General features: G+C 67.8%; 38 protein-coding genes (1 of these 38 running past the window's edge). 23 read left to right on the top strand and 15 right to left on the bottom strand.

Annotated elements, in window-relative coordinates; all coding sequences use genetic code 11:
- Positions 1 to 565 carry the end of a GMC family oxidoreductase gene (locus ACHWVH_RS02245; RefSeq protein ID WP_394686585.1) on the top strand. 1,034 nt of this gene lie to the left of the window's left edge, so the window shows 565 of its 1,599 coding nt (coding positions 1,035-1,599); its start codon lies beyond the left edge, outside the window; its stop codon occupies positions 563 to 565.
- 324 nt (positions 566 to 889) lie between these two features.
- Entirely contained in the window at positions 890 to 2,278 is a 1,389-nt protein-coding gene (locus ACHWVH_RS02240; RefSeq protein WP_026143743.1) for a serine hydrolase, read from the top strand.
- 1,621 nt (positions 2,279 to 3,899) lie between these two features.
- Here the strand turns inward: ACHWVH_RS02240 and ACHWVH_RS02235 are convergent.
- The 11 genes from ACHWVH_RS02235 to nudE form a co-directional block, all read right to left on the bottom strand.
- Positions 3,900 to 4,355: a hypothetical protein gene (locus ACHWVH_RS02235; RefSeq protein ID WP_394686584.1), complete on the bottom strand. Its 456-nt coding sequence runs from the start codon at positions 4,353 to 4,355 to the stop codon at positions 3,900 to 3,902.
- A 323-nt stretch (positions 4,356 to 4,678) separates the two neighbouring features.
- Positions 4,679 to 5,128 carry a hypothetical protein gene (locus ACHWVH_RS02230; protein ID WP_394686583.1) on the bottom strand — a complete coding sequence of 150 codons (450 nt, stop codon included), beginning with the start codon at positions 5,126 to 5,128 and terminating at the stop codon, positions 4,679 to 4,681.
- A 467-nt stretch (positions 5,129 to 5,595) separates the two neighbouring features.
- The gene (gene gcvH, locus ACHWVH_RS02225) at positions 5,596 to 5,991 is read right to left on the bottom strand and encodes a glycine cleavage system protein GcvH (RefSeq protein ID WP_017910465.1); all 396 of its coding nucleotides are present in this window, start codon (positions 5,989 to 5,991) and stop codon (positions 5,596 to 5,598) included.
- Positions 5,992 to 6,083: 92 nt separating this feature from the next.
- A complete protein-coding gene (gcvT, locus tag ACHWVH_RS02220) occupies positions 6,084 to 7,190 on the bottom strand; it encodes a glycine cleavage system aminomethyltransferase GcvT (RefSeq protein ID WP_017912924.1) in 1,107 nt (368 codons plus the stop codon).
- A gap of 310 nt (positions 7,191 to 7,500) precedes the next feature.
- Positions 7,501 to 7,932 carry an NfeD family protein gene (locus ACHWVH_RS02215; protein ID WP_026144669.1) on the bottom strand — a complete coding sequence of 144 codons (432 nt, stop codon included), beginning with the start codon at positions 7,930 to 7,932 and terminating at the stop codon, positions 7,501 to 7,503.
- Positions 7,933 to 7,935: 3 nt separating this feature from the next.
- Positions 7,936 to 8,901: an SPFH domain-containing protein gene (locus ACHWVH_RS02210; protein WP_152237213.1), complete on the bottom strand. Its 966-nt coding sequence runs from the start codon at positions 8,899 to 8,901 to the stop codon at positions 7,936 to 7,938.
- 63 nt (positions 8,902 to 8,964) lie between these two features.
- A complete protein-coding gene (locus ACHWVH_RS02205) occupies positions 8,965 to 9,267 on the bottom strand; it encodes an Mpo1-like protein (protein WP_394686582.1) in 303 nt (100 codons plus the stop codon).
- Positions 9,268 to 9,670: 403 nt separating this feature from the next.
- Positions 9,671 to 9,994: a YnfA family protein gene (locus tag ACHWVH_RS02200; protein WP_017916569.1), complete on the bottom strand. Its 324-nt coding sequence runs from the start codon at positions 9,992 to 9,994 to the stop codon at positions 9,671 to 9,673.
- Positions 9,991 to 10,767 (bottom strand): nucleoside triphosphate pyrophosphohydrolase, encoded by a 777-nt coding sequence (mazG, locus tag ACHWVH_RS02195; RefSeq protein WP_267101215.1) that lies wholly within the window; start codon positions 10,765 to 10,767, stop codon positions 9,991 to 9,993. The genes ACHWVH_RS02200 and mazG overlap by 4 nt, the downstream gene beginning before the upstream one ends.
- A 128-nt stretch (positions 10,768 to 10,895) precedes the next feature.
- Positions 10,896 to 11,696 carry a 3'(2'),5'-bisphosphate nucleotidase CysQ gene (gene cysQ / locus ACHWVH_RS02190; protein ID WP_017912917.1) on the bottom strand — a complete coding sequence of 267 codons (801 nt, stop codon included), beginning with the start codon at positions 11,694 to 11,696 and terminating at the stop codon, positions 10,896 to 10,898.
- On the bottom strand, positions 11,693 to 12,247 hold the full coding sequence (gene nudE, locus ACHWVH_RS02185) for an ADP compounds hydrolase NudE (RefSeq protein ID WP_026143746.1): 555 nt from the start codon (positions 12,245 to 12,247) through the stop codon (positions 11,693 to 11,695). Before nudE ends, cysQ begins: the two co-directional genes overlap by 4 nt.
- Positions 12,248 to 12,321: 74 nt before the next feature.
- Between nudE and bioA the strand changes: the two genes are divergently transcribed.
- Together bioA and ACHWVH_RS02175 are read left to right on the top strand one after the other, a co-directional pair.
- Positions 12,322 to 13,713 carry an adenosylmethionine--8-amino-7-oxononanoate transaminase gene (gene bioA, locus ACHWVH_RS02180; protein ID WP_267101090.1) on the top strand — a complete coding sequence of 464 codons (1,392 nt, stop codon included), beginning with the start codon at positions 12,322 to 12,324 and terminating at the stop codon, positions 13,711 to 13,713.
- Positions 13,704 to 14,435 (top strand): 16S rRNA (uracil(1498)-N(3))-methyltransferase, encoded by a 732-nt coding sequence (locus tag ACHWVH_RS02175; RefSeq protein ID WP_394686581.1) that lies wholly within the window; start codon positions 13,704 to 13,706, stop codon positions 14,433 to 14,435. Before bioA ends, ACHWVH_RS02175 begins: the two co-directional genes overlap by 10 nt.
- Positions 14,436 to 14,593: 158 nt before the next feature.
- Here the strand turns inward: ACHWVH_RS02175 and ACHWVH_RS02170 are convergent, their stop codons facing one another.
- Entirely contained in the window at positions 14,594 to 15,616 is a 1,023-nt protein-coding gene (locus tag ACHWVH_RS02170; protein ID WP_295933121.1) for a glucokinase family protein, read from the bottom strand.
- A gap of 873 nt (positions 15,617 to 16,489) precedes the next feature.
- On the opposite strand from ACHWVH_RS02170, the gene ACHWVH_RS02165 reads away from it, so the two are divergent.
- The 7 genes from ACHWVH_RS02165 (at position 16,490) to ACHWVH_RS02135 (ending at position 33,631) form a co-directional block, all read left to right on the top strand.
- Complete coding sequence (locus tag ACHWVH_RS02165) at positions 16,490 to 19,123, top strand: TonB-dependent receptor (protein WP_394686580.1); 2,634 nt, start codon at positions 16,490 to 16,492, stop codon at positions 19,121 to 19,123.
- A 99-nt stretch (positions 19,124 to 19,222) separates the two neighbouring features.
- Positions 19,223 to 20,917 (top strand): alpha-L-fucosidase, encoded by a 1,695-nt coding sequence (locus ACHWVH_RS02160; RefSeq protein WP_394686579.1) that lies wholly within the window; start codon positions 19,223 to 19,225, stop codon positions 20,915 to 20,917.
- The gene (locus ACHWVH_RS02155; RefSeq protein ID WP_017914211.1) at positions 20,917 to 21,969 is read left to right on the top strand and encodes a glycosyl hydrolase family 18 protein; all 1,053 of its coding nucleotides are present in this window, start codon (positions 20,917 to 20,919) and stop codon (positions 21,967 to 21,969) included. The genes ACHWVH_RS02160 and ACHWVH_RS02155 overlap by 1 nt, the downstream gene beginning before the upstream one ends.
- 119 nt (positions 21,970 to 22,088) lie before the next feature.
- Positions 22,089 to 24,581, top strand: coding sequence for a family 20 glycosylhydrolase (locus ACHWVH_RS02150; protein ID WP_394686578.1), 2,493 nt, complete (start codon positions 22,089 to 22,091; stop codon positions 24,579 to 24,581).
- A 16-nt stretch (positions 24,582 to 24,597) separates the two neighbouring features.
- Entirely contained in the window at positions 24,598 to 27,297 is a 2,700-nt protein-coding gene (locus tag ACHWVH_RS02145; RefSeq protein ID WP_394686577.1) for a glycosyl hydrolase 2 galactose-binding domain-containing protein, read from the top strand.
- Entirely contained in the window at positions 27,297 to 30,026 is a 2,730-nt protein-coding gene (locus ACHWVH_RS02140) for a glycoside hydrolase family 3 C-terminal domain-containing protein (RefSeq protein WP_394686576.1), read from the top strand. Before ACHWVH_RS02145 ends, ACHWVH_RS02140 begins: the two co-directional genes overlap by 1 nt.
- A 632-nt stretch (positions 30,027 to 30,658) precedes the next feature.
- Positions 30,659 to 33,631, top strand: a complete 2,973-nt coding sequence (locus ACHWVH_RS02135; RefSeq protein ID WP_394686575.1) for a TonB-dependent receptor — start codon at positions 30,659 to 30,661, stop codon at positions 33,629 to 33,631.
- A 488-nt stretch (positions 33,632 to 34,119) separates the two neighbouring features.
- Here ACHWVH_RS02135 and ACHWVH_RS02130 read toward each other — a convergent pair whose 3' ends face one another.
- Complete coding sequence (locus ACHWVH_RS02130; RefSeq protein ID WP_394686574.1) at positions 34,120 to 34,449, bottom strand: hypothetical protein; 330 nt, start codon at positions 34,447 to 34,449, stop codon at positions 34,120 to 34,122.
- A gap of 65 nt (positions 34,450 to 34,514) precedes the next feature.
- On the opposite strand from ACHWVH_RS02130, the gene ACHWVH_RS02125 reads away from it, so the two are divergent.
- The 7 genes from ACHWVH_RS02125 (at position 34,515) to ACHWVH_RS02095 (ending at position 46,219) form a co-directional block, all read left to right on the top strand.
- Entirely contained in the window at positions 34,515 to 36,434 is a 1,920-nt protein-coding gene (locus ACHWVH_RS02125) for a beta-galactosidase (protein ID WP_394686573.1), read from the top strand.
- Complete coding sequence (locus ACHWVH_RS02120; protein WP_267114478.1) at positions 36,431 to 37,807, top strand: APC family permease; 1,377 nt, start codon at positions 36,431 to 36,433, stop codon at positions 37,805 to 37,807. The genes ACHWVH_RS02125 and ACHWVH_RS02120 overlap by 4 nt, the downstream gene beginning before the upstream one ends.
- On the top strand, positions 37,804 to 38,739 hold the full coding sequence (locus tag ACHWVH_RS02115) for a carbohydrate kinase family protein (RefSeq protein ID WP_394686572.1): 936 nt from the start codon (positions 37,804 to 37,806) through the stop codon (positions 38,737 to 38,739). Before ACHWVH_RS02120 ends, ACHWVH_RS02115 begins: the two co-directional genes overlap by 4 nt.
- Positions 38,714 to 40,156, top strand: coding sequence for a 6-phospho-beta-glucosidase (locus ACHWVH_RS02110; RefSeq protein ID WP_267118321.1), 1,443 nt, complete (start codon positions 38,714 to 38,716; stop codon positions 40,154 to 40,156). The genes ACHWVH_RS02115 and ACHWVH_RS02110 overlap by 26 nt, the downstream gene beginning before the upstream one ends.
- A 170-nt stretch (positions 40,157 to 40,326) precedes the next feature.
- The gene (locus ACHWVH_RS02105) at positions 40,327 to 41,769 is read left to right on the top strand and encodes a glycoside hydrolase family 125 protein (RefSeq protein ID WP_394686571.1); all 1,443 of its coding nucleotides are present in this window, start codon (positions 40,327 to 40,329) and stop codon (positions 41,767 to 41,769) included.
- Positions 41,770 to 41,899: 130 nt separating this feature from the next.
- Positions 41,900 to 44,242, top strand: a complete 2,343-nt coding sequence (locus tag ACHWVH_RS02100) for a GH92 family glycosyl hydrolase (protein WP_394686570.1) — start codon at positions 41,900 to 41,902, stop codon at positions 44,240 to 44,242.
- A gap of 120 nt (positions 44,243 to 44,362) precedes the next feature.
- The gene (locus ACHWVH_RS02095) at positions 44,363 to 46,219 is read left to right on the top strand and encodes a beta-galactosidase family protein (RefSeq protein ID WP_394686569.1); all 1,857 of its coding nucleotides are present in this window, start codon (positions 44,363 to 44,365) and stop codon (positions 46,217 to 46,219) included.
- 486 nt (positions 46,220 to 46,705) lie between these two features.
- Here ACHWVH_RS02095 and ACHWVH_RS02090 read toward each other — a convergent pair whose 3' ends face one another.
- Entirely contained in the window at positions 46,706 to 47,305 is a 600-nt protein-coding gene (locus ACHWVH_RS02090; protein ID WP_394686568.1) for an XAC0095 family protein, read from the bottom strand.
- A 485-nt stretch (positions 47,306 to 47,790) separates the two neighbouring features.
- Here ACHWVH_RS02090 and hsdR point away from each other — a divergent pair, with 485 nt between their 5' ends.
- From hsdR to ACHWVH_RS02065, 5 genes are all read left to right on the top strand, one after another.
- Positions 47,791 to 51,264: a type I restriction-modification system endonuclease gene (gene hsdR, locus ACHWVH_RS02085; protein WP_394686594.1), complete on the top strand. Its 3,474-nt coding sequence runs from the start codon at positions 47,791 to 47,793 to the stop codon at positions 51,262 to 51,264.
- 88 nt (positions 51,265 to 51,352) lie between these two features.
- The gene (locus ACHWVH_RS02080) at positions 51,353 to 52,555 is read left to right on the top strand and encodes a Fic family protein (RefSeq protein ID WP_394686567.1); all 1,203 of its coding nucleotides are present in this window, start codon (positions 51,353 to 51,355) and stop codon (positions 52,553 to 52,555) included.
- Complete coding sequence (locus tag ACHWVH_RS02075) at positions 52,552 to 54,096, top strand: N-6 DNA methylase (protein ID WP_295970018.1); 1,545 nt, start codon at positions 52,552 to 52,554, stop codon at positions 54,094 to 54,096. Before ACHWVH_RS02080 ends, ACHWVH_RS02075 begins: the two co-directional genes overlap by 4 nt.
- The gene (locus tag ACHWVH_RS02070) at positions 54,089 to 55,507 is read left to right on the top strand and encodes a restriction endonuclease subunit S (protein WP_394686566.1); all 1,419 of its coding nucleotides are present in this window, start codon (positions 54,089 to 54,091) and stop codon (positions 55,505 to 55,507) included. The genes ACHWVH_RS02075 and ACHWVH_RS02070 overlap by 8 nt, the downstream gene beginning before the upstream one ends.
- Before the next feature lie 36 nt (positions 55,508 to 55,543).
- Positions 55,544 to 57,352 (top strand): DUF262 domain-containing protein, encoded by a 1,809-nt coding sequence (locus tag ACHWVH_RS02065; protein WP_394686565.1) that lies wholly within the window; start codon positions 55,544 to 55,546, stop codon positions 57,350 to 57,352.
- A gap of 131 nt (positions 57,353 to 57,483) precedes the next feature.
- On the opposite strand, the gene ACHWVH_RS02060 is transcribed toward ACHWVH_RS02065, so the two are convergent.
- Positions 57,484 to 57,671: adenylosuccinate synthetase (locus tag ACHWVH_RS02060; protein WP_394686564.1), on the bottom strand; the 188-nt coding region annotated here is incomplete at its 5' end.

Raw genomic sequence — 57,671 nt, 5'->3', positions numbered from 1 at the left:
CGCGCGCGCCGACATCCAGTTGCACTTCGTGCCGGCCATGCTCGACGACCACGGCCGCAACCGCCTGCCCGGCGACGGCTTCACCCTGCACGCCTGCCACCTGCAGCCGCGCAGCCGCGGCCGCATCGCGCTCAACGACGCCGACCCGCGCACGCCGGCGCGGATCCAGGCCAACTACCTGAGCGATCCCGACGGCTTCGACCTGCGCATGCTGGTGGAATGCGCGCGCCTGGCGCGGCACATCCTGCAGCAGCCGGCGTTCGATGCATGGCGCGGCGCGCCGCTGCTGCCGGCGCGGGAGGACCTGGACGAGGCCGGGCTGATCGCCTTCATCCGCGCCAAGGCCGAAACCATCTATCACCCGATCGGCACCTGCCGGATGGGCAGCGATGCGCAGGCGGTAGTCGACCCGCAGCTGCGCCTGCGCGGTCTCGACGGCCTGCGCGTGGTCGACGCCTCGGTGATGCCGCGCCTGGTCAGCGGCAACACCAACGGCCCGACGATGATGATCGCCGAGCGTGCTGCGGATCTGATCCGTGGGCGGGCTGTGCTGCGGGAGGGGTGAGGCGGCGGCTGCGCGCCGCTGCGCGGAGGGGGCGAGCGCACGAGTATCGCGGCGGTAGATCCGCTGCTGCGTGACCTACCCTCACCCCAACCCCTCTCCCGGGGGAGAGGGGCTAGGCAAGCCGTGCGCGGCACGGCGATTGCATGTCCGTGGGTATCCGCCGCAGTCCCCGCCACCGCTCCGCCGGCAGGCCTGCCCCCCCGTCCGAGGCGGGAAATCCCGAGCAGGATCAAGGCGATGCCTATTCATCTTCTCCCAGTTTGTGCATTCGAGAAATCCGGCGCTAGAATCGTGGCCGGCAGCACCTCACAGGCCTCAGGCGCAATGACACAGAACAGCAGGCACCGGCTCCTTCGACCGGTGGCAACCGGGTTGCTCGGGGCATTGCTGCCCTTTGCGATGTCCTCCACCGCACAGACGCCGGCGCCCGCACAACCGCTGCCGCCGCCGCTGCACACCGAAGCCACGCGCTACACCTCGCCGACCCAGCCGCTGCCCTACCGCGCTTCGCTCACCCAGAGCCAGGTGCTGCCGCTGGCCAAGGACTTCGATGTCGCCGCGCTGGAGTCGGTGGCCGAACAGTTGACCTATGGCGAGCGCGTGCCCGGCCTGGCGATGGCCATCGTGCACAACGGCCAGGTGCTCAGCGCGCGCGGCTACGGCGTCACCGACGTCAATCGCCCCGAGCAAGTCGATGCGCACACCGTGTTCCGCCTGGCCTCGCTGTCCAAGGCGTTCGCCGGCACCATGGCCGGCCTGCTGGTCAACGACGGCACCCTGCGCTGGGACAGCAAGGTCGTCGACTACGTGCCCGGCTTCCAGCTCAGCGACCCGGTCGCCACGCGCCAGTTGAACGTCGCCGACCTGCTCAGCCACCGCGTCGGCCTCACCTACAACGCCTACGACCGCGACGTCGAATCCAACATCGACTACTACACGCTCAGCCACAAGCTGGCCTATGCGCCGCTGAAGTGCGCGCCGGGCGAGTGCTACGCCTACCAGAACGTCGCCTTCAGCCTGATCGGCGACGTGGTGTTCGCCGCGTCCGGCAGCTTCTACGAGCAGTCGGTGGAGCGGCGCATCTTCAAGCCGCTGGGCATGAACGACGCCAGCATGGGCCTGGCCGGCATCCAGGCCAGCCCGCGCTGGGCGCGCCCGCATGTGCGCAGCCGCAACGGCTGGGTGTCGCTGACGCCCAAGCCGACCTACTACCGCCTGGCGCCGGCCGCCGGCGTCAACGCCAGCATCAGCGACATGGCGCAGTGGCTGATCGCACAGACCGGGCATCGTCCCGACGTGCTGCCGGAGCCGCTGCTGGCGACCCTGCACGCGCCGCTGATCCTCACCCCGGGCGAGATGCGCTCGGGCTGGCGCCGCGCGCGGGTCAACTCGGCCAGCTACGCACTGGGCTGGCGCGTGTTCGACTACTCCGGCCACCAGGTGATCTTCCATGCCGGCGCGGTGCAGGGCTACCGCGGCCTGATCGCGCTGGTGCCGGAACGCGACCTCGGCGTGGCCATCCTGTGGAACGGCGAAAGCGGCCTGCCCTCGGGCCTGCTGCCGACCGTGCTCGACCGCGCGATCGGCCTGCCGGCGCAGCGCTGGCTGGACGTGGACACCGACTTCGGCAGCGACAACCTGATGGCCGAGCGTCCGGACCCGAAGGACAAGAAGGGCGCCTCCTCGTCCAAGTCGGTGGCCTCGCCGCACTGAGCGCGGCCTCCCGCAGCATCCTCGCAGAAGGCGGCGCAAGCCGCCTTTCTGCTGTCTGCAGCGCTGACCTGCACCGCGTGTGCCCCTTCCCGGCTGGGACGCGGTGCCATTCCCGCAGCAACGACACGGCGCGGTCTCCGCCGCACTGACCGCGCGCTCGCGCAGCATCCTCGCGAACGGGCGCGCGAACCGCCTTTCTGCTGTCTACAGCGCTGACCTGCGCTGCGTGCGCCCTTTTTCCCGACGCGGGGACGCAGTCATGTCCCGGTTGCGGCGATGCGCTGGCACGAGCGCGTCACAAAAGTGTGGCCGCAACGCCGACGTCGTGCCTGGACGAACCATCAGCGACTGCGTCGCCCCAGCGGCAGCAGGCGCTCGGAGCGCCCGCGTACGGCCGCGGTGAGGGTGGTGGCGCACCGCCGCTTCCAAGATCGCGCACAGGGCACACGCCGCGCCCTCTCGGCATTGTTCGCGATCCGGCATCTGGTATCGCTGCGCCCCGCATCGCCGCAGGCTGCCGTTGGCGTGCTGGCAACCCGGTGCACCATCGCCGACGTGCGCGGGGCAGCGCGCGAGGCGCGACTGCAGGACGCCTGCGATAACGCCCGACGAGAAGCCTCCTGCGGGAGTCGACTGTCGTGCAACCGCGACGCGCGAAGTGGTGGGTGCTTTCCGATGGCCCAATGCGTCGGGACTGAAGGCCCTCCCACAGCCACCCGGCGAGCTCGCAAGCCACTGTGGAAGTCGCTTCAGCAGCGTCGGGCATTCCAGACAAAGCCCGTCGTGGCTGAATCCGCTCCCACAGGGGCTTGCGGCGAACCTACCGGGTGCACTGTGGGAGGGCCTTCAGTCCCGACGACAGAGGGTGTCGGCCGGCTTTCGGCTTCGCTTGTCGCGGCTGCACCACAGTCGACTCCCACAGCACAGACTGCATCCGGCGGGAGTGTGGCGAAAGCAGGCGGCCGGAGACTCCCCTCAGTCCACGGATACGCCGGAAAAACCCGTGATGCGGAGTGGAGGCGGGCAAGGCGCGCTGACGCGCTGCAAGTGCGCACGCAACGCCTTGGCTGGGTCGGCGAATGCCAGGCGTTCCGGCCGCTGTGGCGGCCCCGATCCCGACGGTCGGTCGATCCAGGCCAGGGGCGATCCATTGAACGCGATATGACGGCCTTTGCTGCCGCCTACCGTCGTGTCGTTGCCGGCGTAGCTGTCGCGTAAGTTCACGCCGACGATAACTGCCCGCGCCTCCCGGTACTCGCGTGGCTGCCCAGGCCGCACGTGCATGCCAGGGAGATCAGCTGGATGCGTGGCCCTGCCCGTAGGCACCGACCGTGGCACGGAGGCGACGCAGCTTGCCGCGTCGGTTGCCGATGCGACAGGCACAGGCGCGATGTCCACGTCGCAGCCTGGCAAGCAAGGCACAGGGAAGGGCCAGCGTGGATCGAGAAGACGGACGCTGCGGGGATCGTCGGGCGGAGGCACCACGGAGGTACTCCCGGGTCGGGACTGAAGTCCCTCCCACAACCGGGACTGCGGGCACGCGCGGCAGGATGCCGCACATAAAAAACTCCCTCCCCGCTGGGCACCGGGGAGAGAGTCTAGGAACAGCGATCGGGATGGATCAGATCAGCGGCGCGGGCGTGGCCGGCAGCGCGACCGGAGCGGCCTTCTTCTTGCGAGCGGCCGGCTTCTTCTTCGCCACGGTCTTCTTGGCGGTGGCCTTCTTCGCAGTTGCCTTCTTCGCGGCCGGCTTCTTGGCAGCCGACTTCTTCACCGTCTTCTTGGCAGCGGTCTTCTTGGTCGCAGCCTTCTTCGCGGTCTTCTTCACCGCCTTCTTGGCGACGGCCTTCTTCGCGGTCTTCTTGGTGGCGGCCTTCTTCGCCGTCTTCTTCACTGCCTTCTTGGCAACGGCCTTCTTGACCGCCTTCTTCACCTTGGCGACCTTCTTGGCCACCTTCTTGGCGACCTTCTTGACCGCCTTCTTTACCGAAACCTTCTTCGCTGCCGGCTTCTTGGCGGCAGTCTTCTTGACCGCCTTCTTAGCGGCCGGCTTTTTCGCAACTTTTTTCGTCGCCATGGGATGGCTCCTCGTCAGTGAACTATGGATTGAAAATGCCCAGTTAAAGCAACCTCGCGGCGATGCTCCGCCTGCGGGAACCGCCGGCGCGCGCTGCGGGCCGGATCGGATACAGAAACACCCGTACCGGATAGCGATACGGGTGCGATGCCAGGGGAGACGTTGCGTTTCTCGGAGGGAAGCGACTCCAACTCCACCATCTTCGGGTTCCTGGCGGATGTCCAAGTTGTGCTTCGCGTTTTGATGTCGATCCGATTCACTCGCTTGCGCAGCAACGTCTGCTGGGCGAAACCTAATCACGGTTTTTTTTACTGTCAACACTTCTACGCAATTTTTTTTTCGATGGCGCGCGCGCCACCGACGCCGCATGCCGCACTGGCCGCCTTGCCGACGCCGCCGATCGCCGACGCCGACGCCGCGAGGAAAACGGCGCATGCAAAAAAAGCAGGGAAATTTCCGTGTTTTCTGTAACGACACACTGCCTCGATCGCGTTGCGGGCAGGCAGCGGCGAAGCGTCGGCGGGAACCGCGGCGATGCACGCCAGCCTGTCCGCTAGCTGAAAAAAAATTTCGCGACCGCACGCGGTTCCGGCATCGCACAAGTGCAAATGCGCAAAAGTGCGCAAACTTTTTTGCGTCGTGCGGCGCTCACGACGCGCGCGATGCATGCGTGCCGCGTCGCCGGGTGGCGCCGCATCGCGCCACTGCGACACGACCTGCACGCACGTCGCCGACACACCGCGACGCGCACGACTGCCCTCGCCCACCTCCATGCCAAGTCGCCAACGCGTCCTCCGGCGATGCCGTTGCACGGTCGTGTCGACCGAAACAGCTCGCAGAGGTGATCGACTGGCGCCGGCACGCACCGCGCCGCCATGCATCGGCGACGCGAGCAGCGCACACCGCATCGCCGATGCCCGCGCGTCGCCGACCCACGTTGTGCCTCCACGCCGCGCTGCACCTGCGCCGCGTCGGAAAACCGGCGCCGGCCGACGCGCGGGTCGTCGGCATCGGTCTCCGCCAGACGCGACGAACACGCTGCGCTCGCGGTACGCCCGGCGGCGACCTCACATGGTCTTCGCAGCGACGCACGCGGCGACGCAGGCGACGCGCGTTCCGGGATCGCCATGCCGAGAATGGCGCTGCCGACGCGCGAACGCTGGCGAGTTCGCCGAGCCGCGCCCAAAAAGAAACCGGCCGCACTGGGCGGCCGGTTCGGGTATCGCGATGGGCGGTCGGCTCAGTGGCCGTCGTCCTCGAGCAGTTCGGCGTACTCGTCCGGCGACAGCAGTTCGTTCAACTGCTCGGCATCGTCCGCTTCCAGCACCAGGATCCAGCCTTCGCCGTAGGCGTCCTCGTTGATCGTTTCCGGCTTGTCGCTCAGCGCGGTGTTGACCTCGACGACCTTGCCGCTGAGCGGGCTGTACACGTCGGAGGCGGCCTTGACCGACTCGACCACGGCCACGCCGTTGCCGGCTTCGACGTGATCGCCGACGTTCGGCAGTTCGACGTAGACCAGGTCGCCGAGCAGGCCCTGGGCGTGGTCGGAAATGCCGATGGTCACGCGACCGTTGCCCTCGACGCGGGCCCACTCGTGGGACTTGAGGAATTTGAGGTCGCCAGGGATCTCGCTCATGGGGCTGCTCCGGAAGAAGACGGTATCGAGGATGGGAGTCTAGTGTAGCGAACCGCGCGCTTGGGGACGAAGTCGCGCGCGGTGGACAGGACTCAGCCGAGCACGCCGGGCTGGACCTGGCCTTCGCGCACGAACGGGAACTTGACCACGCGCACCGGCACTTCCTTGCCGCGGATGTCCACGCGCACCGCACCCGGCTCGCCGGCCGGCACCCGTGCGAAGGCGATGGCCTTGCCCAGCGTCGGCGAAAAGGTACCGGACAGGATCTCGCCGTCGCCGTTGGCGGTCAGCACCTTCTGTCCATGGCGCAGCACGCCCTTCTCGTCCATCACCAGGCCGATCATCTGCCGCGGCGCGCCGCCGGCCTTCTGCGCTTCCAGCACAGCGCGGCCGATGAAGTCGCGGCCCTCGTCGAGGGTCACCGTCCAGGCCAGCGCGGCCTCGTAAGGCGAGACGCTGTCGTCCATGTCCTGACCGTAGAGGTTCATGCCCGCCTCCAGGCGCAGCGTATCGCGCGCGCCCAGGCCGGCCGGCTTCACCCCCGCACCGATCAGCGCCTCCCAGAACGCCGGCGCCTGCGCTTGCGGCAGCACGATCTCGAATCCGTCTTCGCCGGTGTAGCCGGTGCGCGCGACGAACAGCGGCACGCCCGCGTCCGAGGTCGCCTCGATCGCGGCGAAGCGACCGAGCTTCTGCGCCGCGGCACGATCCTGCTCGCGCAGCAGGCCGATCGCCTTGGCGCGCGCGTTCGGCCCCTGCACCGCGATCATCGCGAAGTCGTCGCGCTCGCGCACCTGCACGCCGAACGCCTGCGCCTGCTCGCCGATCCAGGCCAGATCCTTGGCGCGGGTGGCGGCGTTGACCACCAGGCGGAAGAACGCATCGGACATGTAATAGACGATCAGATCGTCGATCACCCCACCCTGCGGGTTGAGCATGCAGGTGTACAGCGCCTTGCCCGGCACCTTCAGCTTGTCCACCGAATTGGCCAGCAGATGGCGCAGGAACGCCCGGACCTGCTCGCCGTGCAGATCGACCACGGTCATGTGGCTGACGTCGAACATGCCGGCGTCGCGGCGCACCTGGTGGTGCTCGTCGATCTGCGAGCCGTAGTGGATCGGCATGTCCCAGCCGCCGAAGTCGACCATCTTGGCGCCGAGGGCGCGGTGGCTGTCGTTGAGGATGGTCTTCTGGGTCATGGCGCGGGTCCGTGAGAAAAGTCCCCCATTATCGCTGGCTGGGGGCCGGGATTGGGGGAGTCGGGAATGGGGATTCGTCAGAGCGGCTTTCCTGGATCCGAAGGACTGGCGCTCGATCGCGCAGTGCCGTGGGAGCGGCTTCAGCGAAGGCCGGGATCGGGGAGTTGGGATTCGGGATTAGCAAGAGCGGGCGTCCTGAGCCGAAGGACGCGCGCTTGATCGCTGCTCCTACGCGCAGGAAGATTGGGAAGGTGGAGGTACCGCGCACTCGCGGCACCAATCCCCAATCCCGACTCCCCAATCCCGGCTTTCAAACCGCCTGGACCAGCAGCGTCATCCCGTCCACGCCGACGATGCGCACCGTGCTGCCGGCCGGCAGGTCGGGGCCGCCGACCACCCAGAAGGCGTCGTCGACCTTGGCGCGGCCGCGGCCGCCGTGGATCGGCTGGTCCAGGGTCACCATGCGGCCGATCAGTTGCTCGGCGCGGCGGTTGAGCAGCGGCTGGTCGCTGGTCCGGCCGCGGTTGCGGAACCAGGTGCGGTACACCTGGATCGAGACGAAGCTCAGCACCACGAACGCGCCGACCTGCAGCAGCAGGGAGATGTCCGGGAACACCAGCACGGCGAGGAACACCGCCGCGGCGGCGAAGCCCATCCACAGCATGAAGGCGCCCGGCGCCAGCGATTCGGCCGCGAACAGCAACAAGGTCAGGGCACCCCAAGCCACTACCTCAATGCGCATGGCTCAGACTCCGTTGCGCGGCGGCACGCGCGGCACTGCCGGCGGGGAGGCCTGCTTGTTCAGCGCCTCGCGCGCCAGTTCGGCGATGCCGGCGATCGAGCCGATGATGCCGCTGGACTCCATCGGCATCAGCACGAACTTCTGGTTCGGCGCGGTGGCCAGCTCCTTGAACGCCTCCACGTACTTCTGCGCGACGAAGTAGTTGATCGCCTGCACGTCGCCTTCGGCGATCGCCTTGGACACCATCGCCGTCGCCCGCGCTTCGGCCTCGGCCAGGCGCTCGCGCGCCTCGGCGTCGCGGAACGCGGCCTCCTTACGGCCTTCGGCCTCCAGCACCGCCGCCTGCTTCTCGCCGTCGGCACGCAGGATCTCCGACTGCCGCGAGCCCTCCGCCTCGAGGATCTGCGCGCGCTTCTCGCGCTCGGCCTTCATCTGCCGGGCCATCGCATCGACCAGGTCGCGCGGCGGCTGGATATCGCGGATCTCGATGCGGGTGACCTTGATGCCCCACGGATTGGTGGCATGGTCGACCACGTTCAGCAGCTGCGCATTGATGGTCTCGCGCTGGCTCAGCGATTCGTCCAGGTCCATCGAGCCGATCACGGTGCGGATGTTGGTCTGCACCAGCGCGATGGTGGCGATCTCCAGGTTGGAGACTTCATACGCGGCCTTGGCGGCGTCCAGCACCTGGAAGAACACCACGCCGTCCACGCGAACGACCGCGTTGTCCTTGGTGATGACGTCCTGGCTGGGCACGTCCAGCACCTGTTCCATCATGTTGACCTTGCGGCCGACGCCATACATCCACGGAATCAGGAAGTGCAGGCCGGGCGACAGCGTGTGGGTGTAGCGGCCAAAGCGCTCCACCGTCCACTGGAATCCCTGCGGCACCATGCGCACGGTCTTGAACAGCACCACCACGCCGAAGAACAGGATCACCAGCGCAAGGAAGAAGGAAGACGGCATCAGGTCGCTCCATTAACCAGAAAGAAATCGAATCCGCAGTATAGCCAGCGCACGCGCACGTGCCGGTCACCAGCGGATGCGGCCCAGCAGCATGTCCTTGAACATGACCCAGTCGCCGGCAAGCGAGTACAGCGGGTGATTGAAGGTGGCGGGACGGTTCTTCTCGAACACGAAATGGCCGATCCAGGCGCAGCCGTAGCCGCAGACCGGCGCGGCCCACAGCCAACGCGGCTGGCCGGTGCACAGCGCCAGCAGCAGGCTCGCCAGCACGCCGAGGCTGCCGACGAAATGCAGCCGTCGCGACACCCGATGCCGGTGCTCGCTCAGATAGAACGGATAGAACTCGCGAAAACTGGAGAAGCGACGCATGCGATGGCCCTCCCGAGGCGACGCAGGCGTCCAGCATACGCTGGGAGCGCGGGCGTCGCGCGCTGCGCACGGATGCGACACGCAGATGTCATGCGGCCACGACGCGCACTTGGCGTGCTTTCCGATGATCCAATGGGTCGGGACTGAAGTCCCTCCCACCGTGCACCCACCGCATTCGCCGCAAGCGCCTATGGGAGCGGCCTCCGTCGTGCCGTGGTGCGACGATGACGCGTCTCGCGGCGGCAAGGCACCGCCCATCGCGCAGGGACGTGTCCTGGGGCGCAACGGTCATGCGGCCACAACGCGCAACGTGGCGTGCTTTCCGATGATCCAATGCGTCGGAACTGAAGTCCCTCCCACAGTGCACCCGCCGCATTCGCCGCAAGCGCCTGTGGGAGCGGCCTCAGCCCTGCCGCGGCGCGAACATGATCACCGCCATGCCGGCCAGGCACAGGCCGGCGCCGAGCAGGTCCCAGCGCGTGGGGCGCATGCCCTGCACCGTCCACAGCCACAGCAAGGCGACGGCGACATAGACGCCGCCGTAGGCCGCATAGACGCGGCCGCTGGCGGCGGGATGCAGGGTCAGCAGCCAGACGAAGGCCGCCAGGCTGCCCGCGGCCGGCAACAGCAGCCAGGCGCTGCGCTGTTCGCGCAGCCACAGATAAGGCAGGTAGCAGCCGACGATTTCCGCGACGGCGGTCAGCACGAACAGCAGCAGGGTCTTCATCCGGCCGCGGCGCGCTCTTCGTCCTTGGCGCGCTGCCAGTACGCCTCCTGCTGCGCCAGCGACAGGCCGTCGAGCGCGCCGCCGTCCTGCTGCGCCAGCCGTTCCATCGTGCGGAAGCGACGCTCGAACTTGAGGTTGGCGTGGCGCAGCGCCGCACCGACGTCGACCTTGGCATGCCGCGCCAGGTTGGCGCAGACGAACAGCAGGTCGCCGATCTCGTCCTGCAGCCGTGCCGGATCGACCGCGGCGCCATGCGCCAGTTCCGCACGCACTTCCTCCAGCTCTTCCTGCACCTTGTCCAGCACCGGCGCGGGGCCGGACCAGTCGAAGCCGACCCGCGCCGCGCGCGACTGCAGCTTCAGCGCGCGCTGCCATTCCGGCAGGCCGCGGGCGATGCCGGCCAGTGCCGAGCCGTCGCGCTCGCCGGCGGCGGCGCGCTCGGCGCGTTTGATCTCTTCCCACTTCAGCGTCTGCTGTTCGGCATCGGCCACCTGACTGTCGCCGAACACGTGCGGGTGGCGGCGCACCATCTTGTCGCAGATCGCCGCAACCACGTCGTCGAAGCCGAACGCGCCCTGCTCGCGCGCCATCTGCGCATGGAACACCACCTGCAGCAGCAGATCGCCGAGTTCGTCCTTCAGCCCGGCCAGGTCCTGGCGGTCGATCGCGTCGGCCACTTCGTAGGCCTCTTCGATCGTGTACGCGGCGATGCTGGCGAAGTCCTGCTCCAGGTCCCAGGGGCAGCCCTGCGCGGGATCGCGCAGGCGCGCCATGATGTCGAGCAGGGCGGGAAGATCGTAGCGAGTGGGGGTCACGGGCGGGTTCCGGTGCGACGGCACCGCTGCCGCCACCGCCTAGTGTGGCAGAGCGCGCGCCGTGCGGCGCGTGCTCGCTGCGCGGCTCAGCCCAGCCAGTCGCGCCAGGGCAGCGCCGCATCGCCCAGCGCCACGAAGTCGCCGTTGAGCAGCGATTCGCGGCGGTTGTAGCGGAACGGCTTGCCGGTCGCGGCGGCCAGCAGCGCGCCGCCAGCGGCCTGCAGCACGCACTGCCCGGCGGCGGTGTCCCATTCGGAGGTCGGGCCGAAGCGCGGATACACGTCCAGGTCGCCATCGGCGATGCGGCAGAACTTCAGCGACGAACCCTGCGCGACCAGTTCGATCTCGCCCATGCGCTGCAGCAGCGCGTCGGTACGCGCGTCGCGGTGCGAGCGGCTCGCCGCCACCCGCAGCGGCGCGGTGGCCGGCCGCCGGGTGTTCAACGCGGTGTCGCGGAAGCCCTCGCGGCGGTACGCCTGCTCGCCGCGCACCGCATGCCAGACGCGGCCGTCCACCGGCGCCTGGACCACGCCGAACACCGGCGCGCCCTGGTGGATCAGCGCGATGTTGACGCTGAATTCGCCGTTGCGCTTGACGAACTCGCGGGTGCCGTCGAGCGGGTCGACCAGCCAATAGGTGGTCCAGTGCTCGCGCACCTCCCACGGAATCTGCGCCGATTCCTCGGACAGCACCGGCAGGTCCGGGGTCAGCCGCTCCAGGCCTTCGACGATGATCTGGTGCGCGGCCAGGTCGGCCTGGGTCAACGGGCTGGTATCGGCCTTGTGCTCCACCTCGAAGCCGGTGGCATAGACGGACATGATGGCCGCGGCGGCATCGATGGCGATGGCGATCACGGTTTCGCGCAAATCACTGGTGAGACGGATCATTCGGCGCGACCCAGCCACTCGCGGGCGATGAACAGCGCCGCCAGCGAACGCCCCTCGGAAAAATCTTCACGCAACATCAGTTGATCCAGTTCAGCCAGTTTCCAGGGCACCACTTCCAATTCCTCCGGCTCGTCGCCGGTCAGTCGTTCGGGATAGAGATCTTGTGCAAGCACCAGCCACGACTGGTGGCTCATGTAGGTCGGCGCCAGGGTCATCGCGCGCAGCACGCGCAACTGCCGCGCGCCGTAGCCGGCCTCTTCCTTGAGTTCGCGGTCGGCTGCCTGCAGCGGGGTCTCGCCGGCGTCGATGCGGCCCTTGACCAGGCCCAGTTCGTAGCGATGCACGCCGGCGGCGTATTCGCGCACCAGCAGCACGGTCTGCGCATCCAGCATCGGCACCACCACCACCGCGCCATGGCCCGGCGCCTTCAGCCGGTGGAACACGCGGCGCTCGCCATTGCTGAACTCCAGGTCCAGCTCCTCGACCCGGCGCTCGGCGGCCGATTCGCTGCGCTCGCGCACGGCATGGATGACCGGCAATCGACGGGTCACGCCGGCACCCTGCGGCGCCGGACGGCGTCGATCGATAGAATGCGCGGAGCGAAGAACCTGTTCATGAGCGCGAAATGCTATCAGACCTGACCGCAGCACAGATGGCCGAGGCGTGGCGCACGCGTGATCTGGCCGTGCTCTGGCACCCGTGCACGCAGATGCGCGAGCACCCCGACACCCTGCCCCTGGTCCCGATCGCCCGTGGCGAAGGCGCCTGGCTGATCGACCACGGCGGCCGCCGCTACCTGGATGCGGTGAGCAGTTGGTGGACGAATCTGTTCGGCCACGGCGAGCCGCGCATCGCCGCGGCCATCGCCGCCCAGGCCACCCAGTTGGAGCAGGTGATGCTGGCCGGCTTCAGCCACGAACCGGCGGTGCTGCTGGCCGAGCAGTTGCTGGCGCTGGCGCCGCGCCAGGAAGGGCGCGCGCCGCTGGCCAAGGTGTTCTATGCCGACAACGGCTCGGCCGGCGTGGAAGTGGCGCTGAAGATGGCCTTCCACTATTTCCAGAACCGCGGCGAACCGGGGCGCACCCGCTTCGTCGCGCTGGAGAACGGCTACCACGGCGAGACCATCGGCGCCCTGGCGGTCGGCGATATCCCGCTGTACCGGCGGGTGTACGCGCCCCTGCTGGCCGAGGCGCTATTCGCGCCCTCGCCCGACGCGTACCAGGCAGAACCGGGACAGAGCGCGCGCGAACGCGCCGATGTCGCCGCCGATGCGCTGGCCGACCTGTTCGACCGCCATCCCGGCGAGATCTGTGCGGTGATCCTGGAACCGCGCCTGCAGTGCGCCGGCGGCATGCGCATGCACGATCCGGCCTATCTGCGGCGGGCGCGCGAACTGTGCGACGCCAACGGCGCCTTCCTGATCGCCGACGAGATCGCCACCGGCTTCGGCCGCACCGGCACCCTGTTCGCCTGCGAGCAGGCCGGGGTGATGCCGGACCTGCTGTGCCTGTCCAAGGGCCTGACCGGCGGCTTCCTGCCGCTGTCGGCGGTGCTGGCCACCCAGCATCTGTACGACGCCTTCCTCGACGACAGCCGCGAACGCGCCTTCCTGCATTCGCACAGCTACACCGGCAACCCGCTGGCCTGCGCCGCGGCGCTGGCGTCGCTGCGGATCCTGCAGGAGGACGACGTGATCGCGCGTAACCGCAGCACCGCCGAGACCATGCGCGCGCTGTCGGCGCCGTTCGCCGAGCATCCGCACGTGGCCGACGTGCGCCAGGCCGGCATGGTGGTGGCGTTCGAACTCACCCGCACCGGCGACAAGCGCACGCCCTTCCCTGCGTCCGCACGCGTCGGCCTGCACGCCTACCGTGCCGCGCTGCAACGCGGGGTGGTGCTGCGCCCGCTGGGCGACGTGCTGTACTGGATGCCGCCGTACTGCGTGGACGCCGAGCAGTTGACGCTGCTGGCCGAGACCACGCTGGCGGCGATCGACGAGGCGGTGGCATGCGCCTGACCCGCTGCCATGTGGAGCTGCCGCTGCACGCCGGCGCAGAGTTGAGCCTGCCGGAAGACGTCGCCAACCACCTGCTGCGCGTGCTGCGGCTGCGCGAGGGCGATCCTTGCGTGCTGTTCAACGGCGACGGCTGCGATTACCCCGCCGAACTGCTGCAGGCCGGCAAGCGCAACGCCAGCGTGCGCATCGGCGCGGCGCAGCCGGTCGACAACGAGTCGCCACTGGCGATCACCCTGCTGCAGGGCGTGGCGCGCGGCGAGAAGATGGACCTGATCCTGCAGAAGGCCACCGAGCTCGGCGTCGCCGCGATCGTGCCGGTGTGGGCCGAGCGCACCGAAGTGAAGCTGGATGCGGCGCGGGTGGACAAGCGCGTGGCGCACTGGCGCAGCGTGGTGATCTCGGCCTGCGAACAGTCCGGCCGCGCGCGCGTGCCGCAGCTGAGCGCGCCGCTGGCGCTGGCCGATGCGGCGCGCGCCGCGGCGGACAGCCCGTGCCGGTTGATCCTGGATCCGCAGGGCGAACACCGCCTGCGGTCGCTGACCATCGGCGGCGCTGCGGCGACGATCGCGATCGGCCCGGAAGGCGGCTGGTCGCCGCGCGACCGCGCCACGCTGGAGGCCGCCGGCTTCGTCGGCCTGCGCCTGGGGCCGCGCATCCTGCGCACCGAAACCGCCGGCCTGGCCGCGATCGCGGCGCTGCAGGCGCACCACGGCGACCTGTGAGTTCAGGCAAGCGATGACGCTGTAGACAGCGGCGCCGCAACGCAGGCGCCGCAGGCATGGGACATATATATGTATCGACGCGCTACGGCACGCCAGGCACGCCGCGCCGGCGTTGCGGGACGCCGCCCATCGGCGCGGCCATCGCCGCGCCGGTCCGCTCAGTGGCGCTGCTGCAGGAACCAGTTCGCCGCGCCGATCACCCCGAGCTGGCCATGCTCGACCAGCTTCACCGGGATCTGCTCCAGCGCAGGACGCATCGCGCCCTTGTTCAAGTAGCGCTCGACGAAGCTGCTGGCGGACAGGAACGCGCCGATCTGCGGCAGGAAGCCGCCGGCCAGATAGATGCCGCCCTGCACGCCGTACAGCAGCGCCATATCGCCGACCACGCTGCCGAGCAGGCCGCAGAACGCGGACAGTGCCTCGTGCGCGAGCGGATCGTCGCCGGCCAGCGCAGCCGCGGTGATGTCGCTCGGTGCGGCATGCGCAGGCGTGGCGCCACGCAGCTCGCACAACGCGCGATAGAGATTGAGCAACCCGGGGCCGGACAGGAAATGCTCCATCGGCACATAGGAGCGATCGCGCAACAGCCGCTGCGCCAGCGCCAGTTCCAGATCGTTGCCGATCGGCAGCGCGGCATGGCCGGCCTCGGTGGCCAGCACCATGGCGCCGCCCTGGGTCGGAATCCACACCGCGGCGCCGAGACCGGTGCCCGGACCGATCACCAGCGCAGGCCCGCGCTGCGCCTTGCGCGGCCCGGTCAGATGCAGCACTTCGCTGGCGTCCATCGACGCGGCCGCATACGCCACCGCTTCGAAATCGTTGACCAGATGCAATGCCTTCATGCCCAGGCGCTCGCGAATTTCCGGCGGCGACAGCGTCCACGGCAGATTGGTGGTGATGACGCGACCATCTTCGAGCGCGTAACCGGCGCTGGCGATCACCCCACGGGTCGGCTTCGGCCCCTGCACCTGGCCCAGGAACTCGCCGATGATCTCGGCCAGACCGGGATAGTCGGCGCAGCGGTATTTGCGATAGTCCAGCACATCGACGGACGGCGCCGGGCCGGCACCGGCAGCGCGTGCGACCAGGCCGATCCGGACATGGGTTCCGCCGACATCGGCAGCAATGAAGGGCTCGGCGCGCGGCACGGCCGCTGCCACTGATGAACTGCTTGCGGACACATCTTCTCCCGTTGCGCCAGAGCAGGCGCACGCCGATTCGGCAGATTGATCGATCGAGTGTCGGACCACCTTGACAACGTTGTCAAGATGAATTTCACCCGTTTGTCGTTTTGTCTTCACCACTGCGACTTCATCGGCCGGATCGCCCGGCCGTTCGAGTGGTCGATCGCATGGCGCGTTGCATGGGTGAACATCCGTCGCAAAATTTCGCCGCATTGCACAAATTTCTGCCACACGCCCGGCCAACCGGCAGCGCCTGCCACACCAGGGCCTCGCGGCCAACGCAGGCCCGTTGCACCCATCCGCGGGCATGTTTTCTTTTGTAGACAAGCACCTAGGAGACGCGGCGGAAGGGCCGCGAAAGCCTCCGGAAAGATGCCGCGGCGAGCCTTGCTTGCATTCGTCAAAACCACGTGAAACGGGTGTTGACAACGCTGTCAGCGCTACGACAGACTCGGCTCACACAAGTTTTACAACTTCAAGACATGCCACGTTCAGGGGATTCAGACACAGCGACGCATCGCCGCTCCTCCCGCGCCAAGTGGCAGGACGCGCGCTGACGCTGCGACCGGCATCCCCGAACCGACGAAACCACGCCCCGAGCCGGGCCGGACGCAGCGGCGTCCGGATCAGGCGACAAGGTGCACTGCTGTATTGCTGGACTTGGTTGTTACCTGCAGGAACACAGGAAGGACTGGCGCCCTCGATGCCGCCGGTTGGCTACTTCCGCGTCAGCGACCGGACGACGCGCATCGAGATGCGATCCGCGCAGCGCCACCAGGCGCGGCGCCATCCACAAGGCCGGGCAGCGGCCAGCACGCCGGAACATCGGTTGGCACCTCATGCCCAAGTACTCACCCAGAGGTTTAGCCAATGAATAGCCGCACCACTACCTTAGCCCTCAGCATCATGGCCGCGCTGTACCTGTCCGGTAACGCCGCCGCGCAGGAAGCGCCCGCTTCCGCCAACGCGGATTCCAAGAACGTCCAGCAGCTGGATGCCATCACCGTCACCGGTTACCGCGCCTCGCTGGAGAAGAGCCAGTCGGTGAAGCGCTCGGCCAACTCCATCGTCGATGCGATCAGCGCCGAGGACATCGGCAAGTTCCCGGACACCAATGCCGCCGAGTCGCTGGCGCACCTGCCGGGCATCAGCGTGGACCGCCAGTTCGGCGAAGGCGAGAAGGTCAGCATCAACGGCACCGACCCGGCGCTGAACCGCGTGCTGCTCAATGGCCAGACCATCGCCTCGGGCGACTGGGGCGGCAACCCGACCGACACCAGCGGCCGCACCTTCAACTACACCCTGCTGTCGCCGGAAATCATCGGCCTGATGGAGGTCTACAAGACCCCGGAAGCCCGCATCGACGAAGGCTCGATCGGCGGCACCGTGATCGTGCACACCCGCAAGCCGCTGGACCTGCCGAAGAACACCATCCGCGGCTCGATCGGCTACAACTACAACGACCGTTCGGAAGAAGGCAATCCGCGCGGTTCGGCGCTGTGGAGCTGGAAGAACGACGACGAGACCTTCGGCGCGTTGATCTCCGCCACCCACGACAAGGAAGATCTGTCGCGCGCCGGCATCGAGTTCTTCGGCTACAACACCGGCGCCGGCATCCCGCCGACCGCGCGCATCTCCGGCGACGGTGGTAACGTCGCGACCGCCAAGATCCCGGTGGGCATCAACAGTTCCTTCTTCCAGCAGACCCGCGAGCGCAACGGCCTGCAGGGCGCACTGCAGTGGAAGCAGAACGATCAAAACGAGTTCAACCTGACCGGCCTCTACATCAAGGGCAAGTACAACAACTTCAGCGAATCGCGCTACGTCTGCCCGGGCTGCGGCGACCAGGACAAGATCACCAGCGCGACCGTGCAGAACGGTTACATCACCCAGGCCACGGTCACCGACGGCGCCGGCAACGGCAAGCAGCCGTATGCGCAGTTGGACACCAACTACCGCGAAAGCACCGTCACCACCAAGAGCCTGAACCTGCGCCACGACTTCTATGGCGACAAGTGGGTGTTCACCTCGCAGGTTGGCACCACCGAGGCCACCGGCGGCAAGAACCCCGAGTACCTGATGAAGTATCTGCTGCAGGACGGCGGCTACAACTTCAACTATGACGGCAGCCACACCGGCGTTACCTACGACAACAACAACGCGTCGAACTGGGGCCTGAAGACCGGCCAGCAGGCTGGCGGCATCGAATACACCACGACCAAGGACAAGGAAAAGTACTTCCAATTCGATGCCGCGCGCGACCTGGACTGGGGCCCGCTGAACAAGCTGCAGGTCGGCTACAAGTACATCAACCACGACAACGGCCAGCAGTCCCGCGGCAACTCGCTGTTTGCCAATCAGGACGTGCTGCTCACCGCCTTCAATCCGGGCACCACGCCGAACGGACTGTATGACGGCTTGGGTGCGAGCGGCGATCTGGTCAACTGGCCGACCGCCAATTTGAACTCGGTCCTAAGCTATCTGAAGGGGCTCCCGCAGGGTGCCTACGAAGAGAAGTACGGCCAGGAGTTCAACGTCAAGGAGATCACCAGCGATCTGTACGCCCAGCTGAACTTCGAGTCTGGCAAGTGGCGCGGCAACCTGGGTGTTCGCTACGTGGACACCAAGGACAAGTCCTCGTACTGGCAGAGCAATACCGCTGCAAACGGCGTGACCACCTACACTCCGATCGAGGTCTCCAAGCAGTACTACAAGCCGCTGCCGAGCTTCAACATTGCGTACGATCTGGACGAAGACAAGGTGCTGCGTTTCTCGGTCGCCAAGGTCATCGCACGTCCGCGCTACGGCGATCTGGCCGGCTCCTTCCAGATCAACAGCAACGGCTCCAACTTGACCGCGAGCGGTGGCAATCCGGATCTGAAGCCCTACGAATCCACCAACTACGATCTGGCCGCCGAGTGGTATTTCGCACCGTCCAGCATGCTGTCGGCTGAAGTGTTCTACCGCGACATCAGCTCTTACATCGTCTCGAACACGACGACCGAGATCCTGAGCGATCCGCAGAAGGGCATCTTCAATCAGCCGTACAGCGTGACCCGGCCAATGAACGTGTCCGACGCCAAGGTCAAGGGCGCCTCGCTGAACTACCAGCAGGCCTTCGGCTACGGCTTCGGTCTGCAGGCGAACTACACCTACGCCACCGCCGACGCCAGCACCGGCCTGAACCTGCCGTACCTGTCGAAGAACACCTACAACGTGATCCCCTACTGGGAAAACGGTCCGTGGATGGTGCGCCTGAATTACAGCTACCGCTCCAAGTACTTCACCCAGGTCGGCCGCCTGAACTCGCAGGTGTTCACCGACGAGTACAAGCAGCTGGACCTGACCGCCTCGTACGAGATCAACGACTGGATGAGCGTGAGCTTCAGCGCGACCAACCTGCTCGACTCGACGTACTACTGGTACAACGAGGTCAAGTACGCGCCGATCGGCATGTACAAGAACGGCCGCGGCTACCAGGCGCAGCTGAACTTCAAGTTCTGATGTAGCACCGGCGCGCCACCGTCCCTCCACGGTGGCGCGCTTTTTCGTGTCCGGCGCGGCGGCGCCGGCATCGTCTTCTGCAACAAGGAGTGCCGTTCCATGACGACCGAGACCCGCCCCAGTGCGGACCGATCCCGCCACGCCGGAGCCGCACGCCAGACCCTGGCCAGCGCGCTGGCCCTCATGCTCGCGCTGACGGCCCTGCCCGCCGGCGCCGCGGATGCGCCGTCGCCGACCGCGCCCACCGCCACCACCCTCAGTCCGGAACAGATCGACCAGCAGTGGCTGCAGGCCACCGCCAAGTACGCGCCCGAACGCGCGCGGCTGGTGCGCGAAGCCAACGATGGCGCGCGCGGCGGACCGTTCCGACCCGACTGGACCTCGCTCAAGCAGTACCGCTCGCCGTCCTGGTACGACAACGCCAAGTTCGGCATCTTCATCCATTGGGGCGTGTTCTCGGTGCCGGCCTTCGGCAACGAGTGGTATTCGCGCAACATGTACCAGCAGGGCAGCAAGGACTACCTGCACCATCGGGAAACCTACGGCCCGCAGTCGCGCTTCGGCTACAAGGACCTGATCCCGCTGTTCACCGCGCCCAAGTTCGATCCGCAGGCCTGGGCCACCCTGTTCCGCGATGCCGGCGCCCGCTACGTGGTGCCGGTGGCCGAACACCACGACGGCTTCGCGATGTACGACTCGCAGCTGTCGGACTGGACCGCGGTCAAGATGGGCCCCAAGCGCGACGTGCTCGGCGAGCTGTCCAAGGCGATCCGCGCACAGGGCCTGCATTTCGGCCTGTCCTCGCACCGCGCCGAGCACGACTGGTTCTTCGACGGCGGCCGCCAGTTCGACTCGGACGTCAACGACCCGCGCTACGCCGGCCTGTACGGCCCGGCGCAGATCCGCCTGCCGGGCAAGGACGACGCCGACGTCACCAACGACTGGACCCCGGTGTCGCAGGCCTGGCTGGACGACTGGCTGGCGCGTACCACCGAGCTGATCGACCGCTACGACCCGGACCTGATCTATTTCGACTGGTGGATCGCGCACCCGACCTTCCGCGGCACCCTGCCGACCATGCTGTCGTATTACTACAACCACGGCGCGGCCAAGGGCGGCGTGGTGGTGAACTACAAGCTCGGCGCCTTCCCCGAGGGCGCCGGCACTCTGGACATCGAGCGCGGCCAGCTCACCGGCATCCATCCCACGCACTGGCAGACCGACACCTCGGTCAGCAACGCCTCGTGGGGCTATGTCGAGAACGACACCTACAAGACGCCGACCTTCATCATCCACATGCTGGTGGACGTGGTCAGCAAGAACGGCAACCTGATGCTCAACATCGGTCCGCGCGCCGACGGCTCGATCCCGGACACCGAACGCGCGATCCTGCTGTCGATCGGCAAGTGGCTCAAGACCAACGGCGAGGCGATCTACGACAGCACGCCGTGGCGCAGCTACGGCGAAGGCCCGACCGAAGTGGTCGGCGGCACCTTCCAGGACACCAAGACCAAGCCGTACACGCCCGAGGATTTCCGCTTCACCACCGGCCACGGCGCGCTGTACGCGATCGAGCTGAGCTGGCCGGCCGATGGCCAGGCGCTGATCCGCTCGCTGAAGCCGGCCGATGGCGTGCGTGGCGTCACCCTGCTCGCCAACGGCAAGCCGGTGCCGTTCGAGCAGCGCGCCGACGGCCTGCACCTGCGCCTGCCGGCCAAGCCGGTGGGCGAACACGCCTACGTATTCCGCATCGACCTGTCCTCCCCCACTCCGCCAACGGATCCCTCCCGATGATGAAGCGTTTCGCAGGGCTGCTGTTCGCCCTCGCCCTGGCCTGCGGGCCGGCCATGGCCAAGAACCCGACTGCGCTGTTCTATCTGATGAACACGCAGAAATCGACCAATTCGTTCCTGGCCCACCTCGACAAGATCGACGTGGTGGTGCCGACCTGGTACGGCGTGGACCAGAGCGGCCTGGTCAACGGCACCCCGAACATGTACCTGTACGAGATCGCCAAGCAGCACAAGCTGCGGGTGATGCCGATCCTGTCGATGACCGCCGGCCGCGAGGGCTTCCACAAGCTGCTGCACGACGAGGACGCCAAGCAGCGCATGATCCAGGCGCTGCTGATCCACGGCCGCAAGCACGGCTACTACGGCTTCCAGTTCGATTTCGAGAGCATCGCCTGGACCGACCGCGACGCCTACTCGCTGATGGTCAAGCAGACCGCCGAGGCGCTGCACAAGGCCGGCTTCAAGCTGTCGGTGGCGGTGGTGCCGAACGCGCCTGGCTATGCCGAGGGCGGCGCCTTCGCCAAGTGGATGTGGGAGTACTGGCGTGGCGCCTACGACCTCAAGGCGCTGAGCGCCTCGGCCGACCTGATCAGCCTGATGACCTACGACCAGCACACCCGCTGGACCGCGCCCGGCCCGGTGGACGGCATGGTGTGGATGAAGAAGCACCTGGACTACGCGCTGACCCAGGTGCCGAAGGACAAGCTGTCGCTGGGCATCGCCACCTATGGCTACCGCTGGTACACCGGCAATCCGGTCAAGCCCGACGGTACCGAAGCCTCGAACATCACCGCCGACTACATCGATGCCGACGAATCGTTCCCGCTGGCGGAAGAGCAGCACGCCACCGTGCAATGGGACCCGGTGGAGCAGGAATCGTGGTTCTACTTCTACCGCGACGACATGCGCGAATGGGTGTTCCGCCCGGACGCGCGCAGCTTCCGCGCCCGCTACGAGCTGACCAAGCAGTACGGTCTGGAAGGCTTCAGCTGCTGGGTGCTGGGCGCCGAAGATCCCAAGGTCTGGGACGAACTGCCGACCGCGGCGCGCTGAGCGGCCGCACGATCGCGATGCGACACAGGAGGCACGCGGCGCGCAGCGAACGCGCCGCGCTCACCCCAGGCTACCTCACAGCCTCTACGATATGCATCTCGATCGCTTGAGGTAGACCGATGACTGCAGTGGGTGCATACCCCCGATTGCCACACCGCCCGATGCCCGCCGCCGCGCGCATCGCGGCGGCCTCCCGCAACGCCTGGCTGGGGTTGTCCCTGCTCGCCTGTGGCAGCCTGCTCGGCGGCTGCGACCGCGCTCCGTCGCCAGCGCCGGCGCCCACGGCCAAGCCCGCCGCGGCGCCGCCGCCGGCCCCGAAACACGATGACGACGACGACAAGACGCCGCTGCCGCTGATCCCGGCGCCAGCCAAGGCCGAGCGCGACGGCGGCACCCTGACCATCGGCACCGGCGCCGTGCTGTCGGTGCCGCTCGACGACGCCGGCGCGCAGCGCGTGGCGCAGCAACTGTCGCAATTGCTGAGCAAGACCCGCGGCCTGTCGCTGGAGGTGCGTGCGGAGACCATCCCCGCCGACGGCAGCATCCGCCTGCAGCTCAATCCCAATACCGAGGTCGCGCAGGCCGAGGGCTACACGCTGGACGTGGACCCGCGCACCATGCTGATCCAGGCGCGCGAGGAGCGCGGCCTGTTCTACGGCGCGATCAGCGCCTGGCAGTTGATGACCCCCGACGCCGGCAAGGGCGAGGTGGACGTGCCGCAGGTGCATATCCGCGACTGGCCGCGCTTCGGCTGGCGCGGCGTGCTGCTCGACGTGGCGCGGCACTTCCACAGCCCCGACACGGTCAAGCGCCTGCTCGACGCCATGGCCCAGCACAAGCTCAACGTGCTGCACCTGCACCTGACCGACGACCAGGGCTGGCGCATCGAGATCAAGCGCTATCCCAAGCTCACCGAGATCGGCGCCTGGCGCACCCCGCCCGGCGCGGGCACCCACGGCCTGCCCGATCGCTACGGCGGCTTCTACACCCAGGACCAGATCCGCGACCTGGTGGCCTACGCCGCCGAACGCCACATCACCATCGTGCCGGAACTGGACATGCCCGGGCACGCGCAGGCGGCGGTGGCGGCGTACCCGGAACTGGTGGGGGTGACCCGGCAACGGCCCAAGGTGTCGGTGGACTGGGGCGTCAATCCGTACCTGTTCAACACCAACGACAAGAGCATGACCTTCATCCGCGGCGTGCTGGATGAAGTGCTGCAGCTGTTCCCTTCGCCGTACATCCACATCGGCGGCGACGAAGCGGTCAAGGACCAGTGGGAACGCTCGCCGGCGGTGCGCGCGCAGATGCGCAAGCTCGGCATCAAGGACGCGCACGCGCTGCAGGGCTGGTTCAACCAGCAACTGGCCGATTACCTGACCCAGCACCAGCGGCGCCTGATCGGCTGGGACGAGATCCTGGAAGGCGGGTTGCCGGCCAGTGCGTCGGTGATGTCCTGGCGCGGCGTGGACGGCGCGGTCGCCGCCGCCAAGCAAGGCCACGACGTGGTGCTGGCACCGGCCGGCTGGATGTACCTGGACAATCTGCAGAGCGCACGCAACGACGAGCCCAACGGCCGCCTGGCCACGCTGCCGCTGCAGAAGGTCTATGGCTTCGACCCGGTGCCGGCGGCGCTCAGCGCCGAGGAGAGCAAGCACGTGCTCGGCGTGCAGGCGGCGCTGTGGAGCGAGTACATCCCCTCCACCTGGCATATCGACCATGCGCTGTTCCCGCGGCTGAGCGCGGTGGCCGAGGCGGGTTGGTCGCCGATGGCCGCACGCGACTGGAACGGCTTCCTGCAGCGCATGCCGGCGCAGCTGGACCGCTACCGCCTGCAGGGCATCGCCTACGGCGACGGCGCCTTCGCCGCAGACATCGCCGTGCAGGGCGGCGACAACGCCGCGCTGGACAGCGGGAAGGCCACCGTGGTGCTGGGCAACCAGGCCAAGTTCGGCAGCTTCCGCTACACCACCGACGGCAGCGAGCCCAAGGCCGACTCGCCGCGCTACACCGCGCCGTTCGCGGTGACCCTGCCGGTGACCGTGCGCGCGGCCACCTACGCCGACGACGGCCGCCTGCTGGCCGCGCCGCGCAGCCGCATCCTCGACCGCGCCAACCTGCTCAGCCGCGACACCCAGGGCCTGGCCTCGTGCGAAGGCGGCGAGCTGGGCCTGCGCGTGCCGCTGCTGCCGGATCTGGCCGACCAGGACACGCCGGTGTTCAACATAGACCTGTTCACCAGTTGCTGGCGCTACGCCGACGCGCGGCTGGACGGCATCGACCGCATCCGCATCGACGCCGCCCGCCTGGCGCGCAACTACGGGCTGGCGCACGACCAGGCCAAGGTCAAGCGCTACCCGGCGCACAGCCCGCGCGGCGAGTTCGAAGTGCGGCTGGGCGACTGCAAGGGCAAGCTGCTGGCGCGGTTGCCGCTGCCGGCCGGCAAGACCCTGGGCGACCAGTTCACGCTGGAAGCGCGGCTGCCCAGGCAGAGCGGCGTGCACGACCTGTGCCTGCGCTCCACCGCGCCGATCGCCGGCCCGTACTACGCCATCGGCGCCGTCCATCTGATCGACACCGCGGCGCAGGCGCCCCCCGCCGCCGCGCACTGACCACGGAGACCCTCGCATGACCCTGCCGCCCCGCCGCCCCCGTTCCGCGCCGCGCACGCGCCTTCCTGCCCGCCTCGGGCTGCTGCTGGCGCTGGCCTTGCCGGCGCTGGGCCAGGCGGCGGCGCCGGCGACGCTGTCGCTGCAACAGGGCTGGCAGGTGCGGCTGGCGCCGGGCGATGCCAACGCCAAGGCGCACCCGAAGGCCGCACAATGGCTGCCGGCGCAGGTGCCGGGCACGGTGCAGACCGACCTGATCGCCGCCGGGGTGGTGCCGGATCCGTTCTATCGCGACAACGAAGCGCAGATCCAGTGGGCCGGGCTCAGCGACTGGCAGTACCAGACCCGATTCCAGGTCGATGCGGCCCTGCTGGCGCGCCCGCACCTGGAACTGGTGTTCGACGGGCTGGACACCTTCGCCGAGGTCTACCTCAACGGCAAAAAACTGCTGGCCGCCGACAACATGTTCCGGCAGTGGCGGGTCGACGCCAAACCGTTGCTCAAGCGCGGCGACAACGTGCTGGAAGTGCGCATCGCCTCGCCGATCAAGAAGATCCAGCCGTGGCTGTCAAAGCAGCCCTATGCGCTGCCCGGCGCCTACGATTCGGCGTTCGGCGACGAGCCGGTGGCGCGGCACAGCTCCACCTACGTGCGCAAGGCACCTTACAACTTCGGCTGGGATTGGGGCCCGCGCATCGTCACCGCCGGCATCTGGCAGGGCGTGCGCCTGGAGGCCTGGGACGCGCTGCGCGTGGACGGCCTGCGCATCGCTCAGCAGCGCGTCGACGCCGACGCGGCGCAGTTGCTGGCGCAGTTGCAGGTGCAGGCCGGCCGCAGCGGCGAGGTGCAACTGGACCTGGACGTGCTCGGCCCCGACGGCCAGCGCGTCGGCCAGTTCAGCCAGCGCGCGGTCGTCGATCCGGGTGCCAATACGCTGACCTTGCCGGTACGCATCGCCAAGCCGCGGCGCTGGTTCCCGGCCGGCTATGGCCGCCAGGACCTGTACACGTTCAAGGCGCAGCTGCGCGATGCCGCGGGCGAGCGCTTCGAGGCGCAGCGCGTCACCGGCCTGCGCAGCGTCGAACTGCGCCGCGAGAAGGACCAGTGGGGCAAGAGCTTCGCCCTGGTGGTCAACGGCATCCCGGTGTTCGCCAAGGGCGCCAACCTGATTCCGTTCGACAGCTTCCCCACCCGCGTCGACGCCGCGCGCATGCGCGGCTTCCTGCAGTCCGCGCGCGACGCCAACATGAACATGCTGCGCATGTGGGGCGGCGGTCACTACCAGCCGGACAGCTTCTACGAGGACGCCGACCGCCTGGGCATCATGATCTGGCAGGACTTCATGTTCGGCGGCGCGATCCCGCCCTACGATGTCGCCTTCCGCGAGAACACCCGCGCCGAGGCCGAAGAGCAGGTGCGGCGCCTGGGCGATCACCCCAGCATCGTCATCTGGTGCGGCAACAACGAAGTGCAGACCGGCTGGGAGAACTGGGGCGACCGGGTCAAGTTCAAGCAGTCGATCGACCCGGAAGAGCGCGAGCGCATCGTCCGCGGCATGACCACGCTGTTCGGCACGGTGCTGCGCGAGGCGGTGCAGAAGTACGACAGCGACACCCCGTACTGGGCGACCTCGCCGGGCACCGATTTCGACGGCGCCGCCGACCAGCCCGACGACGGTGACATGCACTACTGGAAGGTCTGGGGCGGCCCGGCGCTGCCGGTCACCGAGTACCTCAACGTGACCCCGCGCTTCATGTCCGAATACGGCCTGCAGTCGTTCCCCGAGATGCGCACCATCCGCGCCTTCGCCGAACCCGGCGACCTGAAGCCGGAATCGCCGGTGATGCGCGCGCACCAGAAGTTCGACAAGGGCAACGGCAACCAGCGCCTGCTGCTTTACATCCGCCGCGCCTTCGGCGAGCCCAAGGACTTCGCCAGCTTCGTCTACCTGAGCCAGATCATGCAGGCCGAGGGCATCACCCTGGCCGCCGAACACCTGCGCGCCTCGCGGCCGCAATCGATGGGCTCGCTGTACTGGCAGCTCAACGACGTGTGGCCCGGCGCCTCGTGGTCGAGCCTGGACTACTTCGGCCGCTGGAAGGCGCTGCAGTACCATGCGCGCCGCTTCTACGCGCCGGAACTGATCGCCGCACTGCGCGACGACAAGGGCCAGACCACCGTGTCGCTGGTTTCCGACCGCACCACGCCGCTGGCCGCGCGCTGGCGCATGCGGGTGATGGACCTGTCCGGCAAGGTGCTGAGCAAGACCGAGAAGCCGGTGACCCTGGCGCCGCTGTCCAGCGTGCGCGTGGGCAGCTTCAGCGATGCGCAGTTGCTGCGCCGCGCCGATCCGCGCCGCAGCGTGGCGGTGTTCGAGCTGCTCGACGGCGAGCGCGTGCTGTCGCGCACCCTGGTGTACTTCGACGCGGCCAAGCGCCTGCAGTGGCCGCAGGCCGACATCCGCAGCGAGCTGCGCGCCGATGGCGACGGCTACGCGCTGACCCTGAGCAGCGCCACCCTCGCCGCGCAGGTATGGCTGAGCTTCGGCGACCTCGACGTGACCCTGTCCGACAACGCCTTCGACCTGCTGCCGGGCGAACCGCTGACCGTGCGCGTGCACAGCAGCGCCACCCTGGAGCAGGTGCGCGCGGCGCTGCAGGTGCGCGATCTGGGCGGAACGATGGCTGGCGCGCCGGCCGAACCGGCGGAGGCGAAGTGATGGGCAAGCCGATGTCGCAGGCGGGCGTCACCTTGTGGGAGGGACTTCAGTCCCGAGGGGGCGTTACCGGTAAAGCGTCGGGACGGAAGTCCCTCCCACAAAAGCGCCTCTACCTGGCGCTGTGTGCGATCGGCCTGTTCGCCGCCCCGCTCGCCCATGCCGACGAGGCCGAGGACCGCGCCGCCGCGCTGGTGGCGAAGATGACCCGCGCCGAGAAGATCGCGCAGGCGATGAACGCTGCGCCGGCGATCCCGCGCCTGGGCGTGCCGGCCTACGAGTGGTGGAGCGAGGGCCTGCACGGCATCGCCCGCAACGGCGAGGCCACGGTGTTCCCGCAGGCGATCGGCCTGGCCGCGACCTGGAACGCCGAGCTGCTGCACGACGTCGGCACCGTCACCTCCACCGAGGCGCGGGCCAAGTTCAACCTCGCCGGCGGACCCGGCAAGGACCATCCGCGCTACGCCGGGCTGACCATCTGGTCGCCCAACATCAACATCTTCCGCGACCCGCGCTGGGGCCGCGGCATGGAGACCTACGGCGAGGATCCCTACCTCACCGGACGGCTGGCGGTCGGCTTCATCCACGGCCTGCAGGGCGACGATCCGGCGCATCCGCGCACCATCGCCACGCCCAAGCACCTGGCCGTGCACAGCGGGCCGGAACCGGGCCGCCACGGTTTCGACGTGGACGTGTCGCCGCACGATTTCGAGGCGACCTATTCGCCGGCGTTCCGCGCCGCCATCGTCGACGGCCAGGCCGGCTCGGTGATGTGCGCGTACAACTCGCTGCACGGCACGCCCGCCTGCGCCGCCGACTGGCTGCTCGACGGCCGCGTGCGCGGCGACTGGGGCTTCAAGGGGTTCGTGGTGTCCGATTGCGATGCGATCGACGACATGACCCAGTTCCACTACTACCGCCCCGACAATGCCGGCTCGTCCGCGGCCGCGCTCAAGGCCGGGCACGATCTGAACTGCGGCTACGCCTACCGCGAGCTCGGCATCGCCTTCGACCGCGGCGAAGCCGACGAAGCCCTGCTCGACCGCTCGCTGGTGCGCCTGTTCGCCGCGCGCTACCGGCTCGGCGAACTGCAGCCGCGGCGCAACGATCCGTATGCGCGGCTGGGCGCCAGGGACATCGACAGCGCCGCGCACCGCGCGCTGGCGCTGCAGGCCGCACAGCAATCGCTGGTGCTGCTGAAGAACGCCAACGCCACCCTGCCGCTGCGCCCGGGCCTGCGCCTGGCCGTGCTCGGCCCCAACGCCGACGCGCTGGCCGCGCTGGAAGCCAATTACCAGGGCACCTCGGTGCAGCCGGTGACGCCGCTGCAAGGGCTGCGCACGCGCTTCGGCGCCGCCCAGGTCGCCTATGCGCAGGGCGCGCCGCTGGCCGCCGGCGTGCCCGGCATGATCCCCGAGACCGCCCTGCGCAGCGACAGCAAGCCCGGGCTGCGCGGCGAGTACTTCGACAACCTGGACCTGGCCGGCACGCCGCGCGTGCAGCGCCAGGACCGCGTGGTCGGCTTCAACTGGGACCACGTGGCCCCGGCCAAGGGCGTGGACAAGGATCGCTACTCGGTGCGCTGGAGCGGCGAACTGCTGCCGCCCGGCCCCGGCGACTACACCCTGGCGGTGCGGGTGGCGCGCTGCTTCGACTGCACCGGCCACGACCCGGTGCGCCTGTACGTCGACGACCAGTTGGTGATCGCCGGCAACGCCGAGGACAAGCACCTGCCGGCCGGCATGCACAACGCCGACGGCCGCAACGTCGAGGCGGTGCTGCATTTCGATGACGCGCGGCCGCGCCGCATCCGCCTGGAGCTGGAGCACCGCGGCCAGGACCAGGGCCTGCGCCTGGAGTGGCTGGCGCCGCCGGCGCTGCAGCTGGCCGAGGCCGAACGCGCGGTGGCGCAGGCCGACGCGGTGGTGGCCTTCGTCGGCCTGTCGCCGGACGTGGAAGGCGAGGAACTGCGCATCGACGTGCCCGGCTTCGACGGCGGCGACCGCAACGACCTGGCCCTGCCGGCGGCGCAGCAGGCGCTGCTGGAACGGGCCAAGGCCAGCGGCAAGCCGCTGGTCGTGGTGCTGATGAGCGGCAGCGCGGTGGCGTTGAACTGGGCCAAGCAGCATGCCGACGCGATCATCGCCGCGTGGTATCCGGGCCAGTCCGGCGGCACCGCCATCGCCCAGGCGCTGGCCGGCGACATCAACCCCGGCGGGCGCCTGCCGGTGACCTTCTACCGCTCCACCAAGGACCTGCCGCCCTACGTCAGCTACGACATGAAGGGCCGCACCTACCGCTACTTCAAGGGCGAGCCGCTGTTCCCGTTCGGCTACGGGCTGAGCTACACCCAGTTCGCCTACGACGCGCCGCAGCTGTCGGCCGCGACGCTGCAGGCCGGCCAGCCGCTGCAGGTGAGCACCACCGTGCGCAACACCGGCGCACGCGCCGGCGACGAGGTGGTGCAGGTCTACCTGCAGTACCCGCAGCGCGCGCAGTCGCCGCTGCGCAGCCTGGTCGGCTTCCAGCGCGTGCACCTGCAGCCGGGCGAGGCGCGCACGCTGCGCTTCGCGCTGGACCCGCGCCAACTCAGCGACGTCGACCGCAGCGGCCAGCGCGCGGTCGAGGCCGGCGACTACCGCCTGTTCGTCGGCGGCGGCCAGCCCGGTACCGGCGCCCCCGGCGAGGACGCGGCGTTCTCGATCAGCGGGCGCATGGCCCTGCCGAAGTGAGCGGCGGGGCCGCCCACGGCCCCTGTCTACGAAATGCGCCAGCGCATGCGGCGGTGCAGCGTAACGGCCCGGCGCGCTGCCGCCGCCGGGCGCCATCCCCGCACGTTGCAGCGTCCTGCTAATTTATTTTTCACAACCTATTGACAGTCTTCCGGGACAGAGGTATCGATAACACGTCGGTGCCACGCATCGACGATGCCAGACGCGCCGAACGCCGCAGCACTTGCGGCGTTTTCCAGGGCAGTTCCAGGGGTGATGTGCCATGTCATGCAGTCGTCGCAGCCAGGATCGATGCCTCGCCGGAGTTCCGGCGCCCTGCCTGTCGTCCGCGTTCCGCGCGGGCACGCATGGGGGCCGCTGCGCATGACCCGTCGCTACAAGCTGAGCGCGCTGCGTTCGCGCTCCAAGTGCATCGCCGGCTACTCGCCGCCACGCCACTGATCGCCATCTAACGGTCCGCCCAGCCGGCAGACGCCTCGCGTCGGTCGCCGTTCGCTCTGTCCTGTTCGCACGCCCTCCGGCGTGCGGTTCGAGCGCGCGCGCCTTCCGTCCACCGTGTCTGCCTTCCAGGAACGCAGCGGCGCGTCGCCTTCGGCGCGTGCCCGCACCGATCACGATCAGCGAGGTGTCACGTGGCAACCCATCCCCATTGCAAGCGCAAGGCGCTGTGCGCCGCCATCCTGGCCATCACCGGCCTTGCCGCCACCGCACCGGCGCTGGCCGGCACCGTGCAGGGCGAACTCAAGGAGCGCAGCAGCGGCAAGCCCGCCGCCCATGCGAAGGTGGCCATCGCCGGCACCGCGCTCAGCGCCGTCACCGACGCCCAAGGCCGCTTCGTCATCGCCGACGTGCCGGCCGGGCAGTACGCACTGCAACTGGACTATCCCGGTTTCAGCGCGCCGGAAACCACCGTGCAGGTCGCCGACAGCGGCGCCGCCACGGTGTCGATCGCGCTGGACGAGGCCAAGCAGTTGCAGACGATCAGCGTGGCGGCCAACCGCTACGACGCCAGCACGCTGAAGATGAATTCCTCGAACACGGTGGACGTGCTGTCGGCCAACGATCTCGAGCACACCGCCGTGCACAACGTCGCCGAGGCGCTGGGCCTGATCGCCGGCATCAACATCACCTACAGCGGCTCGGGCTACTTCGGCGGCGTCGACGGCGCCGCGCGCGGCGAAGGCATGTTCGCCTCGGTGCGCGGCCTGCCCTCCGAGTACAACGTCAACCTGATCGACGGCGTCACCGTCGCCCAGGGCATGCCGTACAGCCGCAGCGTGCAGTTGAGCCTGCTGCCGCCTTCCGGCCTGCAGACCATCGTCGCCAACAAGACCTCCACCGCCGACATGGACGGCGACGCGATCGGCGGCACCCTGGATTTCCGCACGCCCACTGCCTACGACTACAAGGACGCCACCAGCGGCAGCGTCACCGTCAGCGGCCGCGTCGAGAGCCGCGCCCGCGACTACGGCGGCGACGGCCTCGGCGGCGGCCTGGCCGGCGAGTTCCAGCACAAGTTCGGCGACGAGCAGCAGTTCGGCTTCTACGCCAGCGCCTACTACGACTACCGCACCTCGACCAACAGCGAGGTGGCCGCGGCCACCAGCGCGCTCAACGACGGCTCATGGAAATTCCTGCACGCCAATGCCGACGGCAGCAATGCCGCCGGCTACGCGCCGCAGGACAACCTGACCAGCACCGGCATGAACGTCGGCGTGGTCGCCGGCTGGGAGCGCCGCTACGGCGGCAACGCCGCCTTCGACTGGAACGTGGACGACACCTTGTCGGTGTACGCACGCGCCACCTACGCCTACGCCAAGACCGACCAGGGCACCACCTTCGTGCAGTTGCTGCCGCAGGACGTCAGCTTCGTGCCGACCGCCACGCCTGGCGTGTATTCGCCCAACATCAACCGCATCGCCGCGCGCTTCTGGTACGAGACCAACCCGGAAATCGCCGATCTGGCCACCTTCCAGGTGGGCGCGCGCAAGACCGCCGGCAACTGGACGCTGTCGCCGAACCTGTTCTACAGCTTCGGCGACAACGACCGCCCCGACCACATCGAGATCGACGGGCGCGAGGACAAGTTCAGCCAGGCCAATTTCGCCTACTCCGGCAGCAGCCTGATGCGCTACGGCAGCGGCGCCTTCCCCTATCCGCAGCTGACCCCGGCGCTGCTGGCGCAGGTCAACAACATCCCCTCGCTGTACGCCAGCAGCTACGGCGAATCGACCAAGATCTACTCCGGGCAGAAGAAGGGCGGCGCCAAGTTCGACGCGCGCTACGACTTCGCCGACGGCGCGCTGACCGCGCTGCAGTTCGGCGTGAAGTACAGCAAGAGCAGCCGCCACTACAGCAATCGCGACTGGTGGACCGGCCCGGTGCCCGACACCAGCACGCTCGGCGACCTGGGCATCTTCAACGGCGGCTACGCGGCGATCTTCCCCGGCAAGTACCACTGGGCCACGCCGCGGGTCAGCGAAGGCGCGGTGGCGCAGGTCATCGCCAACCACCTCACCGACGACGACCTGGATACCTGCGGCAGCGCGTTCTACGTCAACAACTACAACTGCAACACCATGCGCGGCACCGAGGCGGTCAGCGCCGCCTACGCGATGGCGACCTTCTCCTTCGGCAGCCTGGAAGTGGTGCCGGGCGTGCGCTTCGAGCACACCAGTATCCACAACACCTTCTGGACCACGCCCACCGACAGCGACGGCAACCAGCAGGTCGGCTATTTCGCCGCCAACAGCACGCATTACGACCAGCCGCTGCCGAGCGTGTTCCTGACCTGGCGCCCGGACAGCGCCACCACCTACCGCGCGGCGCTGTGGACCAGCTATACGCGGCCGGCGTTCGTGCAGTTGGGCGGCGGCAGCCAGATCAACATCTCCAACGGCATCACCACCATCAGCCAGGGCAACCCGGACCTGAAAGCGATCACCTCGACCAACCTGGACCTGTCCGGCGAGTGGGCGACCGACTATGGCGGGTTCTTCTCGGTGGCCGGTTTCTACAAGCGCCTGCATCACTACATCTACGATGCGGGTTCCGGCCAGGCCAATTCGGGCACCAGCGGCAGCGGCACGGTGTTCTACCAGATGCCGACCAACGGCGGCGACGGCCGCGTCTACGGCGTGGAGGTCAGCGCGCGGCAGCGCTTTCAGGATCTGCCGGCGCCGTTCGACGGGCTGGGCGTGAGCGCCAACGCCACGCGCCAGCATGCGCACGCCGATCTGGGGATGGTCGGCTTCGAAGACGAGCAGATGCAGTCGGCGCCGAATGCGATGGCCAATCTGGAATTGTTCTACGAGCGCTCGAAGTTCTCGGTGAACCTGAGCTACCACTTCAGCAGTTCGTATCTGCTGAACTACGATTTCCTGCACCAGAACGCGCCGTGGGACGATCTGTGGGCGCGGCCGACGCGGCGGGTGGATCTGCATGCGGGCTATCGGTTCGACAACGGGGTGAATGTGGATCTGTCGATCTCCAATCTCACCAAGGAATACAGTTACTGGGGCCATGTGGGCCGGCACAATCTGGCGGTGTCGGACATCGTGGATGCCGGCATGATGACGTTGTTGACCGTCAAGTACGCGTTCTAGGCCGCGGCGGCGTGCGCACTGGGATGCCATCGCGGAGCGTTGCCAGGGTCTTTGCGGGAGCTTCTTCAGTCCCGACGGGACTTATCGACTTAGCCTCGGCCACGCTTTTTGTGGGAGGGACTTCAGTCCCGATGGGCTTTACCGGTGCGGCCTGGACCAGGCTGCATCGGCAGCCCGCTCGCACAGCGCGCGCCCCGCTTGTCGTAGGAGCGGCTTCAGCCGCGACAGGCTCCACCGACAAAGCCTGGACTATGGCTCTTGTGGGAGGGACTTCAGTCCCGACGGGCTTTACCGACGCTGCTTGGATCATGCGATCTCAGCAGCTCACACTAGCGGCACACACCGCCGCTCTTGTAGGAGCGGCTTCAGCCGCGACAGGCCTTACCGACTTCGCCTGGACCACGCTTTTTGTGGTAGGGACTTCAGTCCCGACGGGCTTTACTGGGAATGTTGGAAGGCAAAAGCAAAAGCTTTCGCCTGGCGGCGAGTCACTTTTCTTTGCTTGTGCAAAGAAAAGTAACCAAAAGAAAGCACACCCCACCTTCGCGCCCGCTGCGCGGGTCCGCTCCGCTAGCGGGATTTTCGGACGGGGCATCCTGCCCCGGCCGAAAACGGCGCACATCCTTGTGCGCCGCCCCCCTGCGGGGGGTTTGACCCGCCAGCTCCGCCGCTGCGGAGGGGACCCGGGAAGAGCAAAAGCTGAAGAGCAACAGCAACAGCAACAGCAAGATCAGCATCAGCAATACCAAGTTAATTCGTGGATCGACACCGTCGATGCAGTTGGTGTCACGACGCCCGACTTTGTTTCCTGCATCCAACACTCCTCTCCTTCCTTCGGGACTTCGGTCGCCGCTGAGCGCCGCCAAACATCCTGGAGCGCGCATTGAAACGCCGCGCATTCTGTCGGTTCGGTTTGCTGGCGCCGTTGGGCTTGGCGGCGATGCCGATGCTGCGCGCGGCGGCGCCGGCATCAGCGCCGGTGCCGGACGGGCGGCCGCACACATTCGGTTTCGCCCAGGGCCGCTTCACGCTGGACGGGCAACCCTGGCAGATCCGCAGTGGAGAACTGCATCCGCTGCGGATCGCGAAGGCGGATTGGTTGCATCGGATTCGCATGGCCAAGGCGATGGGGCTGAATACCATCGCGCTGTATCTGATGTGGAATGCGCTGGAAATGGCGCCTGGGCAGTTCGATCTGGACAGCGGCGAGCGCGATTTCGTCGGGTTCATCCGGCTGTGCCAGCAGGAGGGGCTGTGGGTGTATCTGCGCCCGGGTCCGTACGTGTGCGCGGAGTGGACGCTGGGCGGATTGCCGCCGTATCTGCTGCGCGAGGCGAACATCCGCCTGCGCGATCGCCACGATGCGCGCTACATGGCGGCGGTGCAGCGCTACATCGGGGCGATCGCGCCGCGCATCGCGCCGTTGATGGCCAGTGCCGGTGGGCCGGTGCTGATGCTGCAGATCGAGAACGAGTACTCGATGCACGGCAGCGACGTCGGCTATCTGCAGGCGCTGGCCGCGCTGTGGCGGGCGCACGGGGTCGAGGGGCCGTTCTCGCTGGCCGAAGGGCTCAAGGATCTGCGGCGGCGCCAGGCCATGTTGCCCGGCGCCGCGCTAGGCCTGGATGGTCCCGATCTGCACGATCTGCAGGCGGCCACGGCCTTTGCCGGGCAGGCGCCGGTGTGGGTGTCCGAGGGCTACCCCGGCTGGCTCACGCACTGGGGCGAGCCGAAGTTCGCGCGTCGCGACTATGCGCCGCTGCTGCGCCGCATCGCCGCCGCCGGCTATTCGTTCAATCTGTATGTCGTGCACGGTGGCACCAATTTCGGTCTCAGTGCCGGGGCCAATGCCGAGGACGACGGCTCGCAGTTCCAGCCGGCGCTGACCAGCTACGACTATGGCGCGCCCATCGACGAAGCCGGCCGTGCGACGCCGGCCTATTTCACGCTGCGCAAGATCATCGCCGCGCAAGCCGACACGCCACCGCCGCCGCTACCGGCCGCACCGCGGCGCGCGCACTTCGACGCGGTGCAGGCCAGGCCCGTGGCCGCGCTGTGGGACAACCTCGGCCCTGCGCTGCAGACCGACACCCCCATCGACAACCAGCGCCTGTTGGGCCAGGACCAGGGCCTGGTGCTGTATCGGCGCCGGATCGGCGCGGGCCGGGCGCTGCACCTGGGACAGGTCCACGACTACGCGGTGGTGCATCTGGACGGACGCGAACTCGACCACGTATCGCGGGTGCGGCATCCGCGCCTGCACAGCGCGTTGCACCTGCGCCTGCCCGATGCAGCGCAGGACACGCGCGAGCTGGAGGTGCTGGTCGACAGTTTCGGCCACATCAACTTCGGCCCGGCGCTGGGCGATCGCAAGGGCCTGCTCGGTCCGGTGCGGCTCGATGGGCAGGAGCTGCATGACTGGGAGGTGCGTGGGCTGGCGCTGGACACAGATCCGACGCCGTCGCTGCGCCCGCTGCAGGCACCGCCGCAGCGCCCGGGTCTGTTCTTCGCCACCGAGTTCACCCTCGACCAGCCCGGCGACGTGCACCTGGACATGCGCGATTGGCGCAAGGGCTATCTGTGGGTCAACGGGCGCCTGCTCGGGCGCTATTGGGACATCGGCCCGCAGCAGTGCCTGTACTGCCCCGGCGCCTGGCTCCGCGCCGGCGCCAACCAGGTGCTGATCCTCGATCTGCATCGCCTGCAGCCGGGCCTGGTGCGGTGCGCCGACGGTCGCGTCCCCACCCCTGCCACGCAGCCCGTCGCATCCCTTCCCTCCCCGCAGGATCGCGCATGCACATGACATCGCTCGCCGCACCCGTCGCGTCCTCCCCGTCCGCCGCGGACCAGGGCGCGCCGCCGCGCACGCTGGGGTTCTGGAGCGCGCTGTCGGCCAACCTGCTCAACATGATCGGGATCGGCCCGTTCATCACCATCCCGCTGGCGCTGTCGGCGCTGGCCGGGCCGGCGGTGCTGCTGGGCTGGGTGGTCGGCGCGCTGCTGTGCCTGTGCGACGGCCTGGTGTGGGCCGAACTCGGCTCGGCGATCCCGCGCTCGGGCGGGCCGTACCACTACCTGCGCGAGGCCTATGGCCGCGACCGCGCCGGGCGCCTGTTCGGCTTCCTGTACCTGTGGCAGACGCTGCTGACCGCACCGCTGTCGGTGGCCGCGGCGGCAGTCGGTTGCGCGCAGTACCTGGCCTACCTGATGCCCGGGCTGAGCCACACCGCGCTCACCGGCATCGCCATGGCGCTGTGCCTGTTCAACACCGCGCTGCTGTACCGGCAGGTGCGCTCGGTGCAGCTGCTGTCGCTGCTGGTCAGCGCGGTGGTGATCGCCGCCTGCCTGTGGATCGTGCTCAGCGGCGCGCTGCATTTCGACATGGCGCTGGCGCGCGAGTTCCTGCAGGCGCGGCCGGCCTCGCCGCACGGCTTCTGGCTGGGTTTCGGTGCGGTGGCGCTGATCGCGGTGTACGACTACGGCGGCTACAACAACGTGTGCATGCTCGGCGGCGAGATCCGCAAGCCGCGCCGCACGATTCCGCGTGCGGTGCTGTGGTCGATCCCGATCGTGGCGGTGCTGTACCTGGGCTTGAACGTGACCCTGCTCGGCGTGCTGCCGTGGCAACAGGCGGCGCAGTCCAAGGCGGTGGTGGCCGACTTCATGCAGGCCATCTACGGCCCGGTGGGCAGCACCGTGGCGGTGGCGCTGATCGTGCTCGCCAGTTGGGGTTCGGCGCTGGTGGTGCTGCTGGGCTATTCGCGGGTGCCGTATGCGGCGGCGGCCTCCGGCCAGTTCTTCGGCGTGTTCGCGCGGCTGCATCCGCGCGGCCGCTTCCCCACCGTGTCGCTGCTGTTCGTCGGCATCACCTCGGCGCTGGCCTGTCCGCTGTCGCTGGACGACCTGATCGCCACGCTGATGATCATCCAGATCCTGTTCCAGTTCCTGGCGCAATGCCTGGCGGTCGTGCTGCTGCGGCGGCAGCCGCGGCGCCGCGCCAGCTTCGCCATGCCGCTGTATCCGTGGCCGCTGCTGATCAGCGTCGGCGGCTGGCTGGCGCTGCTGGCCACCAGCCCGCTGCCGCGGCTGCTGGCGGCGGTGCTGGCGCTGTGCGCGGGCACCGCGCTCTATCTCATCCAGGCCAAACGCGAGGCAGCATGGCCCTTCCAGCAATGAAAACCCATGACGTCGCGGTGGTCGGCGAGGTCTATCTCGACCACATCTTCAGCGGCTTCAGCACCTGGCCCGGGCCGGGCGAGGAAGCGATGGCGCGGCACTACCATCGCGACCTCGGCGGCGGCACCGTCAACACCGCCTGCGGGCTGGCGCGGCTCGGACGCACGGTCACGCTGATCGGCGCGATCGGCGCCGGCGACCGCGACTGGTTCGCGCAGCGCCTGGGCGCGTTCGGCGTCGGCACCGAGGGCCTGGTCGACCACCCCGCCGGCACCGGCGTCACGGCCAGCGTGTCGCTGCACGACGACCGCTCGTTCTTCACCTATCCCGGCGCCAACGCCGCGCTGGAACCGCTGCTGCGCAGCGCGGCCGCGCTGCAGGCCATGTGCGCCGCGCGCCATGTGCACTTCGCCCTGCCGCTGCCCGCGACGCTGGCGCGCACGCTGCTGCCGGCATTGCGCGCGGCCGGTTGCAGCACCTCGCTGGACGTGGGCTTCAACCCGGCCTGGCTGGCCGATCCGGACAACCACGCCACCTGCCGCGCGGTCGATCACTTCCTGCCCAACCAGAAGGAGGCGGCACTGGCCGGTTGCGCGGGCGACGACGCCGCGTCCTGCGCCGCCTGGGCGCAGGCGCTGGGGCTGGCGCAGGTGACGATCAAACTCGGCGGCGCCGGCGCCTGCGTAGTGGATGCGGCCGGCGCGCGATTGGTTGCCGCGCCCGTCGTCGCCGTGCAGGACACCACCGGCGCCGGCGATGCCTTCGATGCCGGCTTCATCGATGCGCTGCTGGACCACCTTTCCCTCGACGCCTGCGTGCAGCGCGGCTGCCTGTGCGGCGCCGCCTGCTGCACCGCGCTCGGCGCGCTCGATGGCCTTCCCGATCCCCCACGTCTCAGGAGTCTCCATGAGCAGTTCCTTTCCCAACCGTAAGCTCGCCCTGATCGGCGGCGGCGGCGTGCGCGCGCCGCTGGTGGTGTACGGCGTCAACGATGCCGCCGAAGCGCTCGGCGCGCGCGAGATCGTGCTCTACGATCCCGACCAGGAGCGGCTGGCGCTGATGGTCGCGCTGGGCCGCGCGGTGGTCGCCGAGTTCGGCGGCGACCTGCAGGTCAACGCGGCCAGTTCGGCGGAAGCGGCGATCGACGGCGCGCACTTCGTGCTCAACAGCATCCGCATCGGCGGCATCCGCCAGCGCGCCACCGACGAGCACACCATCATCCGCCACGGCTACGCCGGGCAGGAGACCACCGGCCCCGGCGGCGTCGCCAAAGCGTTGCGCACGGTGCCGGTGGCGATCGAGCAGGCACGCATGGTGGAGCGGCTCAGCCCCGACGCCTGGCTGGTCAGCTTCACCAACCCGGCCGGGCTGATCACCCAGGCCATCAGCCGCCACACCCGCGCGCGCGTGGTCGGCATCTGCGACACGCCGGTGGAGCTGTTCCACAACATCGCCCGCGCGCTCGGCGAGCCGCCGGCGGACGTGGACTGCGAGTACGTCGGCCTCAACCACCTGGGCTGGATCCGCGCGGTGCGCGTGCGCGGCGAGGACGTGCTCGACCGCATCCTGGCCGACGACGCGATCCTGCGCCAGCTGTACCTGGCGCCGCTGTTCGACTTCGACATGCTGCGCACGCTGCGGCTGATCCCCACCGAGTACCTGTACTTCTACTACGAGCGCAGTCGCGCCCTGGAGAACCAGCGCGCCAGCGGCGCCAGCCGCGGCAGCGAGATCGAACGGCTCAACCACACCCTGATCGCCGACCTGCGCAGCCGCCTCAACGCCGGCGACGGCAGCGGCGCGGTGCAGACCTACGCCGCCTACCTGCAGCAGCGCTCCGGCTCGTACATGCGGCTGGAGGCCGAGGCCGGCTCGGCCTTCGCCGACGACCTCGCGCCGCAGCCGGACCCGTTCCGCGCCAGCACCGGCTACCACCGCATCGCCGTGGACGTGATGAGCGCGCTGACCGGCGCGCTGCCGGGGCGGCACGTGGTCAACGTGCGCAACCAGGGCTGCATGCCGGAACTGGCCGACGACGACATCGTCGAGATCTCCTCCACCATCGAGCGCGACCGCATCACCCCGCTGCCGGCGCGGCCGATGCCCGAGGCGATCCAGGGCCTGGTGCGCACGGTCAAGGCCTACGAACACGCCGCCATCGACGCCGCGCTCAGCGGCAGCCACCTGGACGCCTGCAAGGCGATGCTGATCCACCCGGCCATCGGCGAGTGGAGCCCGTCGCGGCGACTGCTGGAGGCCTTGTTCGGCCATGCCGGCAACGGCGACGACGACGGCGAGTGCGTGTGCTCGGGACCGATGCACTGGCACGGCGCGCATCACCACCACTGAGCCGGCCGGTTGTGCGGTCGCAGGATGCAACGGACGGCCACACGTTGTAAGGTCGTCGCAAATTGGTCCGTCATAGGTACCATCAACCTGCCCTTCCGGCCGCGGCCGGCGCCTCCCCGGCGCCGGCCCGTGCCGGGAGCGTTTGTCGATTCCACGGAGCGTTCCAGGCCATGCCCACCCGCCGCGACATCCTCCACTTCCTCGGCGCCAGCGCCGGCGCCGCGCTGCTGAGCGGGGCGCTGCCGGCTGCCGCCGCGGCATCGGCCTCCACCGCGCTGCCCAGCAAGCGGCCGCCGCCGGGCAAGCGCCGCTTCGTCAGCGCCGCGGTCGAGCGCCAGTTGCGCACGGTCAAGGCCGACATCGCCGATCCGCGCCTGGCCTGGCTGTTCGAGAACTGCTACCCCAACACCCTCGACACCACCGTCGAGACCGGCACCCGCAACGGCAAGCCGGACACCTTCGTCATCACCGGCGACATCGAGGCGATGTGGCTGCGCGACTCCTCCGCGCAGGTGCATCCCTACGTGCCGCTGGCCAAGCGCGACCCGGCGCTGCGGCGCATGTTCCATGGACTGATCCAGCGCCAGGCCGCCTGCATCCGCCTGGATCCCTACGCCAACGCCTTCCTGCCCGACGGCACCAGCCAGCGCCTGAAGTGGTCGGTGGCCGACATCACCGAGATGAAGCCCGGCGTCGGCGAGCGCAAATGGGAAGTGGATTCGCTGTGCTACCCGATCCGCCTGGCGCACGAGTACTGGCGCGCCAGCGGCGATACCGCGCCGTTCGACGACGACTGGCGCGACGCCATGCACGTGGTGGTGCGCACCTTCCGCGAGCAGCAGCGCCTGCACGGCCGTGGGCCGTACAGTTTTCAGCGGCCCTCGCCGCTGGCGACCGAAACGCTGGTGCTGGACGGCTACGGGCAGCCGACCCGCCCCAACGGCATGATCCACTCGATGTTCCGCCCGTCCGACGACGCCTGCCTGTACCCGCTGTTCGTCCCCGCCAACCTGTTCGCGGTGACCTCGCTGCGGCAACTGGCGACGATGAGCGAGGCGCTGCATCACGACGCCGCCTTCGCCGGCGAGTGCCGCGCCCTGGCCGACGAGGTCGAGACCGCCACCCGAAAGTTCGGGCAGATGCGCGACGCCGACGGTCAGCCGTTCTGGGCCTACGAAGTGGACGGCTACGGCAACCAGTTGTTCATCGACGACGCCAACGCGCCCGGCCTGCTGAGCCTGGCCTATCTGGGCTGCTGCGATCGCCGCGATCCCGTGTTCCTGCGCACCCGGCAACTGGCCTGGAGCGAGCGCAATCCCTATTTCTATCGCGGCCGCGCCGCCGACGGCGTGGGCAGCCCGCACAGCGGCCTGGGCACGATCTGGCCGATGTCGCTGATGCAGTACGCCCTCGCCAGCGACGACGACGCGCAGATCCGCCAGTGCCTGCAGTGGCTCAAGACCACCGACGCCGGCAGCGGCTTCATGCACGAAGCCTTCGACAAGGACAACCCGAGCACCTTCACCCGCGACTGGTTCGCCTGGGCCAACACCTTGTTCGGCGAGCTGATCATCGATCTGCATCAGCGCAAGCCGCAGTTGCTGAAGGCCTGACGCGATCACTGCATCTGTGGGAGGGACTTCAGTCCCGACGGGCCTGACCGACAACGCGTCGGGACGGAAGTGCCTCCCACAACAGCAAACACACCCCCACTGCACCGCCGCACACCCCGAGGACAGCACCATGGCCACACGACGCGGTTTCCTGCAGGGCGCCATCGCCCTGGCCCTGTTCGGCAGCAGCGGCATCGCGCGCCTGGCGCAGGCACGCGCCGGCAGCTACGCGCTGCCGGCCGATGCGCACGCCAAGGCCGAGCTCACCCGCAACGTCGACGTGTTCATCGGCACCGGCGGCCACGGCCACACCTTCCCCGGCGCCACGCTGCCGTTCGGCATGGTGCAACTGAGCCCGGACACCTACAACGCCGACTGGGACGCCTGCTCCGGCTACCACGCCGACGACGGCTCGATCATGGGCTTCTCGCACACCCACCTGTCCGGCACCGGCATCGGCGACATGCTCGATTTCCTGGTGGTGCCGGCCACCGGCCCGGTGAAGCTGCAGCCCGGCACGCGCGAGCACCCCGAGGCCGGCTACCGCTCGCGCTACGACCATGCCGACGAAGCCGCCTCGCCCGGCTATTACCGCGTGCGCCTGAAGGACAGCGGCGTGCATGCCGAACTCACCGCCACCGCGCGCGCCGGCCTGCACCGCTACCACTTCCCCAAGGGCAAGCCGGCGCACCTGCTGCTGGACCTGTGCCACGGCATGCAGGACAAGCCCGAGATCCCCGCCCGCGTCGAAGACGCCAGCCTGCGCCTGGTCGACGCGCAGACCGTCACCGGCGGCCGCCGCGTCTACCAATGGGCCAAGGGCCGCTACATCTACTTCGCCATGCGCCTGTCGCGGCCGTTCGCCAGCGCGCAACTGTATGCCGACGACCAGCCGCTGGCCGCGAGCGCGCGCAGCGCCGACGGCAACCGGCTGAAACTGGCCCTGCACTACCCCGATGCCGCCGACGCGCCGCTGCTGGTCAAGGTCGGCATCTCCGCGGTCAGCGCCGACAACGCCCTGGCCAACCTCGACGCGGAACTGCCCGACTTCGATTTCGCCCGCGTGCACGCCGCCGCCGTGGCGGCGTGGGAAAAGGAACTGGGCCGGGTGCGCATCGACAGCGACGACGAGGCGCAGCGCCGCATCTTCTACACCGCGCTGTACCACAGCCTGATCGCGCCGACCCTGTTCAGCGACACCGACGGCCGCTACCGCGGCATGGACCTGCAGGTGCACCAGGCGCCGGCCGGCTACCACAACTACAGCACCTACTCGCTATGGGACACCTACCGCGCCCTGCATCCCTTGCTGACCCTGGTGCAGCCCGAGCGCGTGCCCGACCTGGTGCAGTGCCTGGTGCGCGGTGCCCACGAATGCCCGCAGGGCGTCGCCATCTGGCCGCTGCAGGGCGTGGAGACCGACTGCATGATCGGCTACCACTCCGCCGTGGTGCTGGCCGAGGCGCATGCCAAGGGCTTCACCGGCATCGACTGGAAAGCCGCCTACCCGGCCTGGCGCAAGCGCGCGATGGACGACGACGTGCACGGCCTGGCGCTGTACCGGAAGATGGGCTACATCCCCTGCGACAAGGTCGACGAATCGGTCAGCCGCACCCTGGAATTCGCCTACGACGACTGGGCGGTGGCGCACCTGGCGCAGGCGGTGGGCGCCGACGACGACGCCAAACACCTGCGCGAACGCTCGCGCCAGTACCGCAACGTGTTCAACCGCGAGAGCCGCTTCGTGCAGCCGCGGCTGAGCGACGGCCAGTGGGCCACCCCGTTCGATCCGCGCGCGATGGGCCACAGCGCGCAGTGGCGCGACTTCACCGAGTCCAACGCCTGGCAGGCCACCTTCCTCAACCAGCACGACCTGTACGGCTACATGGACCTGTTCGGCGGCCGCGACCACTTCGTCGCCAAGCTCGACGAACTGTTCACCACCAGCTCCGAACTGCCGGCGGACGCACCGCCGGACATCGACGGCATGGTCGGCCAGTACGCGCACGGCAACGAACCCAGCCACCACGTCGCCTACCTCTACGCTTACGCCGGGCAGCCGTACAAGACCCAGGCGATGGTGCGGCGGCTGCTGCGCGAGCAGTACCACGACGCGCGCAACGGCCTGTCCGGCAACGAGGACTGCGGGCAGATGAGCGCCTGGTTCGTGCTCAGCGCACTGGGCCTGTACGCGGTGGACCCGGTCAGCGCCAACTACGTGCTGGGCAGCCCGCTGTTCAAGCGCGCCGAACTGGACGTGGGCAACGGCCGCACCCTGCGCATCGTCGCCCACGGCAACAGCCCGGCCAACGTCTACATCCAGAGCGCCCGCTGGAACGGCAAGCCCTACACCCGCAGCTGGCTGCGCCATGCCGACCTCGCCGCCGGCGGTACGCTGGAGCTGGAGATGGGGCCCAAGCCCAACACCGCGTTCGGTGCGGGCAAGGACGATCTGCCGCCATCGTTTAGCTGACGGCCGGGAATCGGGATTGGTGGTTCCCCACATCCGCGCCTGTGCGTGACCCGATGCACTACGGCGCGTGCTCCGGTCGTCCTACTGTCGCAATCGCATCGCTTTTTTCGAGAATCCCCCATGCCGCGTAAGACCCTCGCCGCTCTCGCTCTCGCCCTCGCCCTGGCGTTCGCCCTGCCCGCCACCCACGTGCGCGCGGCCGACAGCGGCACCGCCTGGCCCGCCTTCGCCACCCAGGGCGATCACTTCATCCGCGACGGCAAGCCGTACCAGGTCATCTCCGGCGCCATCCACTTCCAGCGCATCCCCCGCGCCTACTGGAAGGACCGCCTGCAGAAAGCGCGCGCGATGGGCCTGAACACGGTGGAGACCTACGTGTTCTGGAACCTGGTGGAACCGCGGCAGGGCCAGTTCGACTTCAGCGGCAACAACGACATCGCCGCCTTCGTCGACGAAGCCGCGGCGCAAGGCCTCAACGTGATCCTGCGCCCCGGCCCGTACGTGTGCGCCGAGTGGGAAGCCGGCGGCTACCCGGCGTGGCTGTTCGCCGAACCCGGCATGCGCGTGCGCAGCCAGGACCCGCGCTTCCTCGCCGCCAGCCAGGCCTACCTGGACGCCCTCGCCGCCCAGGTCAAGCCGCGGCTCAACGGCAACGGCGGCCCGATCATCGCCGTGCAGGTGGAGAACGAATACGGCTCCTACGGCGACGACCACGCCTACATGCGCCGCAACCGCGCCATGTTCGTGCAGGCCGGCTTCGACAAGGCCCTGCTGTTCACCGCCGACGGCCCCGACGTGCTCGCCAACGGCACCCTGCCCGACACCCTGGCCGTGGTGAACTTCGCCCCCGGCGACGCCAGGAACGCCTTCGAGACCCTGGCCAAGTTCCGCCCCGGGCAACCGCAGATGGTCGGCGAATACTGGGCCGGCTGGTTCGACCAGTGGGGCGAGAAGCACGCGGCCACCGATGCCGCCAAGCAGGCCAGCGAATTCGAATGGATCCTGCGCCAGGGCCACTCCGCGAACCTCTACATGTTCGTCGGCGGCACCAGCTTCGGCTTCATGAATGGCGCCAACTTCCAGAAGAACCCCAGCGACCACTACGCCCCGCAGACCACCAGCTACGACTACGACGCCGTACTCGACGAAGCCGGCCGCCCCACTCCCAAGTTCACCCTGTTCCGCGACGCCATCCAGCACGTCACCGGCATCGCCCCGCCGGCGTTGCCCAAGCCGATCCGTTTCGCCGAACTCCCCATCACACCGCTGCGCGAATCCGCCTCGCTGTGGGACAACCTGCCCGCCCCGGCCGCCACCACCGACACCCCGCAGCCGATGGAGCGCTACGGCCAGGCCTACGGCTACATCCTCTACCGCACCACCGTCACCGGCCCGCGCAAGGGCAGCCTGTACCTGGGCGACGTGCGCGACTACGCCCGCGTCTACGTCGACCGGAAGCTGGCCGGCAGCGCCGAGCGCCGCCTGCAGCAAGTGGCGGTGGACGTGGACATCCCCGCCGGCCCCCACACCCTCGACGTGCTGGTGGAGAACACCGGCCGCATCAACTACGGCGCGCACCTCCCCGACGGCCACGCCGGCCTGGTCGACCCCGTGCTGCTCGACGGCAAGCCCCTCACCGGCTGGCAGACCTTCCCCCTGCCGATGGACGACTCGAGCAAGCTCACCGGCTGGACCACCGCCAAGGTCGATGGCCCCGCCTTCCACCGCGGCACGGTGAAGATCGGCACGCCTGCCGATACGTTCCTGGACATGCAGGCCTTCGGCAAAGGCTTCGCCTGGGCCAACGGCCATAACCTGGGGAGGCACTGGAATATCGGGCCGCAGCGGGCGTTGTATTTTCCGGCGCCGTGGCAGCGGAAGGGCGGGAATAGCGTGATTGTGTTCGATTTGGATGGTGTGGCGGAGGCAAGCGTGCGAGGGGTTAAGGGGCAGGTTTGGAGTACGCCCAGTAACTGAGTTACTCGCGGAGCGCGCCGCCGGGTAAAGCTAGATGGCGCGGCATAAAAAAACTTGTCTACAAATTGAGGCCGCTGCGAGCAGCTTCCCCAAGCCCCGTGATCCTTTGCCGGATCGATGACGTGGACCGTGAAGCGGACGGCGCCGTCGAAAACCGACCGTCACCCCCGCGCAGGCGGGTGCCCGGCGCCTTCCCACAGCAAAGGCGCAAGACACTGCGCTCCCTCCCCCTGGTCATTCCCGCGAAAGCGGGAAGCGCTCCACAGCGGTCCGAAGGACCGATCATCCAAGGACTTTCGAATCGAACGCGGCGGCGCCCGTTCCCGCCTTCGAGAGCACCAATCGGATGTTCCGAAGACAACTTTGGCCTTGAGCAGGAACATTACGACGAAGAAGCCCCCTGAAACCCGCTGCGAATCAGCGCCGACCATGCAAGGCCAGTCAATCCAAGGCGAGCCCCCTGCCCCACCCCACCTGCCTCATGGATCAGTGCAAGCGCTCGCCGCCCACGGCCTGCGACACCCGCCCCACCGCATAGACCGCCCGCTCCTCGCGCACATCGCTTTTCGGCAATGGATGGCGCAGCGGCTGGCTTTCAATCTGCGTCAGCAGCGTACGCACTTCGGCCACCGCATCGAAGATCACGTCGCCCATTTCGGGCGGCGTCTTGCCGGCGCGCTTGGTCGCATCGCCGACCGCCACCACCCGCGCGTGGGCCGAGACAGTCTCGACCAGCAGGTTGAGCCGGTCGATCTGTTCCAGCGTGACCCGGAATCCACCGCCCGCTGCTTGCGTCACCTCGGCGATGGCATCGGACCGGGTAACACCCGTCTTGCCGGTACGTTGCGCTGGGTAGGACACCTCGTCCAGCACCAGGTCCACCTGATCGGCGAGCAGCTCCAGGCAGAATGCCAGTTCGCCCATGCGCACCTTCGGCTCGGCGGCACGCTCTTCGGCTTGCGTGCGCGGCTGCGCCATGCGGGCCAGGAACCTGACGTGGTCGCTCAGCCTCGCCAGCCGGAACTGGCTTTCCTCCGGCAGGAAATAGCCGGGCATGTCTTCGTCATCCAAACGGTCGTACGACATCGCTGCCTCCTCGTTCCATCGAAGTGACCCGTCCGCCGCGAACGGCGGACGGGAAGTCGGGAGGCTCGAAACCGCACACAGCCGGCGGGCGTATTCCCCTTGCGGGTGTTGTATTAGCCGCCCTCCCGACACAGGCATCGCGTCGGCTGCGCCCGCAAAGAAACATGCGGGCACAAAAAACCCACCGGTTTGTCGGAGGTGGGTACCGCTGTGTGCGGAGTTTCGAGGCTCCGTAAGGCGAGAATGCTACTGGCAACCAGCCACGTCAAGACGTCCTTACGCCAACGAACGGTTGATTGCCCGGACCTGCTCAAATGGATAAATAACGACAAAAACCATTCCTACGCCTGCCGATGGATGTAGCCAAATCGCGCGGCACGATCATCACCCTGCATCCAGGCCCGATACCCACAACACCCGGCGTGGCCTACTATTCGCATCACAAGATGCCATTGGCCGCCCTGCCCCTCAGTACGGATACGCGAGTGACTGTCGACAGCAACTTTTCCTTCCTGCAGGAACACGATCCGGTCTTCTTCAAACTGGCCTCGATGGCCGAGCAGGTCTTTGCCAGTGATCCCAACACCACGCTAATCAAGCTCCGGCAGTTCGCCGAAGCGCTTGCCCAGGATCTCGCGGGACGTGCCGGCATCATCCACGACCAACGGACAACCCAGGCAGACCTGATCTACCAGCTCGCGCGCGAGCTACGCCTGGACCGGCGGATCCAGGAGCTGTTCCACGTGCTGCGGGTCGAGGGCAACAAGGCGACCCACGGCTTCACCACGCAACACCGCGAAGCGATGGATGGCCTGAAGGTCGCCCGCGACCTGGCGGTCTGGTATCACCGAGCCTTCGGCAGGAACGCCGCCGAATTCAAGGCCGGTCCTTTCGTGCCCCCGAAGGATCCAGCCGCGCCGTTGCGCGAAGTGCAGGCCGAAGTCAGTCGCCTCAGAGCGGAGCTGGATACTGCCCGCCAGCGACATGACCAAAGCCAGGCGCTCGCCGAACTCAAGGACCGCGAAGCCAAGCTCAACGCCGATCTCGCCGAAGCGATGGATGTCGAAGCGCGTGAGCAGTCGGCGCTGGCAGTTCAACGTGAAAAGGAACTGCAACGGCTTCGCCAGGACTTCGAACAGCGCCTCGCCAACCTGCAACAGCCCGACACCGGCCGCCAGGCCGCCACCCAGCAGGTCGCCGGCGCCACCCAGCAGGCCAGCAACAACTTCGACCTCAGCGAAGACCTCACCCGCATCCTGATCGACCAACAGCTACGCGAGGCCGGCTGGGAAGCAGACTCGCTCGACCTCACCCACGCCAAGGGCATCCGCCCGGAAAAAGGTCGCAATCTCGCCATCGCCGAATGGCCCACCAGGGTGCCGCGCGCCAACGCCGACTATGTGCTGTTCGCCGGCCTCACCCCGGTCGCCATCGTCGAGGCCAAGCGCAAGCAGATCAACATCGCCGACCGGATTCCCCAGGCCGAGCGCTACGCGCGCGATTTCGTGATGCGTGGTGAGCTAGCCCCCGCCTACCCGGCCACCAGCTCGATCGCAGGCTGGGCCGATGGCCAGGGCGGCCATTTCCAGGTGCCGCTCGCATTCGCCTGCAATGGCCGTCCTTTCGTGAAACAGCTGGCCGAGCAATCGGGCATCTGGTTCCGCGACCTGCGCTCACCGGCCAACCTGCGGCGCCCGCTGCAGAAGTTCCACACGCCCGAGGACATCGCCGATCTGCTCACCCGCGATCGCGACCAGGCCGAGCGCAATCTCGCCAACGAAGGCATGGCCTACCTCAACCTGCGCGACTACCAGCAGCGCGCGATCGAGGCAGTGGAAGGCGCGCTGGCATCGGGCTCACGCAACTGCCTGCTGGCGATGGCGACCGGCACCGGCAAGACGCGCACGATGATTGGCCTGATCTACCGCTTGCTCAAGGCCGAGCGCTTCCACCGGATTCTGTTCCTGGTCGACCGCTCCGCGCTCGGCACCCAGGCCACCGAGACGATGCAGGACATGCAGCTGGAGCAGAACCAGACGCTGGCGCAGATCTACAACCTCGATGGCCTGGACGATACCCGCACCGCCGATGAGACCCGCGTGCAGGTCGCCACGGTGCAGGCGATGGTCCGGCGCATTTTCCAATCCGATGACCCGCCACCGATCGGCACCTTCGACTGCATCGTCGTCGACGAAGCCCACCGCGGTTACACGCTCGACCAGGAAATGACCGAAGGCGAGCTGGCCGTGCGCGACCACGCGCAATACCTGTCGCAATACCGCCGCGTGCTCGATTACTTCGATGCCTGCCGTATCGGCCTGACCGCCACGCCGGCCAAACACACCACCGAAATCTTCGGCAAGCCGATCTACACCTACAGCTACCGCGAAGCGGTAGCAGATGACTGGCTGATCGACCACGAGCCGCCCATCCGCTACATCACCGCGCTCGGCAAGAACGGCATCCACTTCGATCGCGGCGAGCGCGTCAGCGTCATCAACACGCAGACCGGCGAAGTCGATACCGCAGACCTGGAAGACGAGCTCGACTTCAATATCGAGTCGTTCAACCGGCGTGTCATCACCGCAGACTTCGATCGGGTCGTCTGCGAACAGCTCGCCATCGAACTGGACCCGGACGGCGAAGAAAAGACCCTGATCTTCTGCGTCAGCCAGCCCCACGCCGAACGCGTCAAGAACCAGCTGGACGAGGCATTCAAACAGGTCCATGGCGATTACTACAACCAGGCCAGCGTCGCGGTGATCACCGGCAAAAGCGACAAGGTCGACCAGCTGATTCGCAACTACAAGAACGAGCGTTACCCCAATATCGCCATCACCGTGGACCTGCTGACCACCGGCATCGATGTGCCGCGGATCGCCAACCTGGTGTTCATGCGCCGGGTCCGCTCGCGCATCCTCTACGAACAGATGAAAGGCCGCGCCACCCGCCGCTGCGACGATATCGGCAAGACCGTGTTCCGCATATTCGATCCGGTCGATCTGTACGCCGCGCTCGAAGACGTCGACACCATGCGCCCGCTGGTCAAGGACCCCAATATCAGCATCGAGCAGCTGGTCCACGAGCTCGGCCAGCAGCGCAGCTTCGATGCCCCCGGCAGCAACGGCGGCAGCCATGCCGACGACGCACTCGACCAGTTGAGCCAGCGCATCATGCGCGTGCTGCGCAAGGCCCAGCATCGCGCCGAGCAGCGCCCGAATCTGCGCGACAAGCTCAGCGAGCTGGAAACCTCCTGGGGCGTGGCGCCGGCCGTGCTGCACACCCACCTGCACAAGCTCGGCGCACGCAATGCCGCAAGCTTCCTCCGCGAACACCCGCGCCTGGTGGAGCAACTGGGCGAAGTGGGCGTGCTGCTGGGGACGGACCGCTATCCGGTCATTTCCGAACACACTGACACCCTGCTCGAACGCGCACAGAACTACGGCGTCAACGAAGCCCCGGCCGATTACCTGGACAGTTTCAACGCCTTCATCCGCGAGCAGATCAATCAGTCCGCCGCGCTCAGCGTCATCGTCAACCGCCCCCGCGACCTCACCCGCGCCCAGCTGCGTGAGGTACGCCTGCTGCTCGACCAGCACGGCTACAGCGAGGCCCACCTGCGCGGCGCGTGGCGCGACAGCACTCAGCAGGAGGTCGCCGCCAGCATCATCGGCTACATCCGCCGTGCCGCACTGGGCGAGGCATTGGTGCCGTTCGAGCAGCGTGTCGACAAGGCCATGCAGGGCATCTATGCCCAGCGCAGCTGGACGCCGGTGCAGCGGCGCTGGCTCAAGCGGCTGGCCCAGCAGCTGATACACGAGGTGGTGATGGACCGCGACACCGTACAACGCAACTTCAGCGGCGACGGCGGCGCCCTGCAGTTGGACCGCCTGCTCGATGGCCGGCTGGACCAGATCTTGGGCGATCTGGGCGAGCATCTGTGGGATCAGACCGGCTGAGTCGGTGGTTCACACTGGCATATGAGCCGATTAGTCGGGATAATCGGCTCATTCAAAGAGCCAATTAATCCAGCCAATCGGCTCACCAATGTCCAACCGAACAACCGAACCACGGCCCCGCTGGATCTGGCAGCAGCCCGACTGGCCTCGCTTCCACTGGCAGGCCGATGCCCTGGCGGCACTGTTGCGCGACTGCCAGCACGCCCACGGCCAGCTGCTCGGCATGGCCGGCGCGGTCGCCGGCGACCAGCAGGCCGCCGAAGCACTGGACACCCTGCTCTCCAACATCGTCACCTCCTCGGCCATCGAGGGCGAGCGGCTGGATGTCGGCTCGGTACGCTCCTCGCTGGCCCGCCATCTGGGCCTGGCCGAAGACAGCCCGCGCCGCACCACTGGCCGCAGCGAGGGGCTGGCCGCGCTGATGCTGGACGCCACCGGCCGCGCCGATGCCCCGCTGGACCTGCCCCGCCTGCTGCAATGGCACCGCTGGCTGTTTGCCGAACAGGACAGCCTGCTGCCCAGTCGCATCCGCATCGGCGCGCTGCGTGGCGATGCGCCGATGCAGGTCGTCTCCGGCCGGCTCGACCGCCCCACCGTCCACTTCGAAGCCCCGCCGCGCGACGGCCTGGACGCCCAGCTCGCCGCCTTCCTCGGCTGGTTCGCCAGCTCGCGCACCGACGCCACGCTGGACCCGCTGCTGCGCGCCGGCATCGCCCATCTGTGGTTCGTCACCCTGCACCCGTTCGACGACGGCAATGGCCGCCTCACTCGCTTACTCACCGATCTCGCCCTGGCCCAGGCGCAACCGCAGGCGATCCGCCTCCATGCACTGTCGGCCAGCATCCTCGCCGACCGCAGCGGCTACTACCGCAGCCTGGAAACCACCCAGAAAGGCGGTCTGGACATGACCCACTGGCTGCACTGGTTCCTCACCACCTTGCACGACAGCCTCGTGCAGGCCCTGCACCGTATCGACCGCGTGCTGGCCAAGGCGCGCTTCTGGCAGCTGCATTACGCCCAGCCGTTGTCGCCGGAACAGGTCAAGGTGCTCAACCGCCTGCTCGATGGCGGCGAGCGCGGTTTCGAACACGGCATCAGCGCCTCGCAGTACCAGGCCGTGGCCAAGGTCTCCAAGGCCACCGCCACCCGCCATCTGGCCGACCTGCTGGAAAAAGGCTGCCTGCGCCGCCTGCCCGGCAGCGGCCGCAGCACCCGCTACGCCATCAACACGCCGGCCTCCAGCATCGCGCTGCCGGCCCGCACCACTTCAGAACAAGGCAATACCCCATGACCCATAACGGCATCGTCCAGAAACTCTGGAACCTCTGCGACGTCCTACGCGACGACGGCATCAACTACAGCGACTACGTCACCGAGTTGGTGCTGCTGCTGTTCGTCAAGATGGAATACGAGCAGGTGCAGAACAATCCCAACTTCGAGCACAAGTTGCCTGAAGGCTGCCGCTGGCCGGATCTGAAAAGCAAGTCTGGCCGCAACCTGCTCAACCACTACCAGCAGATGCTTCTGGACTTAGGCAAGAGCAGCGATCCGATGATTGCGGCCATCTACGCCGACGCGCAGACCCGCCTCAAGGAGCCGCGTCATCTGGAAACGCTGGTCACCGCGCTCGACGGGCTGGACTGGTTTAGCGCGCGCCAGGACGGCCTGGGCGACCTTTACGAAGGCCTGCTGCAGAAAAACGCCAACGAGACCAAGTCCGGGGCTGGCCAGTACTTCACCCCACGTGCGCTGATCGATTCGATCATCCATTGCATCAAGCCGCAGCTTGGCGACGTCATCCAGGATCCCGCCGCGGGCACCGCGGGCTTCCTGATCGCCGCCGATGCCTACATCAAAGCGCAACACGACGATCTGTACGGTCCCGGGGTCACCGCCAAGAAGCGCAGTTTCCAGCGCGAAAAGGCCTTTGTCGGCATGGAGCTCGTCCCCGGGACACGCCGACTAGCGTTGATGAACTGCCTGCTGCACGGCATGAACGGCGAAGGCGCCGGTCCCATCCGCCTGGGCAACAGCCTCGGCACCGCAGGCAGGGACCTGCCACCGGCCAACATCATCCTGTCCAACCCGCCATTCGGCACCGCCAAGGGCGGTGGCGGACCCACCCGTGACGACCTCACCTACAAGACCAGCAACAAGCAGCTCGCCTTCTTGCAGCACATCTACCGTGGCCTGACGCCCGGTGGCCGCGCCGCCGTAGTGCTGCCGGACAACGTGCTGTTCGAGGCCGGCGTCGGTACCGAGATTCGCCGCGACCTGATGGACAAGTGCAACCTGCACACCCTGCTGCGCCTGCCCACCGGCATCTTCTACGCGCAAGGCGTCAAGACCAATGTGCTGTTCTTCCAAAAAGGCACCGCCTCCAGCCCGCGCCAGGACACCGGCTGCACCCAGGCCACTTGGGTCTACGACCTGCGCAGCAACATGCCCAGCTTCGGCAAGCGCACCCCCTTCGGGCCGACGCACCTCAAACCGTTCGAGGAGGCCTACGGCACCGACCCCAACGGCGCCAGCCCACGCACCGATGAAGGCGAGCAAGGCCGCTTCCGTTGCTTCACCCGCGCCCAGATCGCCGAGCGCGGCGACTCGCTGGATATCAGCTGGCTCAAGGACGCCGACAGCGTCGACGCCGACAGCCTGCCCGCGCCCGAAGTGCTGGCCGCCGAAGCGATGGCCGAACTCAGCGAGGCATTGCGCGAGCTCGACGCGCTGATGCAGGCGCTGGGCGCCGGTGATGAAGCGCTGGAGCAGAAGCGGCTACTGGCCGAGGTAATGGGGCTGGAAGTGAGCAGCGGCGAGGTGGATGGTGAGTGAGTTGCCGGCCGGGTGGGCATCTTGCCAACTAGGAGACCTGCTGGATCACATCCAAGCCGGCAAAAACGTCAAATGCGACGAGCGTCCCCCAGAAGGCGAAGAACCCGGCCTTGTCAAAATCAGCGCGGTCACATGGGGAAAATTCGACGAGTTAGAAAGCAAGACGTTACTGAGCGATGACGGACTTGAGGCGCGCAACAAAATCCAGCCGGGTGACCTGCTCATTTCGCGTGCAAACACCTTGGAGCTCGTCGGTGCACCAGTGATCGTGCATGCGATCACCAAGAACCTCTACCTGAGCGACAAAGTGCTTCGACTGGACATCGCCGAACCTCTTCGAGCGTGGGCGCTTACCTGCCTCAAGTCGAAATCCGGTCGAAGCCAGATCGAGGCGCTAGCCACCGGCAATCAGCTTTCGATGCGAAACATCTCGCAAGACGCACTGCGTTCGATCGAATTGCCATTGCCGCCGCTCGCAGAGCAAAAGCGCATCGCGCAGAAGCTGGATGCGCTGCTGGCCCAGGTCGACACCCTCAAGGCCCGCATCGACGCCATCCCCGCCCTCCTCAAGCGTTTCCGCATGTCAATTCTCACCGCAGCAACAAGCGGGACAACATTCGACGGCAGCAGCGTGATTACGAATCAAAGTGAAGCCAAAGGCTCAAGCTTCATGTTGAACGACGAGACATTCGATCTTCCGAAAGGGTGGAGCCACGCTCCAGTAGATTCTGTACTCCACTCAGCCCGGAGACTTTGCTACGGAGTAGTTCAACCCGGGTCCGAAGTTGAATCCGGCGTCGACATGATTCGTGTATGCGACATTGAAGATGGGACTATTGCTTGGAATGATCTGAGGAAGATTGCCAGCGAAGTAGATGATGAGTACCGCCGCTCTCGCGTGCAGAGAGGGGACATTCTGATGTCTATTGTCGGATCAATCGGGCGCGCAGCTATCGTCCGCGAAGATCGCCCAGTAAACATCGCCCGGGCAGTGGCGCGCCTCTCAGTGGATCAGTCTCAGCTGACGCCCGAATGGCTTTTCCTCTGGATTACCTCCCCGAAAGTTCAGTGGTGGCTAGCGAGTTCTTCAAGGGAAGTTGCCAGGAAGACTCTGAACCTTAAAGAGCTTTCCGAGCTTCCTGTTCCTTTGCCACCAAGGGAAGTGCAAGCCGAAATCGTCCTCCGCGTCGAACAGCTCTTCGCCTATGCCGACCAGCTGGAAACCAAGGTCGCCGCTGCCCAGCAGCGCATCGACGCGCTGACGCAGAGTCTGCTCGCCAAGGCGTTCCGCGGCGAACTGGTGCCACAGGACCCCACCGACGAACCTGCCCGCGCGCTGCTGGAACGCATCCGCGCCCAGCGCGCCGCCACGCCCAAACCGAAGCGCGGCCGCAAGGCGGCGACAAGCTGATCCGATCCATCCCATCCATCACAAGGAAGCGAGCCAATGACCACATTCGACAGCACCAAACTGCCATTGAAGGACCTGCTCAAGGACGTCGTCCAAGGCAAGATCCAGTTACCGGACTTCCAGCGCGGCTGGGTCTGGGATGACGAACATGTGCGCAGCCTGCTGGTCAGCCTGGGGCGCTCGTTCCCGGTGGGCGCAGTGATGCTGCTGGAAACCGGCGGCGAGGTGCGCTTCCAGGTCCGCCCGGTGGAGAACGTGCCGCTGGAAGGACTGGCCGCGCCGGAGAAGCTGATCCTCGACGGTCAGCAGCGTCTGACGACGCTGACCCAGGTGCTCAAGCTGTCCGGCCCGGTCAAGACCACCACCGACAAAGGCAAGCCGGTCGACCGCCACTACTACATCCACATCCCCACCGCCCTGGCCGGCCCGGACCGGCTGGACGAGGCCATCATCGCCACCGACGGCAGCCGCCAGCAGCGCAGCGATTTCGGCCGCAGGCTGGATCTGGACCTGTCCACGCGCGAGTTGGAATGCAAACAGCTGTACTTCCCATGCTCGGAGATCCTGGAGGCGATGGGCTGGCTGCAGGACCTGTTCAAGTTCAACGCCGCTGCGCAGGCGCAGTTCTTTGAGTTCAAAGAAAAGGTGCTCGATGCGTACAACGAGTACCAGATCCCGCTGATCGTGCTGAAGAAAGAAACCAGCAAGGAAGCAGTGTGCCTGGTGTTCGAGAAGGTCAATACCGGCGGCGTCCCGCTATCGGTGTTCGAGCTGGTGACCGCCAGCTACGCGGCCGATGGCTACAACCTGCGCGACGACTGGTACGGCAGCGAGCTGCGTAAGGTGTCCTCGCGCTACAAGCGGCTGGCCAAGGAACCCATCCTACGCGGGGTGGAGAACACCGACTTTCTGCAGGCGGTGACCATGCTGCACACGCTGGAAAAGCGCCGTGCCGATATCGAGGCCGGCAAGACCGGCAAGCAAGTGGCCCCGGTCAGCGCCAAGCGCGCATCGGTGCTGGAACTACCGTTGGATGCCTACAAGCGCTGGGCTGACCCCGTTGAACAAGGGTTCCTGCGTGCGGCCAAGTTCCTGCGCCAGGAATGCTTCACCGCGCCACGCGACCTGCCCTACCGTACCCAGCTGGCGCCGTTGGCGGCGGTGTTGGCACTGATCGGCGCCGACGAGCACTGGCGCGAACCGCGCATCCACCAGAAGCTGGCGCAGTGGTTCTGGTGCGGCGTGCTGGGCGAACTCTACGGCGGCGCGGTGGAGACCCGCATCGCAAATGACGTCGACGAGCTGCTGAGCTGGATCGAGCACGATGGCCAACCGCCGCGCACGATTGTGGACGCCACCTTCCAGGTCGACCGCCTCGCCTCGCTGACCTCGCGCCTGAGCGCCGCCTACAAGGGCATCAACGTGCTGGTACTGCGCGAAGGTGCGCAGGACCTGTTCTGGAAGTCGCGTATTCGCGACCTGGAGGCCGACGAGGTGGCATTGGACATCCACCACATCTTCCCGCGCGACTGGTGCGAGAAGCAGAACATCCCGCGCCGGCGCTACGACTCGATCATCAACAAAACGCCGATCTCCTACAAGGCAAACCGCATGATCGGCGGCTCCGCTCCCTCCAGCTATCTGGCCGCCCTGCAGGCCCACAAGCAAGTCCAGTTGGATAACAGCGGCATGGACGCGCTACTGGCCAGTCATCGCATTCCGGTGGACGCCCTACGCGCCGACGATTTCGACAGCTTCTGCGCTCAACGCCAGCAGAACCTGCTCGCGCTGATTGAAGCGGCAATGGGAAAGCGTGCGGCGCCCGCGGATATGGTGACCAACTGATAAGTCGGAACACTGACACCGAAGGCAGTTATCGAATGCCACCAGGTTATCGACTGTCACTCTGCAAAGAGCAGCGGGGCGACCAGCGCCTCGCTTTCATTTCGTCAGCCTGATGGCTCCAACACGACGCGTCACGCAAACGGATCCTGCAGCACCATCGTGTGATCCCGGTCCGGGCCGGTGGAGACGATGGAGATCGGGCAGCCGGCCAGTTCCTCCAGCGCACGCAGGTAGGCGCGGGCGGCGGGCGGCAGTTCGTCCCACACGGTGATGCCGTGGGTGTTCTCGCTCCAGCCCGGGAACTCCAGGTACACCGGGG

The organism is uncultured Xanthomonas sp. (assembly GCF_964278005.1).
Lineage (GTDB): Bacteria > Pseudomonadota > Gammaproteobacteria > Xanthomonadales > Xanthomonadaceae > Xanthomonas_A > Xanthomonas_A sontii.
Note: the sequence above shows the minus strand (reverse complement) of the source record. Positions and strands in the feature narration are given on the sequence as shown.

Coding starts and splice junctions, on each gene's coding strand:
- ACHWVH_RS02240 (WP_026143743.1), top strand. CDS start 890: ATGACACAGAACAGCAGGCACCGGCTCCTTCGACCGGTGGCAACCGGG.
- ACHWVH_RS02235 (WP_394686584.1), bottom strand. CDS start 4,355: ATGGCGACGAAAAAAGTTGCGAAAAAGCCGGCCGCTAAGAAGGCGGTC.
- ACHWVH_RS02230 (WP_394686583.1), bottom strand. CDS start 5,128: ATGGAGGTGGGCGAGGGCAGTCGTGCGCGTCGCGGTGTGTCGGCGACG.
- gcvH (WP_017910465.1), bottom strand. CDS start 5,991: ATGAGCGAGATCCCTGGCGACCTCAAATTCCTCAAGTCCCACGAGTGG.
- gcvT (WP_017912924.1), bottom strand. CDS start 7,190: ATGACCCAGAAGACCATCCTCAACGACAGCCACCGCGCCCTCGGCGCC.
- ACHWVH_RS02215 (WP_026144669.1), bottom strand. CDS start 7,932: ATGCGCATTGAGGTAGTGGCTTGGGGTGCCCTGACCTTGTTGCTGTTC.
- ACHWVH_RS02205 (WP_394686582.1), bottom strand. CDS start 9,267: ATGCGTCGCTTCTCCAGTTTTCGCGAGTTCTATCCGTTCTATCTGAGC.
- ACHWVH_RS02200 (WP_017916569.1), bottom strand. CDS start 9,994: ATGAAGACCCTGCTGCTGTTCGTGCTGACCGCCGTCGCGGAAATCGTC.
- mazG (WP_267101215.1), bottom strand. CDS start 10,767: ATGGCGCGCCTGCGCGATCCCGCGCAGGGCTGCCCCTGGGACCTGGAG.
- cysQ (WP_017912917.1), bottom strand. CDS start 11,696: ATGATCCGTCTCACCAGTGATTTGCGCGAAACCGTGATCGCCATCGCC.
- bioA (WP_267101090.1), top strand. CDS start 12,322: ATGCTATCAGACCTGACCGCAGCACAGATGGCCGAGGCGTGGCGCACG.
- ACHWVH_RS02175 (WP_394686581.1), top strand. CDS start 13,704: ATGCGCCTGACCCGCTGCCATGTGGAGCTGCCGCTGCACGCCGGCGCA.
- ACHWVH_RS02165 (WP_394686580.1), top strand. CDS start 16,490: ATGAATAGCCGCACCACTACCTTAGCCCTCAGCATCATGGCCGCGCTG.
- ACHWVH_RS02160 (WP_394686579.1), top strand. CDS start 19,223: ATGACGACCGAGACCCGCCCCAGTGCGGACCGATCCCGCCACGCCGGA.
- ACHWVH_RS02155 (WP_017914211.1), top strand. CDS start 20,917: ATGAAGCGTTTCGCAGGGCTGCTGTTCGCCCTCGCCCTGGCCTGCGGG.
- ACHWVH_RS02150 (WP_394686578.1), top strand. CDS start 22,089: ATGACTGCAGTGGGTGCATACCCCCGATTGCCACACCGCCCGATGCCC.
- ACHWVH_RS02145 (WP_394686577.1), top strand. CDS start 24,598: ATGACCCTGCCGCCCCGCCGCCCCCGTTCCGCGCCGCGCACGCGCCTT.
- ACHWVH_RS02140 (WP_394686576.1), top strand. CDS start 27,297: ATGGGCAAGCCGATGTCGCAGGCGGGCGTCACCTTGTGGGAGGGACTT.
- ACHWVH_RS02120 (WP_267114478.1), top strand. CDS start 36,431: ATGACATCGCTCGCCGCACCCGTCGCGTCCTCCCCGTCCGCCGCGGAC.
- ACHWVH_RS02115 (WP_394686572.1), top strand. CDS start 37,804: ATGAAAACCCATGACGTCGCGGTGGTCGGCGAGGTCTATCTCGACCAC.
- ACHWVH_RS02110 (WP_267118321.1), top strand. CDS start 38,714: ATGAGCAGTTCCTTTCCCAACCGTAAGCTCGCCCTGATCGGCGGCGGC.
- ACHWVH_RS02105 (WP_394686571.1), top strand. CDS start 40,327: ATGCCCACCCGCCGCGACATCCTCCACTTCCTCGGCGCCAGCGCCGGC.
- ACHWVH_RS02100 (WP_394686570.1), top strand. CDS start 41,900: ATGGCCACACGACGCGGTTTCCTGCAGGGCGCCATCGCCCTGGCCCTG.
- ACHWVH_RS02095 (WP_394686569.1), top strand. CDS start 44,363: ATGCCGCGTAAGACCCTCGCCGCTCTCGCTCTCGCCCTCGCCCTGGCG.
- ACHWVH_RS02090 (WP_394686568.1), bottom strand. CDS start 47,305: ATGTCGTACGACCGTTTGGATGACGAAGACATGCCCGGCTATTTCCTG.
- ACHWVH_RS02080 (WP_394686567.1), top strand. CDS start 51,353: ATGTCCAACCGAACAACCGAACCACGGCCCCGCTGGATCTGGCAGCAG.
- ACHWVH_RS02075 (WP_295970018.1), top strand. CDS start 52,552: ATGACCCATAACGGCATCGTCCAGAAACTCTGGAACCTCTGCGACGTC.
- ACHWVH_RS02065 (WP_394686565.1), top strand. CDS start 55,544: ATGACCACATTCGACAGCACCAAACTGCCATTGAAGGACCTGCTCAAG.